Source organism: Nostoc sp. DedQUE02 (genome assembly GCF_034531035.1).
In the GTDB taxonomy this organism is placed as follows: domain Bacteria; phylum Cyanobacteriota; class Cyanobacteriia; order Cyanobacteriales; family Nostocaceae; genus Nostoc.
In genome coordinates this window covers 57,672-115,342 of the sequence record NZ_JAVRBY020000010.1, presented here as the reverse complement: position 1 = coordinate 115,342, position 57,671 = coordinate 57,672, and the positions used below count along the sequence as shown (strand labels likewise).

Sequence of the window (57,671 nt, the reverse complement as noted above, 5' to 3'; positions counted from 1 at the left end):
ATTGACCCGATAGAAGTGTAGGAACTTTACTTTTGACTCGCAGTTTATTGCATCGCTTTTTTCAAGTAAGCGATAACCTGGTGGCTATTCAAAGCCAAAATCCGTCTGCAAAAGTTTGCTAAGTCAGCCTAACCTACACCAGTTGCGACAATAAAGGGAACTTCAGCTAGCAACTGGCTCAACTTTACAAAATCTAAAATTTATATAGTACTTTTTCTGAAAAAATCTTGAAGAGCATAGAAAAATCGGACGAACTATTATCCTACTTGCTCTAAATACTGATTAATGTCTTCAATAATGCGAGTAAGTTCAGCTTCAGTAGTCAAGCGGATATTGACGTTGCGGACAGTCAGCAAAACTTTGGCTGCGAAGGGCGTTGGCCAGATATTAGGATTACAAAAAATTTCTAAAAATACTTCACCCGTATAACGATATTCCAGGGGAGGCTGGGGGGTTACTTTACCCCCGCCAGGAGTGGGTTTAGCGGCAATAGCTTTCAGGCGTTCCATCAATTGATCTGTTGCTGCTTTTAATTCTCGTGCTGCTTGGGCTGAAAAACTGAAGGAGACAGAACCTTCAATTAGGTTCAAGGTTAGAGGAATTGAAGACATATCTTTTTTATTAAAACTTCTTGATAAATACTAATATTACCGGAAGATGCGTTCTTTACAGCTTCCACATTGGCACTGTCGGCACGAAGAGCTAAGGCTTGTCCAAGCACTACCTCGTCGGCTTTTTGCAGGGAGCTAGTGTAGGTAAGAGCGACAGTTGCACCATCGTCATTTTGGAGTGGCTGGTCAGTTTTAAAAGAGAATTTACCTTGGCTTGTGGATCAAATGGCGATCGCACCAGAAGCAATACATACGATCGCTATTTCTGTTCCAGGTGTAATTAACTGTCATGCGATCGCTTCTCGCGGTGTTCTTGGTCGCCAAGTGTTCATTAAAATGCATTTAATGGATGCAGCAGATGTAGAAACTGCTCACCATATCACCGAAGAAGTAGAAAGCCGATTGGAAGAACGGTTCCGTCCAGTGAGGATTTTAATTCACGTCGAGCCACCAGCATATAAGTCTGAACAAATTAGCTTTGAAACTGGAGCAAAGTAGTTTTAGCAATTTATGTGATCACCAACTTTGTTTACCAAATCGACACCTCACTAAAAGTGATGTTGATTTAACTTTGATTTATTCGTTTAAAAAATACGATTGGGAACATGAAGATAAATGAGGTAAATAACAAAATAACAACCGACAAATTACAGCATCTTTGTGTTAACTCTTGTAAGAAGCAACCAAATTAGCAATGATTGTAACTAGTTCTCCTGGATCGACTGGTTTAGCCACATGAGTCTGAAAGCCTGCTTCCAAAGCACGAGTACGATACTCGCTATCGCCATAAGCAGTTAAGGCGATAGCGGGAAGTTTTCCATAAATATCAGGCTTGAGTGCCCGGATCTTGCGGATAAGGGTGTAGCCATCTTCACCAGGCATAGCAATATCACAAATCAAGACATCTGGTTGCAACTCAGGTAATACTTTCAATGCTACCGCAGCTGATGCAACTGCCATAACGGTGGCTCCATCAGCTTCCAACACGGTAGTAATGTAAAAGCGGCTATCTTCATCATCATCAACTACGAGGATGTTTAAGCCAGCAAGAGAGAAAGGAGGTTCCATAACATCTCCATTAACGTTGATAAAATGAAAGTTATTTCTAGTGAGCTGCTTGTTTTTTCTTTGTAACCACACCATTGGTAATTTTACTGCGATCGCGCCGATTTTCCTAGACAATGACTCAATTTGTCTAGCCACCATCTAATTGATGGTTAATTATTTGCTGGCATTTATAATTATTGACTGGATAAAATTATGTTGATGTTGAAATTCCTTTATATTTAAGAAATTAGCTTTCATTAATAGTTGGATTTGAACAATAATCTTGCTAATTACTGATTGCTTTATTACTAACAGGTTTAAATTTTGATCGAGGGTTTAAAAATTAAAAGTAGTAATCCAAATTCTCCGTAAGCTTGTACTTGATGATTACTCCTTTACCTTGCAATACTTTTCGATTAAGGGGGAAAGGTTTTAATTCACCTTTTCCCCTTACCCTTTAACCTTTGCCCAGACCAAAAGAGAGATTGTTAAGGCTTATTCGAAAAGTATTGCTTTACCTTGGCGTACTGGGCAGTTCGATTTTGTAGCATTCTTACTCTTAGTAAACCAAAACTCAAAAAAATAGACAATGTCGAGGCTTAAAATGAGCCAGTTCGGCATTGTCATTTTTAAATAGAGTAGAAGACGCTCTGCTTCTGGACAGGAATCAGGAGTCAAAAATAAACTAGGCTTTATACCTGAATATTAACTTGCAAACTACTGTATATAAATCTCAACTCCTGCAAGGAATCTAAACCATAGAAAAAGCGATCAGTTTTTAGTTAAGTTAACTCAAAACTTGATTACTCCCATTCAATGGTTCCAGGCGGCTTAGAGGTAATGTCATAAACCACCCGATTCACCCCTTTCACCTCATTTACAATTCGAGTGGAAATCACTTCTAGGACATCGTAAGGCACTCTTGCCCAATCAGCAGTCATGCCATCTTCACTAGTAACAATCCGCAAAACAATGGGGTAAGCGTAAGTACGTTGATCCCCCATAACGCCAACACTACGAATAGGCAGCAATACAGCAAATGCTTGCCAGAAATCATGATACATACCGCGCTGATTAATTTCTTGCCGCACAATCAAATCGGCGTCGCGCAAGATGTTTAACCGTTCAGATGTGACTTCCCCCAAAATGCGAATTGCTAAACCGGGCCCAGGAAAAGGCTGTCGTTGGACAATTTCTTCTGGTAAACCAATAGAACGTCCAAGTTTGCGGACTTCATCTTTAAATAGTTTCCGCAGTGGTTCGACCAATTTAAATCTTAAGTCTTTGGGCAAACCGCCAACATTGTGATGACTCTTGATTTTCACCGCTACCCGTTCACCACTTTGAGGATCAACGTTGGTATCAGCAGATTCGATGACATCTGGATAAAGAGTCCCCTGAGCTAGATAGTCAAACTGACCAAGGCGCTTGGATGTTTCCTCAAATACACTGATAAATTCGTGTCCGATGCGGCGGCGTTTTTCTTCAGGATCTGTGACGTTGGCGATCGCAGCTAAAAAGCGATCGCGGGCATTAACATATTCTACAGGAATGTGAAATTGCTCTTGAAATAACTTGACCAATCGCTCTGGCTCATATTTTCGCATAAAGCCTTGATCGATAAACACGCAAGTTAGTTGCTCACCAATCGCTTTATACAGCAAGAAGGCCAGGGTAGAAGAATCAACTCCCCCAGATAGCGCCAACAGCACTCGCTTTTCGCCAACTCTGGCGCGAATTTCCCGAATTGCCTCTTCGACAAAAGCTGCTGTTGTCCATGTGGGTTCGCAATCGCAGATGTGATAGACAAAATTGCGGATTAATGCTATCCCACCAATAGAATGCACCACCTCTGGATGGAACTGCACGCCATAAAGTTTCTTTTCGTGGTCGGCGATCGCAGCACAGGGAGTATTTTCTGTATGTGCCAGCAATTCAAACCCCGATGGCATTTGAGTCACTGAGTCTCCATGACTCATCCACATAGTAGTGCCATCTTCGACATTAGTGAGCAAATCTGTGGGATCATCAATATATAATGAGGCTTTGCCGTACTCACCTCGGTCAGCTTTTGCCACTTCCCCACCGAGTTGATTCACCATCAGCTGCATCCCATAGCAAACACCCAAAACGGGTATTCCTAAATTCCAGATTTCTGGGTCGCAATGGGGAGCATTATCACCATAAACCGAACTCGGCCCACCAGAAAGGATGATTCCCTTGGGATTGAGTTGGCGCAAATGTGCAGAAGTAGTGCGATAAGACAGAACTTCAGAGTATACTTGAGTTTCGCGGATGCGACGGGCAATCAACTCAGAATATTGAGAGCCGAAGTCCAGAATTACAATTAATTGGCGATCAAGTCTCCCAAAATTTTCCAATGTTTGGGGCGCTTGTTCTGTTGGTAGAGTCACCACTGTATTCATGACGGGAGTGTTATGTCTGTTAAGGATGGATAGATGCTTTGTGGTCTATGGTGATGCTATTATTCAGCCTGGATAGGCTGATAATGGTATAGAGAGCCTTTACAAACGCGAGTTTATGTGCGTTTGTCTATTTCCTAAGTCGGAGATGGTATTAAAACGATAAATTTACCCTAGAGTGGTTACTTAAGAGATTATTTATTTGGATTGTTTACGATTATTCATAATAAATTAACATAATTTTCCCATCAACAGACCAGCAGTTTTACTCTTCACGATAATTTTGCGATCGCGATCGAAGAGAATAGAGCCACAGATTGTTACTTTTGTGCCACTTTCGCTATGACTTTGGATGTATTCTTGGGCACGAACATCGATAGTTTCGGCGATCGCACTGTAAACTTTATTTACCCAATCACTACCAGTTGCAGCATCTATAGATTTTAAGTATGTTAGTGCTGCTTCAGCAGTAACACTATTAAATACAGCTTGGATATCAGGTGATTTTAAACCTGCGATCGCACAGTGGGCGGCTAAAATTTCCCGCCGTCCATCAGCCAAGTAGTGATGGGTATGAAAAATCCCGCCAGCCAGCTTCATCAGCTTACCGTGATAGCCAAACAATAAGATTTCTTTTACACTCAGCACATCAGCTTCTACTAACATTGGGCCCAGCCAGTTAGCAGTTTTGACCAATCGATCGGGATTAATCCCTAGTTTACGCGCCAAATCTAGGCCATTCTCCCCGATACAGAATACTAAACTCTCAAAACGACTGGCTTTATTTTGTAATTCCGTCCGAAAAACTGCAAGCTGATCTGGTGTACTTAAGGGTTGAGAAATGCCAGTTGTGCCTAAAAGCGAAAGTCCTTCAACCACACCAAAGGCAGAATTTGAAGTCCGAACAGCAAGCGATCGCCCTTCAGGTAGAATAATCGTCACCGTGATTTTTTGCCCCGGTGCTAACATTCGTTGCAAATTCTCTTGCAACAGCCTTTGAGCATAAGCATAAATAGCTGGCTTGTCATCAGCGTTTAATTGCCTACCAATCCCTTCCCCACCTTTGATAATTACTGCATCATCACCCTGTTCCCGCCATTCCACCAATGCCCAAATTGGTGTATTTTTAGTCAAATCGAGATTATCACCAGGATCGCTGCGGGTGATTGCCAAAGCCGTATTCTCAGATAATCCTGCTACCTGTTCGATCGGGATTTCTGCGACTTGAGCCGGTTCAATCAAATCTACTGATGCTATGCTTAGGGGTTGGCGATCGCGCAACCAGTGTAAAGCTGCAATAGCAGCAGCGCAGGCAAAGACGGGAAGTGTGTATCCAGAACGGGACATTTTTTAAATTTAAAAGTTACAATAGTGATTATTCAAAATTGTTCGCGCAGCGTCACTAAGTTAAGTCAGTTGAAGACGGCAATTGAGACCAAATTATAAAATTAATCATGGTTCATCCCGTATATAAGGCGAGAATTGAAGCAGACATAAAGCGCTTAATATCTACTTCAAATGAAATAGAGAATATTAAACACAAAGGCTTGCGAGGAGCTTTTCGAGAAAGTAGCCTTGATAAATCAAAACTACGCATAGCAGGCTTTGATCGAAGCCTTCTGACGGATGCACTAAACTGCCTCAATAAAGCTATAGAGTTAAACCCTTTATACGAACAAGCCCTAGTGTTAAAAGGGACAATTTATAATATGCTAAGTCAATTTGCTGAAGCTAGAGACACTTATGTTAAAGCAATGGGAATTAACTCTGCAAATGAGGAAATACTTAAAAAATTAATTATTCAAGAATATAACCTCTCTTTGCATGGAGAACAAAATACTCTTATTTCTCATGAAGAACTAAGCAATTGGATGCAGGGTAACTACGAAGACAAATAAAAACGATCACTCTTGATCGGTTGGCTCAAACCCAGTATTAACCTGCTGACTAGTGCTTCTTGATGCTTCTAGCTTTTGGCGAATCGCTGCTTGAACCTTCTCATCAAAATCGGGATCGTCAGGGCTTGCAACAATCCTACGCGGACGCTGATTAAGCCTGTCTAAGTATGCTTGAAAAGCAGCTTGATCCCCGCGATGCTTGAGAAAATACTGTTTTAATTCAACATCAGACATCGAATCGTAATTAATTCGGCTCATCAGATAACTCTCCGTTGGGTAAAATTTGGAATTCAATCTCTTCGTCATACCCAGCAAGAATGTATATATTACGAGTCCGATTATCAATGCAAATGAGGTATATGGGCTGAAGCATGATATACGTCAGTTGATAGCTAATACGATACAAACTTGCTACTTGAGCAGCAGTAGGCATTTTAGTTGATTACACCACCTTCTCCCCATTTTAACTGTTGGTGTAATCAACTTTGATATCTATGTTTAACCACTGACCCCAGAAAATTATTAGTAAAATCAAAAAATTGAGTAACTCTTTCGGCAAAATTAAGAATTACGAATTACGAATTAGTTACACTCCCATTTCTAATAATAGAGCTTCCATCGCTTCCCAAGAAATTCCTTGTTGAATATAACGGGGTGCTTCAGGATTGTAAGGACTGGCTACTCGGTCAATATTGAGGATGTTTGCCTCATCTGGTAGGACTGGTACATCTGCATCAAATGCCGTTGGACGCATCAAAGAACTGGAAAAGCCTTTGAAAATAGCAATTGTATCTTCCTCATCGGCAATTTCCACCGTTACAATTAGGACTTCTTTGGTGCGTTTAGCGGTGTATTGTTCCAGTCGCTTACCAATGGAATTCATTTTTTTAGAGTAAGGATTAGGTGGTAGAGCGAGAATTACTGCGGTGTGGCTGAACGTCCCTGCTTGCCCAGCTTAATCAGAACAAAATAGCTTAAGTAAAGCACATAAATTACTAAACTAGTTATACCAAGAAAACCTAAGAACTCAGCCTTACTGTTAGCATGAAAATATTCTTTGAATAGTAACGGAACCTCGAACCAGACGCGACAATAGGGACTCTTCAGTACACTACCAGAAAAAGCACAACCCAAAAAAGGGATAAAGGCAAGTGTGCCCAAAAAACAATAAACAGTTGTCGCCCAGCGCCAAGAGGTAAAAATCAATTTCAAAGGGCCACTGGTTTGATACTCAATTTCATCGTTGATATCCACCCAGAACCACAGCGAAATCGGGATCAAAATCCGAGCCATTAACCCAGAGATAAAGCTAACTGGATACTGGGCAATCATTAAGTAAATCGTAATTGCCACCAGGCTTGCTACTCGCCAGTATATAGTCAATAAGCGTTGTATGCCTTCTGCTTTTTGTACAAATGCCCAAATCAGAAGAATTAGCGGAATAATTACCAGAAATAATACTGCCAGTCGGTAATCAATCCAGACGAAAGGTCGAAACCAAATATCATAGTCCATATTTTTTCTCAAACAATAGATAAAAAAGAAGTCAGGAGTTCAAATAACCAATTAAGTATGATTTGATACCACTAATCGATTGTAGATTGCTAAATAAGGCAGGGATATTAAACCCTTTTATTCAGGAGTCAGTCGAACTCCCATTGATCCTGAATTCTTCTTGATAATAGTTTATTGAACCTCGTATGACTAGAAGTCACGAGTATTATAAAAGGGAAAAGGTTAAAGGGGAAAGGGATGAACAGGTCGCCCACAATTCCACTCGCTTTTTACCTTTCCCCCTTCGCCTTCTTAATAAAAAATTTATAGGGGCGTACATCTGTACACCCCTACTGCCAATTAATTGGTTGTTTAATTTATGAAAATCGCAACTTATCCCTTTGGAAGAAGCCTTTTGATTCAAATAAGAAATTTATTTTTTGTTTCCACGACTAAAATCGGTAGCTCCAAATAAAACGCTTGCGAGTGGAGGACATTGGTGAGTTTCCACGTCCTCTACCCTGGGCGTCTTTTTTAGTTAATGCTGGTTGTTTGCTAACCAAGCAACATAAAATCCAGTTACCTCAATTCCTATTCGTCGTAAACCCGGCATTCAATGGCATCTGGGTTGTCATCACAATACTGTTCTAGAGAATTTTTTGGCTTGCTTTGGCGCTTGTGGGAAGCTTCGGCTTGCAATTCTTCTACTGCATCCCAAGCAGCAGCACACTCTGGTGAGTTGCTACCGTTAATATCACAGACAGTACGCGCTTGTTCCACTTCTTCTTGGATTTTCTCTTGGATGTTGCCTTTTGCTGTTTCTTGGATGTTGGTCATTAGCTTTAGTCTCGTTGTGTGTTGTTAATACTAGTATAGAAAATGTTCAGAAATGGCAGTTTTTCGCTTGATTAATAACCATTCTAACCATTTAGCCAATCATAAGTTAGTGTTTTAGCCCATTGATTTATAACCAATACAGCAAGCTACCGCATCTATAATGCATTTACCTTTATTTTTTAAGATTTTGTGGAATTAGTAGCATAGATAAATAATCATACAATATATTTAGATGCCTATATTAGGGAATGACTTCCCCAGCTTCTTGGGATAAAGGAGACAAAGGGCTGGCATCAATTCTTGTAAGATGCAATTCTTCCCAAAATAAAAAGTCAAAATCTACTAGCCTAAAAAGAGAAAGAAGCTCAAAACTCATGGCAGACCAAATGCAGTGGGCAAATGCCCTATCAACCCGTCATTCTCTGGAAGCCGCTGTTACAGATGTGGTGGAACGAGCTGTTTCATCGTTAACAGCACCTGCGGATCTAGGACTGGTATTCATTTCGTCTGCTTTTGCGAGTGAGTATTCTCGACTGTTACCCTTGTTAACTGAGAAACTTTCTGTGCCTGTGCTAATTGGCTGTAGTGGTGGTGGTGTAATTGGGACGACAGTAAGCGGAGAAACCCAAGAATTGGAAGCCGAACCAGCTATTAGCTTGACTTTAGCACACCTGCCAGGAGTGAAGATTCAAGTTTTTCATGTTGTTGCTGAAGAATTACCTGATTTAGATAGTTCGCCAGATGCTTGGCTTGATTTGATCGGTGTGCCAGCATCACCAACACCGCAGTTTATTTTGCTGTCTAGTTCTTTCGCCTCTGGAATAAACGATTTGTTGCAGGGGCTGGATTTTGCTTATCCAGGATCGACGATCGTCGGGGGACAGGCTAGTGGTGGAGGTATGGGTGGTCGTGTTGCCCTTTTTTGTAACGATACTAACGGTGAGGAACAGCAAAACTTGTATCGTGAGGGCACTGTTGGTATAGCTTTGACTGGCAATATTGTTTTGGAAACGATTGTCGCCCAAGGATGCCGACCAATTGGCCAGCCATTGCAAGTTACAAAAGCCGATCGCAATATTATTTTAGAGTTAGATGAGCAAGTGCCTTTGGTGGTGTTGCGAGATTTGATTGCTAGTCTGAGCGAACAAGAACGCATCTTAGCACAGCATTCTCTGTTTGTTGGTGTGGCAATGGATGAATTTAAGCTGACTTTGCAGCAAGGAGACTTTTTAATACGTGGTATTCTTGGGGTCGATCCAAATGCTGGGGCGATCGCAATAGGCGATCGCGTCCGTCCTGGGCAAAGGCTGCAATTCCACCTCCGCGATGCCCAAGCCTCTGCTGAAGACCTCGAATTACTCCTGCAAAGTTATCAACACCAACGAGAATCTGAACCCTCGGCTGTAGCTGCTTTGATGTTTTCTTGTCTGGGACGAGGTGAAGGGCTGTATGGTAAACCCAACTTCGATTCTGAATTATTTCAGCGCTACCTTAACGATATTCCTGTAGGTGGCTTTTTCTGTGGCGGTGAAATCGGCCCTGTTGGTGGCAGAACCTTCTTACACGCCTACACTTCAGCATTTGGAATTTGTCGTCAAAATCAGTAATCAGTGCTGAGTAATGAGTGCTGAGTGTTGAATCATCTTCTAACTCTTATTCAGCAAGAGTGTGCTGTTATTATCAATCATTGTCAAATTTCCAGCAGTAGTGATATTTGGGTTATGCTGTGATGCACTATATGTCTGAATATAGCGCCGCACTTCTGGGGGGAAATGAGGGTAATCTAACACTGCATCCCCATCGGCAATAGTTGCCCAGAAATCGCGCAAACCAGGAGCTAATTTTTTTGCCTGTGATAACGGTAAGTTTAATGGAGAGTGAGTTAATAGTTTGATTAGGAAAGGGAAAGAGCGATCGCCCATCCACTGCCTTGATAACTGTTGCAAGTCGGGGAACTCAGGCACTGACTCTACGCGATGGGATAAAATTTGCAACGATTCTTTACCTTGGTTATCCCGATGAAACTCTAGTACTCGATAAGGGTGAGGATAGCTAACTAAAGAACCAGTGGTAATATCATATACCCCATCGGAGTAAGCAATATCCTGAACGTGCAAATGCCCGGTAAATACTAACTTGACTCCGTAGCGCCTCAGCAGCTGCAATAGTTCTGCTGAATTGGACAACATATAACGATTTGCCAGTGGATGGTTCGATTGATTGGGCAAATGCTCCACTACATTATGATGCACCATCACCAAAACTAAGTCATCAACAGATGCCGCCAGCACCTCTTCTAACCACCGTAGCTGTTTGGCATCCAAACACCCCACTTGCTCTCCCTGGTCATTAAAAGAGTTAGAATTTAGTCCAATCAGCTTAACTCCAGGCAGTAATTGACGAATGTAGTAAATCTGCTGCGGATCTTCGTAGCCAAACTTCGTGTAATAGTAGGGAAAATCTGCAAAAGCAATCGATTGCCGATCGCCCAACAGCACAGGAACGTCATGATTACCAGGAACAACATAGACGGGAAAAGGTAGCTGGGCTAAACATTGTTGTAACCAAGCATGGTTTTCTGGTTCGCCGTGCTGGGTTAAATCTCCTGGCAACAACAAGAAATCTAAATCGAGTTGTGTTAAATGTTCTAGTACACTTTTAAATGCTGAGATACTTACTTCTACCAGATGAAATCGGCTAGGATGATCCCAGATTGTGTGAGGAAGTGCCAGGTGTAAGTCGCTGACTACCGCAAAGCGAAAATTGAGGGTCATTGATTTATAAAAATGTTAAAAGCAGAGGTTAAAACAAGCCTTTTTCCAAAAGTATAACGCTTGCTTTGTTTTCCTGCGTAAGAGTGCGTATACTTAACATTTGTATACATGAAACATCGATTGTACACTATAGTGACAATTGACTTAAGGGTTAATCATAGGCATTTAATCTGCAAAAATTATCGGAAATTTGATTGCTAAAAATTATTAATTAATGCTCGAATAACTGGGCGATCGCTGCTATCTGTACCTGAATAAATAATGAATGGGTGATAATTCAATAGTGTTAGCGGCATGAAATGCGATGTCTACGACGGGCTACGCCTACGCGTATCTCATCGTAGAAATCGCTTTGTTTTCTGCTACTCTCCTTTTCGATAAAATAACTGAGCAGATTAGCAAAGAACAGGTATAGAATCATGGCTCAAGCTAGTATTGGGATTATTGGTGGTAGCGGTCTTTACAAAATGGATGCCCTCAAAGATATCGAAGAGGTGCGAGTTGAGACTCCTTTTGGTTCACCATCTGATGCTTTGATTCTGGGGACTTTGGATGGTACACGGGTAGCTTTTCTGGCGCGTCATGGTCGCAATCACACGCTTTTACCCTCTGAGTTACCGTTTCGCGCTAATATCTATGCGATGAAGCAATTGGGTGTGAAGTATTTAATTTCAGCTAGTGCTGTGGGTTCCTTGAAGGAAGAGGCAAAACCACTGGATATGGTGGTGCCAGATCAGTTTATTGACAGAACCAAAAATCGGATTTCAACGTTTTTTGGTGAGGGAATTGTGGCTCACATTGCCTTTGCCGATCCGATTTGTAAGAACTTGGCTGCTGTATTGGCAGATGCGATCGCATCTCTCAATTTACCAGAAGTGACTCTCCATCGCGGCGGTACTTATGTATGCATGGAAGGGCCAGCTTTTTCCACTAAGGCAGAATCGCATCTTTACCGCAGTTGGGATGCAACAATTATTGGGATGACGAATTTACCAGAGGCGAAGTTAGCAAGGGAAGCCGAAATTGCTTATGCAACTTTAGCGCTGGTAACAGATTATGATTGTTGGCATCCAGACCATGACAGTGTGACAGTGGAACTGGTGATTGGCAATTTGCTGCGGAATGCTGTGAATGCTCAAAAGGTGATTCAAGAAACTGTGCGGCGCTTGAGTGAAAATCCGCCAACCAGTGAGGCGCATTCGGCGTTGCAATATGCGATTTTGACTCAGTTGGATAAAGCACCAGCAGCAACAAAGGAAAAGTTAGGGTTATTGTTGCAGAAGTATTTGTAATATTGGTGATGAATCAATACAGTTCAGTTAAGCTTTTTTCTCTCCCCCTGCTCCCGAAGCCTCCCCTGCTCAAGAACAGCCTGCCTTAACAGATAAATTTGCTTAACCCAAGCGTATTGGGTGATGAATGAGCGATATTTACAACGGGCTATATCCAATACGGTTCGGATAAGAAAGATTTTTAATGTATTTCGCTACCGATGTAGAGACGCAAAATTTTGCGTCTCTACACATCCAAAATCACCGCTCATAAAACCCAATCGAATCGTATTGCCTACACCCCGCATCCCTGATATGCTCTTTAAAAATGCTGAATCAAAAGGTTTTAACTAAATCGTTAATCAGGATATTATTGCCCAGTAGTAGTTGATGGAGGAAATGGTTGAGATTCAGGCTGAAGCTGAGGTTCCGGCTGAGGATTGAGAAAATCTTGCCAAGCCTTAATTTGCTCTTGCGCTGCACTGTAAGCAGCACTACCGCGTGGAATCGACTTGGCAATGTCAATGCCTCTAGCAATATCAGATTGACCTTGAGTACGTGCAATTTCTAACAATTGCTGACTCCATTGGTCAATAGCCTGATTTGCATCCATACGCAAGATGCTATTGTTTGAAACCCGGTCTGCTAGCCGTATTGCTTCAATCAAAGCTTCTGGCGTACCAGCTGCCCCCACTTCCTGGGCTTTTTTCCAGTTTTCTCTAGTGCGGATTTGTCCTTCCCAATCATTGATTGCAGCTTGTGCTTCTTGTGAGAGTGCCCTTCCTGACGAGGCAATTTGTTGAGCTGCATTAATGGCGGCGGTGAGATTTCCACTCTGAGCCAGTTCTTGTGCTTGATCCAAGTAGGGTTGGTCTTGAATTCGCTGAATCTTTGCTACCCAAGTACGAATTTTTTTCCGTGCTTCTGGATACAATGCACGACCTCGACGAATTTCGCTGGCCTGAGCGATCGCAGCTTGCAAGGAGTTAATATCGTCGAATATTGCTATCTGTTCGGCACGGTCTAAGTAAGGCTGGTCTTCAATTGTCTCGACTTGGGCACTCCAGCGATCAATCTCTTGCCTAGCTTCTGTGCCCCTGGGATTACTAGCAGGGATAAGCTGTACTTGAGCGATCGCTGCTGTTAAATTAGGGACTGTTCCCTGACTTGCCAATGTTCTCGCTTTTTCCAGATTTGCAACATCTTCAATTTCCAACTGCCAACGAGCAATCAGTTGCTGTGCTTCGTTATACACTGGTCTAGAAGGATCAATTTGTTGTGCTTGGGCGATCGCTGCCTCTAACCCAGAAACATTACCTATCCAAGCACTCCTTTTCGCGTCGGCTATGGCGATAAAGTCATCGGTTTCGCCTTGTAGTTTCGTACTTTCTGGTATTTGCCTAGCAATATTCAGCGCTTCATCTGCATCCCGGTTGTCTAGTTTTGCCCGTGCCAATTCCAGCATTTTGCGTCCAAATGCCGGAATCGCTTCCTGAGCTTTTTGGTAAAGGTAACTTTCCTGCCCAATAGACTCGGCTATCTTGATCGCTTCTAATAAATTATCGACTACTTTGCTGTTTGCTAAACTTTCGGCTTTTCCTAACTTATCGCCATCTTCCCGTGCTGTGGCAATTAGACTATTCAATTGGTCGTATTTAGTACCTGCCCAGTATTGATTGTCTACGCGCAACATTTTTGCGGATAACATGAACGCCGATTGCCAACGCCGTTCTTTTACTTCAGCGATCGCACCGTTGTATGTGGCTTCTGCCTTTGACCAAATTGACTGCCATTTGTCAACTTGTTGATCGACTAACTTATAAGCTGCCACATCTTCGGGTATTTTACGAGCAGTAGCGATCGCTTCTTCTAAATTTCCAGTTTGGAAACTTTCATCAGCTAGCTTTAAAATATCTCGCGACCATTCTTCGATAAAACGATTAATTTCTCCATGCAACGGGTGATTTTGTGGTAGTTGCTTCACCAAAGCGATCGCTTGCAATAGATCGTTCACTGTCTGCTTAGAAGCCGCCAACTGAGCGCAGTGTAGCCGCACGGAAGCACTAGCTAACGGCCAGAAAATCGAGGGGCAATTAGGAGCAGCTGGTAACTTGAACAGCATTGCCATTGCCAAGAATCCTACACTGCCGGGAATCAACATTAGTAGTACTGGCCACCACACCCAGCTTTTCATCCAACGTGGCCATTTCCTAGTACTACTAAGTTGGGCAGTTTCTTCTGAATTACTATTTATAGGTAATCCTTTTTTATGGTTTTTTTTTCGCCGCTTCACTGACTTGGAGGTAGAACCAGTAGCTGGGACATCAAATGGCTGAGTTTCACCGAATTGTTCTATTCGGGATAATCTTTTGTTTTGATCTGGCTCTCTTCCACTGGCTGAAGACCAACTGTCTGGAATATCCCGCTCTGTCATCTCTCACACCAAAATAATTGAATAGCGCTCTGTTTTAGGTCGATAATTCCATTGTTGACATAGTAACTTTCTCATGATTAAAAAGCTACTTTTTTGATTATCTCTCTCCACAGAGTACCATTATTCATATCAAAAATCAGTGCTATTTTATACTTTATCCTGAAATAGCAGATTCAGCTTGCAAATCGGCAATTAATTGAGCTAACTGATCGCTACTTGCCTGGTAGACGTTGCCGCAAAAGTCGCAGGTTGCTTCAGCACCATCATCTTTAACAATCATATCTTGGAGTTCAGCTTCTCCCAAAATCTTCAGTGCCCCTAAAACGCGATCAAAAGAGCAACCACAGTGGAAGCGCAGCATTTGCCGTTCGGAAAAGATTTCCAACCCCATATCTCCCAACAGGTCGCCAAAGATTTCAGGTAACGTCTTCCCAGCTTGCAATAATGGCGTAAATCCTGCTAGACCAGCTACTCGTGATTCCAACGTTTCTACTAAGGCTTCGTCTCTGGCGGCTTTGGGCAATACTTGTACCAGTAGTCCTCCCGCAGCAGTTACTCCCCCTGCTCCCACAAACACACCTAAAACTAAAGCCGAAGGTGTTTGCTCGGAATTCACCAAATAATGAGCTACATCATCGCCAATTTCGCCAGAAACTAGTTCTACGGTACTAGAGTAAGGATAACCATAACCAATATCTCGTACAACGTAGAGGTAGCCGCCACCCACAGCACCACCAACATCTAACTTACCTTTGGCATTGGGAGGCAATTCTACAGATGGATTCCCAACATATCCCCGTACCGTACCATCTAAGCCTGCATCTACCAATATGCCACCCAAAGGCCCATCGCCCTTAACGCGGACATTCACCCTCGATCCAGCTCGCTTCATACTAGAAGCCATTAACAAGCCCGCCGTCATAGTCCGGCCTAGTGCTGCCGTTGCCACATAAGAAAGCTTGTGGCGCTGCCGTACTTCTTCTGTTAAACGTGTGGTGATCGCACCTACGGCACGAATTCCACCTTCGGCTGCTGTTGCACGAATTAACTGATCCGCCATGAATAACCTTACATTTCTTAACAAGTTCACTTTTTCTATTCTAAGTTCTCTGCTGCGAGAAAAGTGACGCCACAATAATCAGTGATTGTATTTGCAATATTAGAAATAGTGATGTCTCATCTTTAGGTAGTCCAAAAAAAATGCTGGGTAATTTTCAACAAAGCCAACTACGGATCGAAATCGAAGCATCAACAGATGCAATTCGTAACAGTCTGCTGCATCCGGTGCAACTAGAAAAATGGCTCTTAGGGCAACGTTTTGCGCCAGGAATGCCAGAAGAACTACTTCCCGGATTCCAGTTTACAACCTGGACAGGGCCAGTTGCGATTCATCATCAAGTAAACGTTGTCAAATCTAACTGCCTGCGTTTGGTACTCAGTGGAGGTATTGATGGCTTCCATGAATGGTACTGGGGAGAAGGTTGGGTACAGTCTCGCTTGGAAGGAGTTTCACTTTTGCCCTTGAATTTGGGCCAAACTTTGAGTTTGTTGAGCTTGCGTCAGTTTCTGGCAACTCAAGGACGTTGAATTGACTGGATGTGAAGGAATTGGGGATTAGGGCATTGGTTATTCTTTGCGTACCTAGTCCCCAGTCTTGCGAAATGCAATTGTCAAGGAGATTATGAATCAGAAATAATACCTACAATAATTTTTACCAGGGTAGATAAATCTTCTGGAACTTGATAGCGTTTCTGGTCTTGAGTCACTTGACGATTCGCACGATGGTAAACTCCAAAACGCCAGTCTTCACCAGTCGTAACTGCACCATATAGAAGTTCAGATGTAGATTTAGTCCATTGATCGAGTGCTATTAATTCAATAGCGAGTTGAGTAAATCCTCTAACTAAATCTGATTGTTTGGCTTCAATAACTAATAAATTTTGAGGTGCTGCAATATAGTAGTCGAGAGTCCCTTTCAAATAGTCGTTGACTGCAATAGAATATTCTATATTGAGTCTCTGATTAGTTAAATGGCATACTTCAAACAAAATTGGACCAATTAAAGCTTCGCGTCTAGTAGTTTCATTAACTAAATCAATATGAGAGAAATTACGCCGAAGTTGCTGCTGTAAAAATTGGATGTCTAAAATTTCTGATGATTCAGGTAATGTCAGATTTTTTCTTTCAATAGTGCAATTTAATTCGGCTAAAATATCATCAATTGTGAAAGGCAATTCAAAATATCGGCTGAAAGTATAAGATTCACCAACTTGAAGAATGCGGCGGGAACTCATAAGAAACCTAAGCCAAATTTATCCTCTTAATTTTATACAAACTAAGTCAACTAACTGCCAATTTGAACAATGATTGCCACAGTTGGATTGTCAAAGCGATCGCTAACTCTTTGACAATCCAACTTTCTGCAAAATCTCAAATCCAAAATTGTATAATTGTCAAATAAATCTCTCTCTTAGTTTAGTGTTGCAACTACATTTTTGCTCGAAAACAAACATTGAGAAATTCTCTTCGCGCGCTATGTTGTCCACTTCCTAAACTCATGAGAATTAGTTCTACATTAACCAATTCATAGCGAATATTAATGCCATCATTAGATTTCAGGTATTTCTCAAAAGTTAGCTTTGGGGTGGTTATAGTCATTGCTTCCCCTTGCAAATTTTTACTTTGGTTTTACGACTAACACTGAACAATTAGCCTCTTCTACAACTTGACTGCTAACAGAACCCTGAACAATTCGCTTCATCCCCATCAACCCGCGACTACCAATTATAATCAAGTCAGTTTTATAAATATTGGCAAGCCGAATAATTTCTTCGGCGGGATCGCCAGTTACAAGTTCTAACTCACTTGCAATTGATAATTTTTCCTGATAAGATTGCAACTGCTTTTCAACCTGAAAATAAGAAAATTTTGGTGACTCTGACTGAGGGCGATCCGCAGGTAGTTCCATCTCTGACTCTGGCGTGGGGAACACATGACAAAGAATAACCTTGGAATCTTTTGATAACGCTAAATTATCTAAAGCCTGAATTACTCGTTGTGAAATTTCTGAACCGTCCAGAGCTACCAAAACACTATTTAGCACTGCTCTCGCCTCCTAAAGAGTAGACCCCTTACATAAGTATCTAGCAAAATTTGTCGGTAGCGACATTGAACCAATTTTTTATTTGCCAATTAGCTTAAGATGTTTGAGGCTATGTTAAAAGTCAGTTTCATGCTAGTGCATTGTCGCAACTGGTCTGAAGAAGCTTTTCACGAGTTTATGAGAGAGGAAAACCCTCTCTCATAAACTACTGTCGGCAATGCCCGACTTGTGGACATTTAAAATTGAGCTGAAGATGAGGATAGCAAATGGCGTGCGTTAGCGTAGCTTAACGTAGGTATCACTATCCAAACTTTTAGTTATAAGAAAAAATTAAGCATTGCAAATCACTCTTCTTGCTGAATTCGGCGTCGTACCGAATCAGCGTGAGAAGGTAAACCTTCTGCTGTTGCTAGCACATCAATAGCACCAGCCACATTTTGCAGTGCGGTTTGGGAGTATTGAATAATACTGGAATGTTTGAGGAAAGTTTCAACCCCTAATGCCGAAGCATAGCGGGCAGCACCAGAAGTTGGCAAGGTATGGTTAGGCCCTGCCAAATAGTCTCCTACGGCTTCTGGTGTTGAGTAACCCAAAAAGATTGCCCCAGCGTGGCGAATCTGTGGTAGGAGTGCCCAAGGGTCTTTAACTTCTAATTCCAGGTGTTCAGGGGCAAATTCATTTGAGAGTTCTGCTGCTGCTTGGAGCGATTCCACAACGATAATCAAGCCGTAGTGAGCGATCGCTTTTTCGGTGTCTATTCGCCGTGGGTGATCCACTAGCTGTCTTTCCAAGGCTAATTGCACGTTTTTCGCCAAAGCAGCATCTGTCGTCAGCAAAATCGCTGCCGCCATTGGATCGTGTTCGGCTTGGGCCAGCAAGTCAGCAGCTACATGCACCGGATTTGCGGTTTCATCGGCAATCACCAGCACTTCGCTGGGGCCTGCCAAAGAATCAATACCGACGGTGCCATAGACAAGTTTTTTCGCTAGGGTGACATAAATGTTACCAGGCCCAGTAATCACATTCACTTTCGGAATCGTTTCTGTACCATAAGCTAAAGCGGCGATCGCTTGTGCGCCCCCAATGCGATAAATTTCTTGCACCCCTGCTTCTTGGGCAGCTACCAAGACTGCTGGGTTAATAGCACCCCCTGGGCCTGGTGGTGTTACCATCACCACGTGGGGTACAGCAGCAACATGAGCCGGAATTGCATTCATCAGCACTGTACTGGGATAGGCGGCACGGCCACCTGGCACATACAACCCCGCTCGGTCTACGGGGGTGTAGCGTTTGCCCAGCACTACTTCATCGTCGCCAAAGTGTACCCAGCTTTTCGGTACTCGCTGACGATGAAAAGCTTCAATTTGGCGGCAAGCTAGCCGAATTGCGCCCAAAAACTCCTTTGACACCTGTTGATAGGCTGCATCTAGTTCCGAACCTGTAACTCGAAGTTCTTCTGCTTTGAGGGAAAGTTTGTCAAATTCGGCTGTGTAATGCAATACAGCTTTGTCGCCTTGGCGCTTCACTGCTTGCAAAACTTCCCGCACCGTTGCTTCTTTGTTAAGCACTTGTTCGTCATGGGTGCGATCGCAGATCCGTTGTAGTTCTGCTCTGACGTCTGCCTGCTGAGTAATGATTCGCAGCATGGAGTAAGGACAATGCCAAAATTATAATATTGCCACCTGAGATTTAGTATTGCTCTTGACCCACTGGGGTGTGCAAGCTGACTCTAATTCTCTTCTCTAGCTTAACCTGAATTTTTTTGATACTCTCAAGGCTACCACCATATAGTTCGCTTGAGAAGGCAACTTAATTGCTCAATCCCACAAGCCTTGTTATGCTAGCGGCAGGAAGTAGGCGTGCCATTTCCCGCTACCCTTATGCCCTTCCTCTCACTCCTTGCGGGGTGCAGGTTGTGTGTTTACACACTCAATCCCCCGGATTTATCGGGGGTAGGATCTGAGTACAATTTTTACTTGTTTTTCTAACTTTCGCTACTTCTTGAATCTCTGTACAGACACGACATATCGGTTTTATACTTGTTGGAAACACCTGAAATTTAGCTCTTTACAGTTCTTGCCTCTAATAATACATCTGCTTTACGGACAAATGATATTTATTTGGCAATTACATTGCTGAATCAGATGGTGGTGAGTTAGGGTGACAGTTTTTATCTACCTTATTTTAACGCATTTCCTAAATTGACGAAATACCGAATACCGCAGTCAGGGAGACAGAACAAGAACTATTGATTATTCCTCAATACCCAATCCCAGAATTTTTTTAGGAAATTATAACATTGGCAATTTGGATGCTATATTAGTAAGTCTAGTAGTGTGTGTACATAATTAATAGTATTTTTGGAATTGACTGTGGCGAATACAAAGTCTGCTCTCAAGCGTGCCGAAATCGCAGAACGTAACCGACTGCGTAATAAAGCTTACAAATCAGCAGTCAAGACGCTGATGAAGAAATACGTTAATGCTGTAGCTGCCTATACAGCTAATCCTACCCCAGAATTAAAACAAGAAGCACAGGCTAGGTTATCTGAGGCTTACAGCAAAATCGATAAAGCGATTAAACGGGGTGTTCTTCACCCTAATAATGGAGCAAGAAAAAAGTCAAGATTGGCTAACCGACTAAAACCTGTCGCCCAAACTGCTGAGTAGTCATTTGTCCTTAGTCATTAGTTATTGGTAACAAAACCGACAAATGACGAAGGACAAACAACATAGACGCGCTAGCGGTGAAGCAGCGCGGTCTTCTCCCAAGGGGAGACGCCAAGGGCGATGGGAGTTTCCCCCATGAGCGACTGCTAAACCCGAAGGGCTTTCCACAGGGTAGGACAAAAAATGCAACTGATAGACACGCATGTACATCTCAACTTTGATAGTTTTCAGCCGGATTTAGCAACAGTGCGATCGCGGTGGCAAGAAGCAGGTGTAGTGCGTCTAGTACACTCCTGTGTTCACCCGGAGGAATTTTCCAGTATTCAATCCATAGCCCAAGAATTTCCCGAAATCAGCTTTGCTGTAGGATTACATCCTTTAGATGCTGAAAAATGGAATAGCGAGACAGGCGAGAAAATCAAAACTTTAGCGAGTTCTGACTCGAATGTGGTAGCAATTGGGGAAATGGGACTGGATTTTTACAAAGCTGATAACTACGAACAACAGTATATGGTGTTCGAGTCGCAGTTAGCGATCGCATCTGAACTCAACTTACCAGTGATTATCCACTGCCGTGATGCTGCTGTGGCAACCAGAGAAGTGTTGCAAAAATGGCGGGAACTCAAAGGAGAAAAAGTGCGGGGTGTGATGCATTGCTGGGGAGGAACCCCAGAAGAAACCCAATGGTTTCTCGATTTAGGGTTCTACATCAGCTTTAGCGGGACAGTAACTTTCAAAAACGCCAAAGCGATCCAATCCTCGGCGGCGATGGTAAGTAGCGATCGCCTACTGATTGAAACAGACTGCCCATTTCTCGCCCCAGTTCCGAAACGAGGCCAGAGGCGCAACGAGCCAGCCTACGTACAATATGTAGCCGAGCAAGTAGCTAAACTGCGTCAAGAAACGGTAGAGGCGATCGCCCATCAAACCACCCAGAATGCCTGTGAATTATTTGGTCTGTCAATATAAAGTGTGTAATAATTCTCTTGTTCGGTTGTGTTAAAAAAAAATAAAACTCTAAGGAGGGAAAATATGCTAATATTATTCCCTCAAAAACATTTTGCTTGCGCCATAATGATAAAGGAAGGAACCTAAAATTTCTGAGCCTAATTTTTCGTACCGTTATCGGCTTGGCCATCCTTCAAATCTCTACAAGCGGATGCTCTCCACACATGACTAACTGTGCCAACTCAAGTTGAGCTAGATTGCACAACATCGGCTTGGCGTGTATCGTACCTATTCAAAATCGTTAAACAAAATTGCCTTGTGAGTACAATCCAGCAAAATGAAGTGATTCTGATTCAAAGCCGACAAGGTGCGGATCATTCCCTCAGTCTTAGGATATCTAGAATATCACTGAGAGTATAAATAGCCGGGTGGATTAAGACACACCGTCTAGAGCTGCGTCAGGCAAATTAACGCGCTTTTTGGAGGGGAAATGAAGAAAGTAGATAAAACTCAGGAATATCTCAACTGTATATTCTTCTTAAATCAAGACTATAGTGGGTTTTTGGCGTCTGAATCCCCGATTTTGGGCGATTACCCCCTTGTCCAAATTGCTCATTCCAGCTTTCATCGCTGCGTTTGCCCACACCTGCTATTTACAGGTGTGTAAGAAGAAGTTCCCAAACAGTTACGGACACTGGCTTGCAGTGGGAAGCGTTAAATAGCAGTGTCTAAGTAAAAATTTAACCAGGTTGACAAAGGTAGAGGCATGACCAAAGACACATATATGGAACCCGCCTTTCTGTTGCCCGACTTGATTGAAATTCAGCGATCAAGCTTTCGCTGGTTTTTGGAAGAAGGGTTGATAGAAGAACTTAACTCCTTTAGTCCTATTACAGATTATACGGGCAAATTAGAACTGCACTTTTTGGGTCATAACTACAAACTCAAGGAGCCAAAGTACAGCGTCGAAGAAGCCAAACGGCGGGATAGTACTTATGCCGTCCAAATGTATGTTCCCACACGGTTGATTAATAAGGAAACCGGGGAAATCAAAGAGCAAGAGGTATTCATTGGTGACTTGCCTTTGATGACCGATCGCGGCACGTTTATTATTAACGGAGCCGAGCGGGTAATTGTCAACCAAATCGTGCGATCGCCAGGCGTTTATTACAAATCAGAAATCGACAAAAACGGGCGACGTACTTATTCAGCTAGCTTAATTCCTAACCGGGGAGCATGGCTGAAATTTGAAACAGACCGTAACGATTTGGTGTGGGTACGCATTGACAAAACCCGCAAACTCTCAGCGCAGGTACTTCTAAAAGCTTTAGGGCTATCAGACAACGAAATCTTTGACGCCTTACGCCACCCCGAATATTTCCAAAAAACCATCGAAAAAGAAGGGCAATTCTCTGAAGAAGAAGCCCTGATGGAGTTATATCGCAAACTCCGTCCTGGTGAACCACCTACAGTATTAGGTGGACAACAACTTTTGGATTCTCGTTTCTTTGACCCGAAACGTTATGACCTTGGTCGCGTCGGACGGTACAAACTCAACAAGAAATTGCGCCTTTCTGTCCCCGACACAATGCGTGTGTTGACTGCTGGCGATATTTTGGCAGCCGTAGATTACCTGATCAACCTAGAATATGACATCGGTAATATCGATGACATTGACCACTTAGGCAACCGTCGGGTGAGAAGCGTCGGTGAATTGCTGCAAAACCAAGTGCGGGTGGGCTTAAACCGCTTAGAGAGAATTATTCGGGAACGGATGACCGTATCTGATGCGGAAGTGCTAACTCCCGCTTCCTTGGTAAACCCCAAACCACTGGTAGCAGCAATTAAAGAATTCTTTGGTTCTAGCCAATTAAGTCAGTTCATGGATCAAACCAATCCTCTAGCAGAACTGACCCACAAACGCCGTCTAAGTGCCCTTGGCCCTGGTGGTTTAACGCGCGAACGCGCTGGTTTTGCCGTGCGAGATATTCACCCTAGTCACTATGGACGCATTTGCCCCATTGAGACACCAGAAGGCCCCAACGCCGGATTGATTGGCTCCTTGGCAACCCATGCGCGGGTTAACCTTTACGGCTTCCTCGAAACACCATTTAGACCTGTAGAAAATGGGCGAGTCAGATTTGATCTGCCTCCAGCCTACATGACAGCCGATGAAGAAGACGATCTGCGGGTTGCTCCAGGAGACATTCCTGTAGATGAGACTGGACACATTATTGGGCCACTAGTACCAGTACGTTATCGCCAAGAATTTTCCACCACAACACCAGAACAGGTGGACTACGTAGCAGTATCTCCCGTACAAATTGTATCGGTAGCAACCAGTATGATTCCCTTTTTGGAGCATGATGACGCTAACCGAGCGCTGATGGGGTCGAACATGCAACGGCAAGCAGTACCCCTGCTCAAGCCAGAACGTCCTTTGGTGGGTACTGGTTTGGAAGCCCAAGGAGCAAGAGACTCTGGGATGGTGATTGTATCGCGTACTGATGGCGATGTCACTTATGTAGATGCTACAGAAATTCGCGTCCGTCCTAAAGCTAACACCTCCGAAATTAGATACACCCTTTCCAAGTACCAACGCTCAAACCAAGACACCTGTTTAAATCAGAAACCTCTCGTCCGCATTGGAGAACGGGTTGTTGCTGGTCAGGTGCTAGCTGATGGCTCCTCCACCGAAGGCGGTGAATTGGCGCTAGGACAAAATATCGTCGTTGCCTACATGCCTTGGGAAGGCTACAACTACGAAGATGCAATTTTAATCTCTGAAAGACTGGTGCAGGATGATGTCTACACCTCAATTCACATTGAAAAATATGAAATTGAAGCTAGACAAACCAAACTGGGGCCAGAAGAAATTACCAGAGAAATTCCCAACGTCGGGGAAGATGCCTTGCGCCAGTTGGATGAACAAGGAATCATTCGGATTGGGGCATGGGTAGAAGCTGGTGATATCTTGGTTGGTAAGGTAACACCAAAAGGTGAATCTGACCAACCGCCAGAAGAAAAACTCTTGCGGGCGATTTTTGGTGAAAAAGCACGGGATGTGCGAGACAATTCCTTGCGAGTACCAAACGGTGAAAAAGGTCGCGTAGTTGATGTGCGCTTGTTTACTCGCGAACAAGGCGATGAACTGCCACCAGGAGCCAATATGGTAGTCCGGGTGTACGTTGCCCAAAAACGCAAAATCCAAGTTGGCGACAAAATGGCAGGACGACACGGTAATAAAGGAATTATTTCTCGGATATTACCGGCAGAAGATATGCCTTATTTGCCCGATGGTTCACCAGTGGACATTGTACTTAACCCCTTGGGCGTACCCAGTCGGATGAACGTCGGACAAGTATTTGAGTGCCTCTTGGGTTGGGCTGGTCAGACCTTGGGAGTACGATTTAAGATTACTCCCTTTGATGAAATGTACGGGGAAGAGTCATCTCGCCGAATCGTGCATGGCAAATTGCAAGAAGCACGAGACGAAACAGGGAAAGACTGGGTATATAACCCAGATAACCCAGGCAAAATCATGGTGTATGACGGTCGTACAGGCGAACCTTTTGACCGAGCAATTACCATCGGTGTGGCTTACATGCTGAAGCTAGTGCATTTGGTGGATGATAAGATCCACGCCCGTTCTACAGGGCCATACTCACTGGTGACTCAGCAACCCTTGGGTGGTAAAGCACAACAAGGTGGTCAGAGGTTTGGGGAAATGGAAGTGTGGGCATTGGAAGCCTTTGGTGCTGCTTACACCTTACAGGAATTGCTCACAGTTAAATCTGACGATATGCAAGGACGGAATGAAGCGTTAAATGCGATCGTTAAAGGTAAGGCAATTCCTCGACCCGGAACCCCAGAGTCTTTTAAGGTGCTAATGCGTGAGTTGCAATCATTGGGATTAGACATTGCCGTACATAAGGTAGAAACCCAAGCAGACGGCAGTTCTCTAGATGTGGAAGTCGATTTGATGGCAGACCAATCAGCCCGTCGCACCCCTCCTCGACCAACTTATGAATCTCTTTCTCGCGAATCGCTAGAAGACGACGAATAAGGAGTGCTGAGTGCTGAGTGCTGAGTGCTGAGTATTAAGAAACTCAGTAATTGGCATTTAGCACTTGGATATCTCTTAATTCAAACCTTAAAACTAAATATACTCAAAACTCATAACTCGAAACTCAGTACTTAAGTATGAGACCAGCCCAAACTAATCAGTTTGACTACGTAAAAATCGGCTTGGCTTCCCCTGAGCGCATTCGGCAGTGGGGCGAAAGAACATTGCCTAATGGTCAAGTAGTCGGTGAAGTTACCAAGCCAGAGACGATTAACTACCGAACTCTCAAGCCAGAAATGGATGGCTTGTTTTGTGAACGCATCTTTGGCCCCGCGAAAGATTGGGAATGCCATTGTGGCAAGTATAAAAGAGTTCGTCATAGAGGTATTGTCTGTGAGCGCTGTGGGGTAGAAGTCACCGAGTCACGGGTGCGTCGCCACCGTATGGGCTATATTAAACTCGCCGCACCAGTAGCTCACGTTTGGTATCTCAAAGGTATTCCTAGCTATATTTCCATCCTGTTGGATATGCCATTGCGGGATGTCGAGCAGATTGTCTATTTCAACTCTTATGTTGTCCTAAGTGCAGGTAATGCCGAAACTTTAACTTACAAACAGTTATTGAGTGAAGACCAGTGGTTGGAAATAGAAGACCAAATTTATAGCGAAGACTCTGTACTGCAAGGCGTAGAAGTAGGTATTGGGGCTGAAGCGTTGTTGCGTTTGCTTGCCGATATCAATTTGGAACAAGAAGCCGAAAGCCTACGCGAAGAAATTGGCAACGCTAAGGGACAAAAGAGAGCCAAGTTAATTAAGCGACTGCGGGTAATTGACAACTTTATCGCCACTGGTTCCAAACCAGAGTGGATGGTAATGGCAGTTATTCCCGTGATTCCCCCCGACTTGCGCCCAATGGTGCAGCTAGATGGCGGACGGTTTGCTACCAGTGATTTGAATGATTTGTATCGACGGGTAATTAACCGCAACAATCGTTTGGCACGTTTGCAAGAAATTTTGGCACCAGAGATTATTGTGCGGAACGAAAAGCGGATGCTGCAAGAAGCAGTGGATGCTTTGATTGACAATGGTCGTCGGGGACGCACTGTAGTCGGAGCAAATAACCGACCCCTGAAATCTTTGTCCGACATTATTGAGGGTAAGCAAGGACGTTTCCGACAAAACTTGTTAGGTAAACGGGTTGACTACTCTGGACGTTCTGTAATTGTGGTCGGGCCAAAGCTGAAAATTCACCAGTGCGGTTTGCCTAGAGAAATGGCAATTGAGCTATTTCAACCATTTGTGATTAACCGCCTGATTCGTAGCGGTATGGTAAATAACATCAAAGCTGCGAAAAAGCTGATATCCCGCAACGATCCCAGTGTTTGGGATGTGCTGGAAGAGGTGATTGAAGGACACCCTGTAATGCTAAACCGGGCACCAACATTGCACCGCTTGGGTATTCAGTCTTTTGAACCAATTTTAGTAGAAGGTAGAGCGATTCAACTGCATCCTCTGGTGTGTCCAGCCTTTAACGCCGACTTTGACGGCGACCAAATGGCGGTACACGTCCCTCTATCGTTAGAAAGTCAAGCTGAAGCGCGGTTGTTGATGTTGGCTTCTAACAATATTTTGTCACCAGCTACGGGTAAACCGATCATCACGCCTAGCCAAGATATGGTGTTGGGAGCCTATTATTTAACAGCAGAAAATCCTGGTGCAACAAAAGGGGCAGGAAATTACTATTCTTCGCTGGAGGACGTAATTATGGCTTTCCAGCAAGATCAAATTGACTTGCACACCTATATTTACGTAAGGTTTGACGGTGAAATAGAATCAGACCAACCGGATACAGAACCCGTGAAAGTGACGGAAAACGAGGATGGTACTCGCACATTACTCTATAAGTTCCGTCGAGTCAGACAAGACGCTAAAGGCAATGTACTTTCACAGTATATATACACAACTCCTGGCCGCGTTATTTACAACAATGCCATTCAGGAAGCACTAGCAAGTTAATTCGTAATTTTTAATTCGTAATTCGTAATTGAAGAATTAATTACGAATTACGAATTACGAACTACAAATTATTAATTATTGATGACTCAGGACTAATGATTAATGACTAACGAAAAAATGATTTTTCGCAATCGCGTAGTTAACAAAAGTCAACTGCAAAAATTAATTTCTTGGGCCTTTACGCATTATGGTACAGCGCGAACCGCAGTGATGGCGGACAAATTGAAAGATTTGGGATTTCGCTACGCTACCAAAGCAGGGGTTTCCATCAGTGTAGATGACTTGATGATACCACCAACTAAGCGATTGCTCTTAGAAGCAGCCGAAGAAGAAATTCGCGCTACTGAAACCCGTTATCAACGGGGAGAAATCACTGAAGTAGAACGCTTCCAAAAGGTAATTGATACTTGGAACGGTACCAGTGAAGCTTTGAAAGATGAAGTAGTCGTTCACTTCAAGAAGACTAATCCCTTGAACTCCGTATACATGATGGCATTCTCCGGGGCACGGGGTAATATCTCTCAAGTGCGGCAATTGGTGGGGATGCGAGGACTGATGGCAGATCCTCAAGGGGAAATTATCGATTTGCCCATTAAAACCAATTTCCGTGAAGGATTAACTGTGACGGAATATATTATTTCGTCTTACGGTGCCAGAAAAGGATTGGTGGATACTGCCTTGCGGACGGCTGACTCTGGTTATCTCACTCGTCGGTTGGTGGATGTATCCCAGGATGTAATTATTCGGGAATTTGACTGCGGCACCACTAGAGGTCTGGCAATTCAACCAATGACAGAAGGGGCCAAAACCTTGATTCCTCTGGCAACCCGCTTGATGGGGCGGGTAATTGGCGAAGATGTGGTGCATCCGGTAACAAAAGAAGTGATTGCAGCACGTAATACCCCAATTTCTGAGGATTTGGCGAAGGAAATTGAAAAATCTGGGGTGGGAGAAGTTGTGGTGCGATCGCCACTAACTTGTGAAGCCGCACGTTCCGTCTGTCAACACTGTTATGGTTGGAGTTTGGCCCACGCCAAGATGGTGGATTTGGGCGAAGCTGTGGGGATTATTGCCGCCCAAAGTATCGGCGAACCTGGTACTCAGCTAACCATGCGGACATTCCATACAGGTGGTGTGTTTACTGGGGAAGTGGCGCAACAAGTTCGTTCTAAAATTGATGGAACTGTCAAACTTCCCCGCAAACTGAAGACTAGAACATATCGTACCCGCCACGGGGAAGATGCCCTCTATGTTGAAGCTAATGGCATCATGCTTCTGGAACCAAAAAAAGAAGGTGATGTTACCCCAGAGAACCAAGAGGTTCATCTGACTCAAGGTTCAACACTATATGTATTTGACGGAAATAAGGTAAAACAAGGTCAGTTGTTAGCAGAGGTTGCCCTCGGTGGACGGACAACTCGGACTAATACAGAAAAAGCAGTTAAAGATGTCGCCTCTGACTTGGCAGGGGAAGTACAATTTGCCGAAGTAGTTCCAGAACAAAAAACCGACCGTCAAGGCAATACCACAACCACAGCCGCACGCGGTGGTTTGATTTGGATTTTGTCTGGGGAAGTTTATAACTTGCCGCCTGGTGCAGAATTGGTGGTGAAAAATGGTGATGCGATCGCTTCCAATGGAGTTTTAGCAGAAACCAAGTTAACCAGTTTGCACGGTGGTGTGGTGCGTTTACCCGAAGCTACCCCAGGTAAGAGTACCAGGGAAATTGAAATTATCACCGCTTCTGTGGTGCTAGACCAGGCAACGGTGACAGTCCAAAGTTCCCAAGGTCGCAATAATTACTTAGTTTCCACTGGCAACAACCAAGTATTTAACCTCCGAGCTACACCAGGCACAAAAGTGCAAAATGGTCAAGTAGTAGCTGAGTTAATCGATGACCGCTATCGCACAACCACTGGTGGATTCCTGAAATTCGCGGGTGTAGAAGTCCAGAAAAAAGGCAAAGCCAAGCTGGGTTATGAAGTCGTGCAGGGTGGTACACTTTTGTGGATTCCTGAAGAAAGCCACGAAGTTAACAAAGATATCTCCTTGCTGTTGGTGGAAGATGGTCAGTTTGTAGAAGCTGGCACCGAAGTTGTGAAGGATATCTTCTGCCAAAACAGTGGTGTGATCGAAGTTACCCAGAAAAACGACATCCTGCGGGAAGTGGTGGTGAAGCCAGGGGAACTGCTGATGGTGGACGATCCAGAATCAGTTATCGGGCGAGATAACACCTTTATCCAACCAGGTGAGGAATTCCAAGGCAACGTCGCCACGGAATTGCGTTATATCCAATATGTGGAGACACCAGAAGGCCCCGCTCTGTTGAGTCGTCCAGTAGTTGAGTTTGCCGTACCGGATAATCCAGATGTGCCATCAACGACATCGGTAAGTCAGCAAACTGGGCGATCGATTCAGTTACGGGCTGTGCAGAGACTACCTTACAAAGATTCAGAACGTGTCAAATCTGTTGAAGGTGTGGAACTGCTACGAACCCAGCTAGTGCTGGAAATTGAGCAAGAAGGGGAACAAGACCATAATGCTTCACCCCTGGCAGCAGATATTGAATTAGTCGAAGATACCGAAGACCCAGAAGTTCAACGTTTACAACTGGTAATTTTGGAATCCTTGGTAATTCGTCGAGACATTACCGCCGATGCCACCCAAGGTAGTACCCAAACTACACTTGAGGTACACGATGGGCTAACCATCGCCCCAGGTTCTGTAGTCGCACGTACCCAAATCTTATGTAAAGAAGGTGGGGAAGTGCGGGGTGTTCAAAAAGGAACTGAAAACGTGCGTCGCTGTCTAGTGTTGCGCGACGTTGACAGGCTCACCATTAATACTAGTACTCAACCCAAGGTGAAAGTGGGTGACTTGCTAGTAGAAGGTACAGAAGTTGCTTCTGGAGTTTTTGCCCCAGAATCAGGGCAAGTCGTGGATATTAAGAGTGCTGCTACTGCATCTGGTGGGGAATCAGCTCTGAGTAATAAAAACTTCGTTATTACTACCCGCATCGGTCGTCCTTATCGAGTCAGTCCTGGCGCTGTGTTGCAGATAGAAGATGGCGATTTGGTACAACGGGGTGATAACTTGGTGTTGCTGGTGTTTGAACGCGCCAAAACCGGAGATATCATTCAAGGTTTGCCCCGGATTGAGGAACTCCTTGAAGCTCGTAAACCGAAAGAAGCCTGCATTTTATGTCGGCGAGCGGGTGAAGTTAAGGTAGTTTATGCTGATAATGGTGATGAAGCGATCGCGATCAAGGTCGTAGAATCAAATGGCGTGGTGACAGATTATCCTCTGGGCCCTGGACAAAATTTGATTGTGCCAGATGGCTCAATGGTATTGGCAGGACAACCGTTGAGTGATGGTCCATCCAACCCCCACGAAATTTTGGAAATCTTCTTTAGCCTGGGTTCTGAAGACGGAATCTATGCTTGTGCTAGCCTTGCCTTGCAGAAGGTACAAACCTTCTTGGTGAATGAAGTGCAAATGGTGTACCAGTCTCAAGGGATTGATATTTCCGATAAGCACATTGAAGTCATTGTTCGCCAAATGACCAACAAAGTCAGAATTGATGATGGTGGTGACACCACAATGCTTCCCGGCGAATTGGTGGAACTGCGCCAAGTTGAGCAGGTAAACGAAGCTATGGCAATTACAGGCGGTGCTAGGGCACAGTATACCCCAGTATTGTTGGGTATCACCAAAGCATCGTTGAACACCGACAGCTTTATTTCCGCCGCATCCTTCCAAGAGACAACACGGGTACTTACCGAAGCAGCTATCGAAGGCAAATCTGACTGGCTGCGCGGGTTAAAGGAAAACGTGATTATCGGGCGATTGATTCCGGCTGGTACTGGCTACAATACCTATGATGAACCAGGTGCGATCGAAGATTATGCTGCTGAAATTACCAGTAGTGTCTTGGATGAAGTTGATGATCCTCTGGATATGGTCTTAGATGACCGTACAGCTCGCGCCTATAATTTAGATTCTCCTACTCTTGGGGAATCTGGCTTTGGTAGCAGGCGTGCAGAAAGGTCAGTTCTAGATGAGGAAGATGAGTTAATCGCCGATGAAGTAGCAGATGACGACGATTACGAGGAAGAAGAGGAAGACGACGATGATGATTTCGATGACGAATAGAGACTAGAAATTTCACGTCTCTATTAAAAGGTAATAACTAAAAAGGCAAAAGAAAATCTTCTTTTGCCTTTTTCTTTTGCTCTCTAATATCGTGTCCGGTTAAAGACTTCTCATTTAGACCGCAGTTCTTGCTGGGAGCAGGGGGAAAGAGGCTTTTGCGCTTTTTGCACAGATGCGGGAATTATAACTAATTAGGCGGACATGATATAAAAACATATTTTTCAATCCTCAGGGTTCTGGTTTCTGAATTTCAAGTTAGAAACCAGCCAATTACAGCGATTCAAAAGTAACATCCTCATAAAAATTTGCAACAGCACACCGAAAATCTACGCTAACCAAATGAATGATATCTTGTCCATAAGGATAAAGTACCCATTGTCTCTCTGAGTTACGGCGGAAACACTCAACATTGAATCAAGTTTGACTCACAAGTACATATTCCTGAAGTAACTCCATCTGTCGGTAGTGAGCAAATTTATCACCTTGGTCAAAGGCTTCTGTTATCGGAGATAGCACTTCTACAATTAAGCCAACTTACGATCACATCGGGGTAGTAATAGATGTTAATTAACTCAATATGTGCTTTAGTATCTGAGATATAAGCCTAACAACCACTCCCGCGTAAATGATTTCTCAGTATTGAAGCAATATTAAGAGAAATAATCACATGAGCATTAGTTGCCCCTGCCATTGCATAAACCTGTCCCTATCTATAATTCATGCTTGATAGGACTAGTCTCTTCTCCTTTAAGATAGTCTTCTGGGGAAATATAGCTAGAATTTGAAGTTGCAACCATCTGTGAATTACCTTGTGTGATGCCTTGTATCTAGTTTAAGAGAAGTTTTATGGCTAAATCCGCATAAATCTAGCTATTGCTAGATGCCGTAATTCTCTCAAAAGCTATAATCTACATCTGTTGCACCGAGAGATTAACTTGTGGATGTCATATTAGAACGATCGCACCAATTAAAACAAGCCTTGGTTGATTTTGTCCTTGATGCTGAAGGCGAGCTGGCAAAAGCATTGGAAACTTATGCAGCCGCACAGTTGCGCCGTGGAAGTGGGGATAGTACGCAGCAGGATTTAATCATCGATAGTTTTCTGACAGATGGGAAAGTCGGTGATAAGTCTCCATTAGAGTTGTTTATCGAAAACAATCCAGATTTAGAAGAGAGCGATCGCAGCCTGATCAATAGTTGGCATCATAGTTTTATTGGCTTATTTGCCATAACGAATATTCTACCTGATGGCTTTGAATTGACGAACTGGTTGACAGATAAACACTACATTGTCAAGCCAAATAATACTCAAACATTACAGGCAATATCTCGGTTGAAAGTCGGAGAAATCTTGCTAACTCGCATTTCTCCTGTCACTGATAGCTACTGGATGTTTTCTGGCCCCTACACAATAATGGGTAAATTAGGTAAACCAAAACTTGCTGTAGCAATTGGTAATTTCAAAGAAAACTATAAAAGTAATCTTTACAGCGATGCGCCAGACTTGCTAGAAGAAGCTTGGCAGTCAGTAGCACAATATCATCAGCAGTTTGTGGATTTTTTTGGCACTGATGAAATCACACTATCTGGATATCAGCTTAATAAAAAAATAGCGGAATTTCAACAAGTAATTACTGAAAAAACTTTTGCAGCCGCAGGAATTGATACTTCTAAATCTCTGGCTGAAGTGGCAGAAGCGGCTGGCATTGGAGACGATGAAATCAAAGCAGCAGCAGAAGAATTTGGTGCTGACTCAAATGCAGTCTCTCAGATGTTTAACAGCAAAAGCGGCAATAGCAAAATGGTGATGCCAAAAGTTGATTTGCCTGCTGAACTCAAGAAAGCAGAACAGGTAACGGCTCTTTCTCATCCCCGTTGGGGACAAATGTTTTTACCAACATATAGTAAGGTACAAGAAATTTTATCAGCATCGGACTGGCAAAGTGTTCAAGGGGCTGAAAAACTAGTTCGCTACTACCTTGAAGATAAAAGTATTAATGCTTTTATTTGGCATCGATTAGCGCAACAGTATCCAAGTAAATTAGAAAATGTGTTGCAAACTGTTCTGCAACGTCCAGAGTTTAGCCTTGAAAATGACTTGGATTCGCTTTTGCAAGAATTCAATAAACCTATTGAGCCAGAGTTACCAGAAATTGCTAGCGTCCCTATACATCTACACAATTTATTTCAGGAAGCTTTAGGAGAAGTTAACAAATCTAAGCCCAAGAGCAAAGGGCAAAAAAAGCCAGCAAAGGGTTTTCAATAAAGTTAACAAATATAGCAAGGGACTGGGGACTGGGGACACAACAATTGCGCGGTAGTTGAATCTCGACTTCGCTCGATTACCGCCAAGCGATGCACTGAGCGTATTCGTTGTGTCGAAACTCAGTGCAAGTCGCTCGATTACCGCGTAGTCGAAACTCAGTGCAAGTCGCTCGATTACCGCCAAGCGATGCACTGAGCGTAGTCGTTGTGTCGAAACTCAGTGCATCGCTGGGGACTGGGTGAAAAGTCTTTTTGTGTCTAAGTTTCATCAACAGATGATGTTTTAACCACCAAGGCTTATGCTGTATATCCAATATCTCATCCTGCCCACTTAGGGTTTGGTTTCCAAGGTAGAGCCATTTATTAGGAGTGTACAGCTAGCTGTACCTCCCAGCGCCATTGGAGCAAATCAGTGTCAAGAACAAGATCAAAACTGAGTATTTATATTTAAATAACGGTAGAAAGCAGCTGAACAATCTCAGCTACGATTTCCTCTGGACTTTCAAGCTTAACTAAAAATCGATTAAAGCCAGCATTCAAAGCCTTATGACTGGAAACATCACGTGTATAAGAAGTGATAGCGATCGCAGGCAACTCTCTTAGAAATGGCCGAGAATGCACTCGAATTTGCTCAATTAACCAATTTCCATCATGTTCGGGTAACTTCACATTGGACACGAGAATATCGGGATGAAGTGATTCGACTAAGGTAAGGGCTTCTTCTGCATCGGTTAAAGCTATCACCTCTGCACCGGCTGCTTCCAAAATGAAGATGAGCAAATCTGCAATATCTGGCTCATCCTCTACCAGTAAAATCAAGATTCCAACAAGCGGCTGGAGCGAATTTAATTCAGTTTCTTGATTCATTATTTGATCGGTTGCCATGCCGTCCCTTTATTACTTGCTATAGTCTGCTACTTCTATTGCAATGTATGGAGCGGAATAAATATTCATCCTAAATATAGAAACCTGGGGTGAAAAGCTGATCAATATGAAGAAGTTAATTTAAGGATCATGTTGACTGCCCTGTTAGGTAAGCGATCGCCCCGAACAAGTTATATTTGAGCAGGGTCAAGTTAGTAAACAGCAGAGCTTTGTAAATCAACTGACTAAATATTTTTGGTAATAGGTAATTGGAGACAAGCTATTACCTATTACCCAGTAATCATTATCGAGGTTCGGCTTGAGTTGAAACTGTTAGTACTTGTGGTGGTGTAGCATCCGGCGGATAGAGAAAGTCAACTTCTACTAAAGAGCGATCGCCTGCTTTCATATTTAATAAAACTAACGGTTCTCCTGGTTGACCTCTCTTTTGCACTAAATGCACAAACTGAGTTTGGGGCTGATTTTGGCTATCTTTGTAACGTACTCGCACCGTTCCCCGGAAAAATACTTGAGGGGCTGGTGTACTCAGAAAGCGTAACCCCGGTTTTCCCAACTGATCCTCCTTAAGTGGTGTTTGTATCGACACACTAACAGTTTGAGGACTTTGAGTATTGTTGTATAGCGGCAACTTCAGATTATATTGAATTCCATAGTTACCATGAGCGCGATATGCGGTGTCAGGATAACGCACCAGCATAGGCGCACTTTGAATTTGACCAGTTCCTAAGGTACCGCCATGCAGGGTACTCAGAGCGTAAGAAAACACTTGACCAGGCTGAGGAATAGTCAGATATCTGGCTTTAGGATTATCTACTAATAACGCTCTCCATCGTGAACCACCAGCTACTCCAGCTACACGCCCATAAATTCTTGGCTTATCAGTTCCCTCTAAGGGAGTTGGGGCTTTATCTCGTGGCCCAGACAAATCACCATTATCTAGTAAATTCTGCCATTCTTCTAAGGTAGGCGATCGCTCGCTGCCATCAGGATTTACCCGTGCAAACATCGCAAGGCTAGCTGCATAGACAGTGCCATCACTTTGCAGTCGGATCAATGTAGATCGACCATTCAAGGGTGGTGTCAACCCCTGTACAGGAATTGGTAAATTTAGTAACATCCGGCTTTGTTTTGCTGGAATGTCAATTTGAGCAGGGAAAATCTCTTGTCGCACTCCCCGAAGCACATCAGACATGACGCGATCGCCTGGCCCGGCAAAAACTTTACCTAAAAGATTTTGACTAAAAGATGGTAATTGAATAAATGGTGCATCCGGTTGACTCAAATAACTCGCCGCCTGCCAAATATTCACCTTCACTGATTCAGAACCAGGGTTATGTAAAATTATCCCTAAATAAAGAGAACGTAAATTCTCTGCTGGTTCAGCCCTCGCAACGTGATGGGCAAAAATATCAAATCGTCCCCGAAAGGGAAAATTTAGATGCGCTGTTGGCACTTTTTTTCCATCTGGTGGAAAGGTGGAAAGTAAAATTCCTTCTTTCAAAACTAATTCTGGACTATTGCTGTTAAAGGTTGGCACTGTATCCAATTGGCCTGGTAAAGGTCGTACTTCTTGTAGTTGCACGACTTCTTCAGGTGATGGTGCGGTAGGAGTTGATTGGGCGATGGGAAAAATTAGTAACAATGGCAACATATACTTAGATATTTCTTTCACCATACAGACATTAACAACTTGATGAAAGTGCCAGTTTGTTAATAATTAATACGAAATCGGCAAGAATCCCCATCAAATTTTCTTGATTGAGAACCGGAACGTGGACAAAAATACAACGTGCCGTGAGTTTATTTTGACTTAAGTAGTCCAACACTGAATAGTAAAGACCCTCGCAAACAAATTTCCCACAGTCGTGGCTAATCTGAATTGCTGCTGCTCCCGCCACTAATTTTTCTAAATCAACTTCTGTCTGTAAAACAATTTCTTTCCAGCTAGCAACTGCTTCCACACTTAATTGTGTACGGCTTGCAGCCATGCCACAACAGATAATGTAATCAGGTTGGATTGCATTGATTTTTTCAATTACCTGGGTACTGGCAAGTTGCACATCTACGGGTAACTGTCGTAAAAAAGTTAAGTGATGTGGGATCAGATCAAGTTTGGTAACTTCAAGTAATAAATCATCAGAAGAATTTGACTGTTGATCCTTTAGCCAAATGTCAAAAGAAGTTAATAGAATTCTTTTCTTCATAACAAATATTATTTAGAATAGAAAAACCCTCCATAATAAATTTACAAGGAGCAGGTAAATGCCAGTAATTGCGGTCGTAGACTACGAGATGGGAAATTTGCACTCAGTCTGTAAAGGCTTGGAAAAAGCTGGGGCAACTCCTAATGTTACTTTTTCTCCAAAGGAATTAGAGCAGGCAGATGCTATAGTCCTACCGGGAGTAGGAGCATTTGATCCAGCAGTGCAACACCTGCGATCGCGTGGTTTGGAACAACCGATTAAAGATGCGATCGCATCTGGTAAACCTTTTTTGGGAATTTGTTTAGGATTGCAAATTCTCTTTGAATCAAGTGCCGAAGGTACTCAACCAGGACTAGGAATTATCAAAGGAAAAGTGCGGCGGTTTCGTCCCGAAGCTGAGATCACTATTCCTCACATGGGTTGGAATCAGCTGGAAATGACTCAACCAAAAAGTCTTTTGTGGGAGCATTTACCGGCCGATCCTTGGGTGTATTTTGTCCATTCCTACTATGTTGACCCAATAGACCCGCTAATCCGCGCAGCAACTATCACTCACGGTACTCAAACCGTCACAGCTGCGATCGCTCATGAAAACCTGATGGCAGTCCAATTTCACCCCGAAAAATCCTCTAATATTGGATTGCAAATCCTGTCTAATTTCGTTGCTCAAGTACGCGAAAAAATTCCAGCCTAATATTCTTTTTGCCATCTTTGATTTGTGATTTGTCCTTTGTTAATAAATGAGAATGCCCAATGCCCAATGAGCAATGAGTCTGAGAATTTACGGAAATCGCCAGCTAAAAACTTTACCAGGAAAAGAAACTAGACCCACTAGTGCGCGGGTAAGAGAGGCAGTATTTAATATTTGGCAAGGAGAAATTGCAGGTTGTCGCTGGCTAGATTTATGCGCCGGTACTGGTTCAATGGGCGCAGAGGCTTTGTGTAGGGGAGCCAGCCTAGTAGTGGGAATAGAACAATCGAGCCGAGCCTGTGCCACCATTCAACAAAATTGGCAGCAGGTAGCTAATGCCGACCAAGAATTTCGGGTATTACGTGGAGATATTACCCAGCAGTTAAAGACTTTATCAAGCAAGCAATTCGATAGAATTTATTTTGATCCACCTTATGCCAGTGGATTGTATCAGCCAGTATTAGAAGCGATCGCTCACCATCAACTTTTAGATCATAGCGGCGAAATTGCAGTTGAACACGCCTCACAAGGTTGGACACCACCAGAGATTCCTGCTTGGGAAACTTGCCGCCAGAAAGTTTACGGCAACACATCACTCACTTTCTACAGAATTCGGAGTGAGGGATTAAGAGCAGATCAAGGAAATGAGGAACAATATAACAGACGCAATTAATAGCATCTCTACTCTTAAATCTTGTACAGACGCGATTAATCGCGTCTCTACTCCTAAGACGCGATTAATCGCGTCTCTAATTCCTTATCCTCCCAACTGATTAGGACGCTTGTATTGCTTATAGGCAGCGTAAAACAGTCCGGCGAGAGTGACGAAAACTAGACCAAGGACAATACCTGATAGCAGGGGTTCAACCACTGGAAATCTCCTGTTTGTAATGATTAAATATTCGTTGCTTGTTTTTGATTTTACCAAATTTCGTATGAATCCTGCGCCCTACAGCCTTTTTCGAGAGCGACTGCCCACAAAAAAATAGTCTTCTGTGCTTGCAGACACAATCAAGAACTTTTAAGCTATGTGTAGGAAATGAAAACTTTTCAGCACACCTAGACTTTCACCGCAAACCTTTTGGATAACCAGATTAACAAACCTGAAATTTTGATTCAGAGGATCGTTTTATTGACGCTGGCCATACTGCTAGCAGTCCCTTTGGGCTTTTTTACTGTTCAGTTAGTTCAAGCCTCCGATCCATACGTCAAGAGTGTTCTATCCTTAACAGGGAACTCAGTTCAAGGACACGCAATCTTTCAAATTAACTGTGCTGGTTGTCATGGCTTGCAAGCAGACGGGCGAGTAGGGCCTAGTTTACAAGGTGTTTCCAAGCACAAGTCTCGGTATGGACTGATTCACCAAGTGATCAGTGGCGAAACACCGCCAATGCCAAAATTCCAACCTAGTGCCCAAGAAATGGCGGATCTTTTGGACTATTTAGAGTCATTGTAGACTTGAGAATTTTTGGTTGCTGGATACATAAATCCCTCATAGAAAAGGTCGCATCGGATGTGCTGCCTTTTCATCCCTGACAACTTTTAACAGGTCTCCAGGCGCTAAATAGGATTCACACAGCCTCTTGGAAAGAAGCATTAGCGAAGTAGGATTGTCTGACTCGCTAATTTCTTGGGCGTATTTGCGTAGAATCTTTGATAAAAACTCATATAGACTGTATATTTTTAAGTATGTTACCAAGTAGCTATTTAATTATTTATTGCGAAAGTGAGGTTAGTATACCTAACTCGGTAAGATTAAGGCAAAGCTCCTAGTAAATGGGCTACGGTATAGCTTCTTTAACAGATTAGATATTCTTGAGATGCCCGAAAGCTAATGACTGAAGCCATCCAAATCGGTAATCGTACAATCACAGCTAGTGAACTGATTTCCTTACTGGCTAGTTACCAAATGCTGCCACAGTTGCGGCGGGAATTAATTATTGATGAGGCGATCGAGCAAAACTCACGCTCTGCCAAGATAGCAATAGAGTGTACACCAGAGGAAGTTGCCCAAGCTAAACAGCAGTTTTACGCTGAAAAACAGTTCAAAAATGAAGAAGACATCCAGGCTTGGATGGCACATCAAGGGGTGACTCGCGAACAATTAGAAGTTATTACCACTCGGAAGCTGAAAATTGAAAAATTCAAGCAAGCCACTTGGGGTAATAAACTAGAATCTTACTTTTTTCAGTCCAAGGCAAAACTGGACAAAGTAATTTATTCTCTACTGCGAACCCAGGATGTAGGAATTGCCCAAGAACTCTACTTTCGGATTCAAGCAAAAGAAAACTCTTTTGCTGACTTGGCGCGGGAATATTCACTTGGGCCAGAAGCCCAAACTGGCGGTTTAGTCGGCCCAATTGAACTGAATGCACTACATCCTGTAATGGTGCAAATGCTCTCTAGCAGTCAACCAGGTCAGATATTGCCCCCTACCCGCATCGCTGAATGGTTCGTGATTTTGCGGCTGGAAAAATTTATCCCAGCACAACTGGATGAATTTATGAAAGTGCGCCTGCTGAATGAACTCTTTGAAAGCTGGCTACAAGAACAGCAAAAGCAAATCATGTCTGCACCACAAAAGGAAGGAGGCATAGGAGGACAGGGAGAGGGCGATAAACCTTTAACCTAAGTATGGAAGGTGACTCCCATGCTTGACTTTAAAATTGAACAGGGGCTTAAGGGCGATGGTGTTTGATGGAGTGAGGTAATGCTCGAAGTTATATTCCAATAGACTCTTTTGCCTCTGTGTGTTCTCTGTCTGAGAAAATTTTTCGCTCAAGAATTTCTGCTTCATTTAGTAGGTACATAAGATTTATTTCCTCTTTCGTAGCGACGACGGTAGAGTAATTCTAACTGTCCTCCATATTCCTGAATCCAGGCAATCTGGCGCTGGTAGAGTCCTCGGAAGGTATTGGCAAATAAAAGCGTAAAGATTGCCACTACTAACCCTGATGCTGTGGATACTAAAGCTTCACTAATTCCAGATGTTACACCTGTTGTTTTAGTACCTCCCACATCTCCGATATTTAGAGAGGCAAAGGAGTTAATTAATCCTAAAACAGTGCCGAGAAGTCCCAACAGGGGCGCAAGACCAATAATTGTCTCAAAAATATTTTGCGATCGCTTCAGCAAGGGTATTTCGGCTTGGGCTTCACTTTCTAATGCCAAACGAAATTCCTCTGGTGTCGCCTCCTCCAATTCTAAAGCTGCTAGAAAAATTCGAGCCAGGGGTAAATCAGTATTTTTATGCAATTTATCTAAAGCACCAACTACATTATCAAGACGATAAAGCTGTAGCACCTCTCGCACCACCTTGTTTTGCCGATTATTTATCTTTACCCAAAAGATGATGCGTTCGATAATCAGCGCCACCCCTAACAAAGAGAATGCCAGCAGAGGCCACATTACGATGCCACCTGCTGTAAACAGATTACTAATTTCCATTTATTTTTTAACTCTTCAACAACGCTAGATTAGCAGATCGTTGTTTTGGCAAAGTTGATATCATTTCGCGAAAGAAATTACTCTGCAAGTTTTAAAGAAAGGACTTGTCGAATCCCGTTGGGGAGATGAAGGGCGAGAGCGAGTAGAGGAAAATGCATTATCAAGAATGGCGTAGAGTAATGTACCACAACGCCATTTCCCTTTTATGAGATATACTCTAACGGCAAATGGAGATACATAGGATGAGCAAGCCTAATTTTTATACAATGAGTCAGAAAGAGTTACATGATTACGTTCTTGCTCATCGGGAAGATCAAGAAGCCTTCTACGCTTATGTGGATAAGCTGCATCTCGAAGGTAATTGGATTGAAATGCCACCGTTACAGTCAGAACAAGATTTAGAAAATTATCCTAAGTTCATTGAGCATATTCGCAGCAGTTCTGAGCCACAAGATGGAGCAGTTTAATGCTGCATTGTAGTTACAGCAACTTTTCTGCTATCCTCAGTTTTGCCGATCGCGATCGCGGATTTTTCTCGATTTCCTCTTCTTGAGCAATAATCGGCTTTTTTGTCAATACTTTTAATAAAGGTGAATTTCTTAAACCATGCTTCACTGGGCGGTCTTCCAAACTGTGGAAACTGATAATCGCAATTCTGCCGCCAGGAACAAGGGCATTTGGAGCTTTATCCAAAAAGGTTTCTAGAGATTTTAACTCATCGTTGACGACAATTCGCAGAGCTTGAAAAACACGGGTAGCCGGGTGAATTCTGCCATAACGGTATTTTGGAGGAACAGAAGAAGCGATCGCATCAGCTAATTCTGTAGTCGTGTGTAACGGTCGTCGTTCTACAATACGATGAGCAATGCGCCGTGATAATCTTTCTTCACCGTACTTAAAGAAAATATCAGCTAATTCTGCTTCATCCCAATTATTAATCACATCAGCAGCAGTTAGCGATCGCTCTCGATCCATTCGCATATCCAAATTTGCAGCTTGACGAAAGCTGAAACCTCTTTCTGCTTGGTCTAAATGGTAAGAACTTACCCCCAAATCGGCTAAAATACCATCGAAAGTATTGGGGGGAAATTCGTAGTCAGCAAAATTGCGATGAATAAATTGTATGCGATCACTATATTCAGCTAAATTCTTCTGCGCGGCGGCTAAAGCATCTTTATCTTGGTCAACTGCTGTTACCCGCACATCCGCCGCAGCTTCTAAAATCAGGCGACTGTGACCACCACCGCCTACCGTCACATCCAAATAATGCCCCCTTGGACGCACCGCCAAACCCTCAATTACCTCCCGACCCAAAACGGAAATATGGGAAAAAGCCAGTTCTTCTAAATCTAGCGGTGTTTGTGAATCTGATTTCATCTTTGATAAATAAATTGGCTCCTGTATTCTGACCCTTCTCTACGAGACGCTCCGCGAACGGCAAGCTCAGGGCATCGCTTCTGAATTCTTCTTCAAAAATCTAAATAGCTGTTGGCTGTATACGTACCATTCGCCTTAGACACGAACTTATACAAGATTGAACAGGATTTAACAGCATCAGGATTTTAAATGCAAAAAGAGATTAGATGAAAAAAAACCTGTGCCTCAATCCCTTGCATATCAAGCTTCCCTATAATAATTGAAGAGGTGCAACGAAATGAAACAATTACAACACCTTCGCTGCTATCCTCTCTCCAACATAACCCTGTAGAGTCAAATTTATATAGATTGCCCCTACAAACCTCATTTTGGCAGACTAGATAAATCGGCTGTGGTTGGCATCTAGGCGGTTCAATTCAAAATTTTCACGAACGGAGAACACGAAATCTATGACCAGACTAGAAACCCGCACTGAACCAATGGTGCTAAACATGGGGCCACACCACCCCTCAATGCACGGGGTTCTGCGGCTAATCATGACTCTGGATGGCGAGGATGTCGTTGACTGTGAACCAGTTATCGGCTACTTGCACCGGGGAATGGAAAAAATCGCCGAGAACCGCACTAATGTAATGTACGTTCCTTACGTTAGTCGCTGGGACTACGCGGCGGGAATGTTCAACGAAGCCGTCACTGTTAACGCCCCAGAAAAGCTTGCAGGTGTTGCTGTCCCCAAACGTGCTAGCTACATCCGCGTCATCATGCTGGAGTTGAACCGCATCGCTAACCACTTGCTGTGGTTTGGCCCCTTCCTCGCTGACGTAGGCGCACAAACTCCCTTTTTCTATCAGTTCCGGGAACGGGAGATGATTTATGATTTGTGGGAAGCTGCCACAGGTTATCGAATGGTGAATAACAACTACTTCCGCGTTGGTGGAGTAGCAGCCGATTTACCTTACGGTTGGGTAGATAAGTGTCTGGAATTCTGCGAATACCTATTACCCAAAATTGATGAGTACGAACGTTTAGTAACTGATAACCCCATCTTCCGGCGACGTGTTGAGGGTCTTGGTACTATCACCCGTGAAGAAGCAATTAACTGGGGACTTTCTGGCCCCATGTTACGCGCATCTGGCGTGCAATGGGATTTGCGGAAAGTTGACCATTACGAATGCTACGACGATTTCGACTGGGATGTACAGTGGGAAACAGCCGGTGATTGCTTTGCCCGTTATGTGGTGCGGATGCGGGAAATGCGCGAATCTGTGAAGATTATTCGCCAAGCAATTAAAGGACTTCCTGGTGGCCCTTACGAAAATCTGGAAGCCAAGCGTTTAGCCGCAGGTAAAAAATCTGAGTGGGACGCATTTGATTACCAATTCATCGGCAAAAAAGTTTCTCCGACTTTCAAAATGCCCAAGGGTGAAATCTACGCTCGTGTAGAAAGTGGTAAAGGTGAATTGGGAATTTATTTGGTTGGCGATGATAACGTCTTCCCTGCACGTTGGAAGATTCGCGCAGCAGATTTCAACAACCTCCAGATTGTTCCCCATTTACTGCGCGGAGTGAAGGTTGCAGATATTGTGGTCATTCTTGGTAGTGTTGACGTAATTATGGGATCTGTCGATAGGTAGAAAATATAGCGTTTCTCTACCCTTGTCAGGTACAGCAACCCCACCCCCAATACTTGTCGGTTAAGGGGAAAAGGGGAACGGGAAAAGGGAAAGAAAAAACTTTTAACCCTTCCCCTTTAACCTTTTCCCCAAACCAAATTCTGAGTTCAAAATGCAAAACCCGAGTAGTATTGACCCCACCCCCAACCCCCTCCCCGCAAGCGATGAGGGGGCTATAATTTACCTCAGATGATTAGGAAACGCGATATCTATCCAAGTAATTTTTTAGAGCAGTTGTATTTCAGTGCAACTGCTCTGTTTTTTCTGGCATTGGCAGAATCAGAAAAAGCTGCCGCAGAGTCAGAAATGCCCAAACGGTTGAGTAGCAAATTTTGTTAACGTTCCGCTTCACCCATTGCAGACAACAGTAAACCTCTTGCAAAATATATTTTTGCACTCTTGGGGAAAAGGGTGCATGTTATAGGGAAAGGATTTTGAGTTTCTTTACCCTTTTTCCCTTCACCTTTACCCTGATTGCAGGAAGTCTAATGTATTCAGGAGTGTTGAGTAACGCGATTCTGTTTCGATAAATAAATTTAATTGTTGATAACGAATTTTTAACTGACAATTCCTAAATTGTTGTAGATTTCGATGAGATTGCCATCAGGATCGCGGAAATGAGCTGTGCGGATTCCCCAGCCTGGGCGATCTTGTGGTTGAGTCACGACGATCGCATTTTGCTCTTTTACTTGTTCATAAACCTCATCTACGTTATCCACTGCGAAAATCAAGACAATTTTATCCCGATTGACAACATACGAAGGTTGTTCGATTCTGGGGACGACTTCAGCCATTAATTCTTTTTTGAACAAACCCAGCTTGACATATCCAGTATTAAACTCAGCATATCCGCTATCTTCATCGCCCCAATCGACATCAAATTTCAGCAGATCCCGGTAGAACAGAAAAGAATCTTTGTAGTTGGAGACAAGTAGTCTCAGGTGTGTTAACTGAAGCTTCATATCTGTTACCTTAGTCTACTAACTGTGAATTCTAGGTTCTGGGTGCAAAGTCGCCAGTAACTCGCTTTCGACAATTGCCAATTCATCAAGCCGTTGCATGACTATTTCTCTGTCGAAGTAAGTAGCAGCTAAAACCCAATATATACCGTAGTGTCGCGCTTCGGATGCCATTAACCCATGATAAAATTTTGCTAACTCTGGCTCTGGACAGTGAGCAGCTAATAGTCCCAGGCGTTCATGAGAGCGAGCTTCTATTAAACCAGTGACTAGTAAGGAATCCAGAAATCGCTCAGGTTCTTTAGGGCGTACTTGAGTTTTTAAACCTGCGCCGTAGGGAGGCGGGGGTAAGGGGGCTAGGGGAATATTCCGGCGTTCTAACCATTGGTTAACTAGCTCAAAGTGTTCTAGTTCTTCGCGGGCGATCGCAGTTAATTCCCGCACCATTTTAGTATTGGAAGGGTAGCGAAACATCATATTCAAGGCCACGCCTGCTGCTTTGCGTTCACAGTGAGAGTGGTCGAGTAAAATGATATCTAAATTAGCGATCGCTTGTTCAACCCAAGCAAAGCTAGTGGGTTGTTTCAGGACGTTGATAGTTGGTAACTGAGTAAGCACATCAATCAATTTTGGATTTTGGACTTCGACTTCGCTCAGTCGAGCGATTTTGGATTTTGGATTTTTCAATAGTTTAAACTAGTAGTCCACCAAAGACACTTTGCGGGATTTATCCTCAGAAAATCAAGTTCTTTTCTCCCCCTGCCTCCCCTGCCTCACTTCGACTACGCTCAGTGACCCCCTGCCCCCCCCCCTGCCCCCGGTCACTGACCGACTTGCCTTGAGCGAAGTCGAAAGGAGCCGAAGTGCTGCCCCCTGCTTTTTTCATTCCTGCTGCCGTCGTTCCTGCATTTCTTGAGTAGAAATCATACTATTGACTCTCTCTACATCTACCATTATCAAAACTGCTCCTTGTATTTCAGTGCCAAGTAGCGGGGTGATTGCCAGATAACATTTTATTTGTCTACCCCGACGATTGGTAGCATCGAGGATCATTTCTTGAAACTGCTTTTTCCCGGATAGGGATTCGCGAATGGGCGATCGCAATTGTTCGACTGGTAGTCCAATGTCTAAGCTGAAGATAGACTTTCCGACAACTTCATCAGTTCGTAAGCCCCATAAATCTTCTACCATATAATTCCAAATAGAGATATTAAAGGTAGTATCAATTACAACTATTCCCGTTTGAAGACTTTTGAGAATAGAGACAAGAAAAACATTTGTGCGATTAAGTTCTGTGGTGCGTTCGCTCAATTCGCTATTAATTGTCTGTAATTCTTCATTAGTAGATTGGAGTTCTTCATTCATTGTCTCCAATTCTTCATTTGTAGATTGTAATTCTTCGTTGGTAGTTTCTAATTCTTCGTTGGTAGATTGGAGTTCTTCGTTGGTAGTTTCTAATTCTTCATTGGTAGATTGGAGTTCTTCGTTGGTAGTTTCTAATTCCTGTTGCGACCTTTGCAAGGCATCTTGGAGTTGAATATAACGTGTGACATTATGAAAAGAGATGCTGACTCCTAAAAAACTGCTGTCTGTTTCTTGCAAAGGCGTAATTCGCACGTCTAGATATTGGATTTCTGTATTAGACAAATAACGCTCTACATTTGTCAAGTTGACAGGGCGACGTTCAGTATAAGCCCGTTCAATTAGCGATCGCAATTCAACAGGTCGATAGGAAAGTTCTAGATCCTGGAAAGGACGAGTTAAATCTTTGGGAGAAAGGGCGAACAAAGTCCGCGCCTGCTCGTTTACCATTATCAGAGTGCCATTGATATCAATGATTATTTGGGCGATTGGTGCTGTGTCAAAACCTATATCTCGCAGCCGCAAGTGTCGCGCCAAACGGCTGCTAGATTCATCATTTACTGAATTTGCCATAACTAAAAGGCGATCGCGTAGATTCACTGTCGATACCTTAGTAAATATCCGATTTTTTAAGTCAAGTGGGGTAAACAGATTAGAATGCATCAATAGCATCTCTGCTTTTCCCAAAAACAGATAACCATGATCATTTAATGCGAAATGAAACCGCGCCAGAATTCGCCCTTGAGTCTCAGAATTAAAATACATTAATGTGTTGCGGCTGACCAGTAAATCTAAGCGCGAAATGGGCGCATCTTGAAGCAGATCGTGGCGACCAAAAATCACTGAGCGGCGCAAGTCTTGGCGAAATACATATCGCTTTCCGACTATCTCAAAGTATTTTTGCCGCAGTTGCTCTGAGACTGCTTGGACATCTTTGGCAGAATACACAGCGAGACGTGCATGGTTGAGAGCCTCTTCATCTACATCTGTGGCGTAAATTTTCACTCGTTGGCGAAATTCGTCTGCTCCCAATATTTCAGCTAGCAAAATTGCCAGAGTATAAGCTTCTTCCCCAGAAGCACAGCCAGCACTCCAGATGCGGATTTGGTCAGAAGCTTTTTTGTTTTTAATCAGATTAGGAAGTATTTGCTCTGCGATATATTCCCAACCTGATGAATCTCGAAAAAAAGCAGTGACGTTAATTAGAATAGTGTTAAAAAGATAATTGAATTCTTCGGGATAAACTTCTAGGTAGTCTTGATACTCTTCAAAACTTTCTATACTTAATGATTGCATCCGCTTGCATACCCGACGTATCAAGGTTGAGCGCTTATAGCCTGTAAAATCAAATCCCCGGCTTTGTCTGAGATAAATCAGGAGATTTTCAAATTTGGGATCTCTTTGTGCGGAAGTCATAGGGTAGAGGGAGGGGGCAGGGGAGGCAGGAAGCAGAGTTCCGAGCTACGTCCGTAAGTATTAAACTGACTTTTCACGGGATATGGAAAACCCCTCTCCCAACCTCTCCCCTAAAAGGAGAGAGGCTTTGATTTCTCCCCCTTCCCTTGTAGGGAAGGGCTGGGGGGTTAGGTTTTCCGTTGGCTTTTCCACATGACGTGAAAACTCAGAAGTATTAAAGACTTGTTGACGAGTCTTATAAGATTGATTAAAGAAGTTCTGAACCTCATTAATGAGTATCAAAGACTGATTAAAGAAGTTCTAAGCCTCATTAATGAGTATCAAAGACTGATTAAAGAAGTTCTGAACCTGATTAATGAGTATCAAAGACTGATTAAAGGAGTTCTGAACCTGATTAATGAGTATCAAAGACTCATTAAACTATGGTGACACTAAGTTGCATTCTAAAACATATCTCTCCTGCTCCCTGCCTCCTACCTTCTGCCTCCCCTACTTACTTAGATTCTCCTTTGACCAAAGCCAACAAGGTAACGGAGATTTCATCGAGGGGGAGAATAAAATCTATATTGCCAGTTTGAATTGCAGCCGAGGGCATCCCGGAAAATTCGGCGGTTTTTGCGTCTTGGACAATAGTAGTACCGCCCATTTTCTTAATCGCTTCTACTCCTATTGTGCCGTCGCTACCTGTTCCAGTTAGCACAACAGCGATCGCTCTCTCTTTATAAATGGCTGCAACCGATTCAAATAATAAATCAGCCGAAGGACGTAAAAAATGTACTAATTCCGACTGTGATAAGGAAAGAGTGCCGTCACCGTTAACCAACAGGTGACGATTAGGGGGGGCAACGTAAGCTGTTCCTGGGGTAAGACAATCTCCTTCTTGCGCCTGTTTGACGGTCATATCTGTGTGCCGACTGAGAATTTCTGCCATGAACGAGCGGTGTTGAGGGCCAAGGTGTTGCACAATGGCGATCGCGGCTGGAAATTCTGCGGGTAGAGTCGATAGCACTTTAACTAGAGCAGTTAGACCGCCTGCTGAGGCTGCGATCGCGACTATATCAAAGGCAGCATTAGTAAAGTGAGGTGGATGATTTTTGGCATTTTCTGCCATCTGAATTATGATTTTCTGTCTATAATTATCTGCGTAACTTCTTTAATTACAAGTTAGGATTAATAAAGTTAATTAAACTACAATTTTTTGTCCTTGCTAAAGTAAATTATACAGGATATCTAAACTTCTTAAGCGTTTTTTGCCTTTACCTATCACATTTATAAGTTAATCTTCCTGCTCTAGAATACGTTTCGCTGCCAAAAGTTGCTGCTTATGTTCCTCACTTACTGTTGGATATTGCAGATTTAATTCTTCTAATTTTGTGCAGATGATATTAGCAACAGTCAAGCGTGTAAACCATTTGCGATCGGCAGGAATAATATACCACGGTGCCCATTTAGTACTAGTGTTGTTAAAAACGTCTTCATAGGCATTCATATAATCATCCCAAAAAGCTCGTTCTCGGACATCATTATCAGAAAACTTCCAATTTTTCTCAGGAAGTTCAATCCGTTCTAGAAAGCGTTTCTTCTGTTCTGATTTCGAGACATTTAGAAAAAACTTCAGGATGATTACACCATTATTTACCAAATATTTTTCAAAATTATTAATTTCTTCAAAACGCTGTTTCCATATCTTTTTTCCATCAGGAAAGTAAGGAAGTTGTTGTTTTTTCAGCATTTCAGGATGCACACGAACCACTAGCACTTCTTCATAATACGAACGGTTGAATATCCCAATTCGTCCTCTTTCTGGCAAAGCTTTCATCGAGCGCCACAGATAGTCATGGTCTAATTCTTCCGCACTGGGGCCCTTAAAACTAAACACTTGAAATCCTTGTGGATTCACACCAGAGGTCACGTGTTTAATAGTGCTATCTTTACCAGCAGCATCCATTGCTTGAAAAATAATTAATAAAGCATAAGTATTTTGAGCGTAGAGAATATTTTGGTAATTAGCTAGTCGTTCAACATCTGTCTGTAATTTGATTGCAGCATCAGCTTTTTGATGAAAATCACTCTTATAAGCTGGGTCATAGTTTTTTTTCAAAGAAATCTTTGAACCTGGCGAAACAATGAAAGCATCATGATTCATGTATAAAATTTCCTTACGTCTAATTAATATACAAGCCTATTTTGAAGTATTAATTTTTGAAACTTAAAAAATTCAGTAAAACTCAAAAAAGCTTCTTGACTATTCCCTATTCCCTATTCCCTATTCCCTATTCCCTATCCCCTATCCCCTATTCCCTATTCCCTATTCCCTATTCCCTCCTACGCAAATAAGTATAGCTACGCTCCCGTGAGGGATACAGAAATCAAATCCGATTGCTATATCTCTATGACCAAACTTGATTAAAAATTACTTCCGTCGCTTTGGCATAGGACGCATTGCTTCACGACCCAAGAGAAACATTCCCGTGATGCCTAAACTGACAAACCAAACATATTGATACCAGTATTGCCGAATCTGCTCACCTGTAGTGATTTTTGGATGCAATGTGTTTAAGTATAGCAGCAGCACCAATATCATGAGCGCCCCAAAACCAACAAAGCTTAAGCCAACAAAAATTCGTGCAGAACGCAGTTCAAAATCACTAATAGTGTCTAGGTCAATTTTTGCCAGTTCCTTAAAGGAGTCATCTGCTAAAGATGAGGTTGCTTGGAATCTATCGCTCAGTTTTGGTGGCAAAATTGGTGACAGTGTTGCTACAGTTGGACGACGTAGCAAAGCTTCAGCATCTCGCAGCAATTCTAGTGGTTTACGCCTAATAGTTGATTGAGCAAACTCTATGTTATCTGTAGGAGTTGGGGCATTGGCTTGGCTTTCAAAATCCATAGCACGCTTTAGAATAACCAGGATATATTATATAGCCTAGCGAATCAAGAGACAAATACGCCAAAATAATTCGTAATTTGTAATTAATTGATTTATGGTAAACAACACATTTTTTAGCCAAAGAATGTGTTTTTATGGAAATTACAAATTACTCGTCCATCTCTTTTAATGTAGCTAAGGCTGATGGAGATAAACGACTCAGATAGCGGAATATCCAATATTTAAAAATAGTGTTTAAAATCACAGGAAATGTAGCAATAAAGAAAAAGATGACATTTCTACTGGCTGGCAGACCTAAATGTTCTGCCAATGATGCAAGAAGGACTTCCCAGCCATCTGGAGAGTGAAATCCTACAAATATATCTGTAAAGAGAATAATCAAAAAAGCCTTGGCGCTATCGCTAAGACCATAGACAATGGTATCCATAAAAGACTTGAGAATCAAAATTTCTCTTTTGCTTAGAGCGATAACTATACCAAAAGAAAATAGTGATATTAAATCAGCAAAAACATTACTAATATTACTATTACTTTTCCGACGAAATTCCTCAGAAATTTCAATTGCTTTACTTTTTATTTTTTCTTGTATTGGCTCTGAAGAAAGCTGTGGTGCTTGATTAAGCAAATATTCAAATCTCAGTTCTTCTTGATAATTATGTAATTCATGGAGAGCTTCTTTTTCCATGTCAGAATTGATAAAAATTTGAGTTGTGTTATCTCCTCTTATCCTTTCTAATATTGGAGTTACTAAAAATTGTTTAGATAAATATTGACTTAATAGCGGGACAATAATTAGAATTATCAGAAATCTCAAGGCAATTGTTGTTTTACCTTTAGAAATTCGATAATTTCTGACAAATTCTTCTTCTGTCTGCGGTAAAAGACCTAATTGAATTTTATTAATTCCCCTGCCAACAGAACTCGGAACAACTCTAGATGTTTTATTTGGAGGCTTAGATTTAATCTCATTGATATTAGATGAATTGATATTAGATAAATTTGGCTGTTTTTTTACTTCGCTCTGGTTAATTTTGAGGGGTTGATAAGTTGGCACTAATGGGCTATTGCTAATTAGTTCATCTTTGATAGCGTACTTTTCTAAAACTTCGTCAATAAACTTTAATTTTTCTAACAAAACAGAATTAGAGATATCGACAATTCCGCGACTAAGTTGAAATTCTGCAAGCCTGATTTTAATAATAGTTAAGTTCTTATTAAGATATACTTGCCAATAAGACATTACGTTTTCAGTATACTTTACTGATTGTAAAGATATTTTTTTGCCATCAAAATGTTCGTTTTCAATGTTTTGAATTCTTTGAGCTGCTTGGTAAGCTTCTAAGAGCGCCCTTTCTGGTGTATCTAACAACCAACGGTTAAGCGATCGCAAATATTTTTTCAGCTTGTGTTGCAGTGATTCTGCTTTTCTGCTAAATGAATCTTTCATTACATATATGAGTAATTATATAATGTGTATTATAGTTATATCAGCAAGAAAAATGGGTAACAAATAGTTGAAAAGTTTATTAGTTGTTTACTTTCATTAATGAGGTATGGTTTTTATCCTCTAATTCGTGCATATATTACCTGAGTATACCCCCAACTGCGATCGCTCTACTTTTATGCAGTTGACGGGTTAACTCTAGAAACCATTCTTTATCACCCATTAAATCTGACTCTTTCACCTGAGACTTGAGAATTTCTGGAATAAATAGTGACAGGTTATAGCACTCATGAACCTATTCCGCTATTTTAAAAATTCCTAGTTATCTTCGCAAAATATGCTTGAAAATCTTGATTTTTCGTTTTCATTTTTTAACAAACTTAAGTTTTGTAGCACAAAAATGATTAGTGGGATAGGTTCATATTTGATTTTTGAAAAAAATTCGTATACCTTAATCTTCTGAAATCTTCTTGCCTATTCCCTATTGCCTATTCCCTCTTGCCTATTCCCTATTCCCTATTCCCTATTCCCTATAAGTACTCATTAATTACGAATTAGTAATCTCATCGGGCACTTCAAACTTGTAACCATAGCCTCGCACAGTTTTAATAAACTCCGGCACGCTGGTATCGATTTCCATCTTCTTACGCAACTGACCAATATGCACATCAACCACCCGTCCATCTCCTATATAGTCGCAACCCCAGATTTTTTGGATTAGTTGTGGACGACTCCACGCCTGATTAGGATGACTTGCTAAAAAATGTAAGATATTAAATTCCAGCGCTGTTAAGGCAAGAGGTTTATCGTTAAGTGTTACTTCCCGACTCTCTGGATTAATTGCTAACTGCTTGAAAATGATCCGTTGTGTTGGGGAAGGGTTGATATAACGTATCCGCCTCAAAAGAGCTTCTACTCTAACTTCGACTTCTGCAAGACTAAATGGTTTAGTCATGAAGTCATCAGCACCTGCGCTTAAAATTTTAATTTTATCAGCCTCGTCAGTCCTACTAGTCAGTATCAGTACTAAAACATTAGTACGACTCTGCATTTCTTGGCAGAGGCTATAACCAGAAACATCCGGCAAATTCCAATCCAAAATTACTAAAGCTGGGTTAAATTGCTCAAATAAGGATAAGGCAGTCTTACCATCTGCTGCGGATTCTATTTGATATTTCCGACTTAAAAAACGATAGACGAGATTTCGCACCCCGAAGTCGTCATCGACAATCAGAATTTTGGGAGTAGTAGCGGGAACCATAACCATAAATGCTGCCTATTGTGGATTCTGCGATTCGCTGTTGCGTCAGTTTTGCTTTACGTGTTTCTGTTGGGGGGTATATTCACGCGCGTCTCTGCTGAGTACGATCGCTACTGTAGTACTTGTTTACAATTAATTTTCCATGAAGTTTATGAAAACTTCAGCCACTGTAATGTTGATAAAATGTATAGGTATTGTAGGATTTTCGTATAATTTTAAATTTCTATTGTATAATTTTAATTTTTCACACTTAGGGTAAGTGTAATTATAAGCCATCTCCATAACTGCAAATAGTCCAAATACACATCTAGAAGCGACTCTAATTGCTACAACTTTAAAAAAGTAATGCACTCCCTGATTCATTAGGTCTCTACAAAGGCTTACAAATTAACTTATGAGCCAATTTAGATTCTCAACTCTTACCTACTGGACTGTACTCTAGTCAATAGGTATGCTCTTCTGAAGAAGGTCTACGAAAATCTACTCTGGCGCATTGACATGTAGCTACCCTTTTAAGCATATACTATACTACAAGTTTCAGTCTGAGACTATGACAAGCCAAGGACTCAGAGCATCGCGAGGAGGAATAAGGAGCTTATAAGTAAAAAAATATACTATTTATATATTTGTACTGAGTTTTTTCAGAAATCAAATATGAGTCTTATATCGTGATTAAGTATCACAATATTGGTTACACTTGGCAGTTTAACGAACAGCAAAAAGAATTGCTTCAGCAATATATATAACGATGTCAATAAATTGTTGGTAAATCGCCTCAATAATGCTGCTTATGTAACTCCAAGAGTACGACAAGAAATTGAACAGACATTATTAGCGATCGCTGATATTAAAAAGGTACGCAATTCCTACATTAATAGCTGAATGTTTTTCATTTTAAACTAATATTTTTTAAAAAATTATAAATTTAGTAAATAAAAAAACATAAATTTAAATATTTGTAATTGTATTAGTAACAAATATCGTCTCGATATAGTCTCGATTGGCGTTATTTGCAATTGATTAATTGGTAGAGATTATTCAAATTGCTTACTCTATCTGAGGACAGATTTTGAAAATATTCATCCCAGCGAAAGAGCAATTAAATATGTTGAGTTCGCTAACTTACTATTAATATCTTCACCAAGGAGCAGTTATGACTAATAATATAGCAGGCGGCATCATTCCCCCACAGCCACCAATACAAGCACAATCTGATGCTCACAGTCTAAAGACTCGTCTAGAATGGGGCGAGCCAGCTTTTACAATATTGGATGTGCGCGATCGCTCGATCTTCAACGAAGGTCACATTATGGGAGCAATGCCAATGCCAGCAGATCAATTGGTAGAGCGCGCAGTACCTTCTTTGGATAAGAGCCGCGATATTTACGTTTACGGTGCTAACGATCAAGAAACTGCCCAAGCCGCACAACAACTACGTTCTAATGGATTTGTGCATGTCTCCGAACTCAAAGGTGGTCTTGCCGCATGGAAGGCGATCGGTGGCCCAACAGAAGGCATTGTTGAATCAAAAACTCCCCCAGGTGCAGATGAGTACAATGTTGTAGATCGGCTAAAAAGCCACCAAGAAAATCTGGAAAAGGGAGGTACTAGCCCGACAGAAGCGATTAAGCAGGGAGTCAGTAACCTCAAAGAAGGCATTCAAGAAGGAGCCAGCAACCTCAAGGAAGGTGTTCAAGAGGGAGCCAGCAACCTCAAGGAAGGTGTTAATCAATCTAAAAATCCTGGAAACACCGATGATTCCAATGTTGGATCTTAGGGAAAGAGGAAATTAGCATCAGGGTTTGTAGTAAGCACTAAAGTGCTGGGAAATAACGACTTTAGTCCTTACTACGAACTTGCTTACCTGTCAATTTAAATGAATCGATGAGCAATAAGAATTTCTTGCGCTTACTGCTTTTTAAGTAGAAGGACTAAATTAAACCTAACTCGATCTCGCCGGGTTTCGACTGCGCGGAAGTTGAATCTCGACTTCGCTCGATTACCGCCAAGCGATGCACTGAGCGTAGTCGAAGGGTCGAAACTCAACCCTCAACGAATAAGCTTACCGAGCATTGAGCGAAGTCGAAATGCGTCTTTTAAATAATTGTGTCCACCTACTTATCAATGTTCAAACAAATCTTTAAATTGCAACAAATCTAAGGAAACTATCGTTGGTAGAAACTCAAAACATTCTTGAGCAATTTGCCAACGTTCTTCTCGTTTGAGCATTTCTATTAACTTATGTTGCACATTAAGTAAGTAGCGCACGTCGTTAGCAGCATAACTTAGTTGAGCTTCAGTTAAGCTAGTAGCGTTACCCCAATCAGAACTTTGAGAACTTTTATCTAGTTCCACTTGCTCTAACTCTTGCACCACATCTTTGAGTCCGTGGCGATTTGTGTAAGTACGAGCTAATTTACTAGCAATTTTGGTGCAAAAAACAGGTTTAACCTGAATCCCCAGATTGGCTCGTAAAGTGGCCAAGTCAAATCGAGCAAAGTGAAACACTTTTACGACATTGGCTGCTTCTAAGAGTTTTTTTAAATTGGGTGCGTCAGTTTGTCCTTTGGCTATGCGGATTGCAGTCACTTTCCCTTCTGGATTGCACAGCTGGACAAGACACAAGCGATCGCGCAGGGGCAATAATCCCATCGTTTCTGTATCAACTGCGATCGCTGTCGATTCTAAATACTGGCTAAGGGCTGCGTCACTGAGATCGCGATCGCTCACCTGAAAATCTTGTAATATCATCAATCTTTCAAAAATAATAGCAGTGTCCATCGGACAAAAGTCTTGTCAGACACTACATTATTATTGTGCAAAAAAATCAGCAATTAAATCTACCTAGTACGAAAAAACATTTGTGTTAGGTAGACTTCGCCTTGTTTATTAGTAGCAACGCCAACTCCAGTCAGGTTGTAATTTCCTTTGAGATTCTTTAGATGTCCAGGACTGTTGATCCAGCCAGTAACAGCTTCCTCTACGGGGTTGCTATATCCCCGATTGAAAGCAACATTTTCCGCCGCACTGTTGTAGCGAATAGGGATAGCTTTGACTCGTCCTTCAAATCCTTGATGGCTAAATGGGGTTTTACCTTTAGCCATATTTTGACTATGAATTCTTGCCTGTCGAGTTAAATTTGCATTTAAAATCAACTTTGGTAGCCCTTTAGAAGCCCGATATCGATTAATTTGGTCAAATACTGATTTTTCTAGCTCAGTAGTTTTAAAAGTTGGAGTCGATATTGCAACCTGACTAGAAAAAAGCGACAACAGCTTATTACGGGTGGATGTATTCGTAGAGGAGTGATTTGGTATCTGAACAGTCGTTAATCCACTAGCAAGGACAAGCGCACTTAAAGCGATGCCAAAAGCAGTTTGTCGGAACATGGAGAGTTGCGTAATGTGTAGATATATAAGACTTCTACTTTACCCTATTGTTCCGAGGATATGTACCACGATACTATTAAGGATTGATGAATTTTGGCAATTTGCCTACATGTTTTACAAGGAACACAAACAATCATTTCCCATTGTCAATACTTTAATCGGTCAGCTTCATCAAAATCACGGTTAATTTGGCTGATAATTTCAGATTTTCATGAATTACTAAAAAAATAATCTAGTATTCAATAGACAAATGTCTTTGAAACTACATGAAGAGATATCTCGCAAAAGCTTTGCTAACAAAGAATTTGAGAAAAAACCTCAGTTTTGCCAAACCGATCAGCGAAGAAAAATTTGTGTAAAGTAGATTTCGCCTTTACTGTTGCTACTGACACCAATTCCTGTCTGATCGTAATTACCTTTAATATTGGCAAGATGCCCTGGACTATTAAGCCATCCTTGAACCGCTATTTTGGCAGGATCGTTATGTCCCTGGTTAAAAGCGACATTTTCACCAGCGCCTGTGTAAGAAATACCGATTGCTTTAATCCGCTCTGAAAATCCTGTGTGTCCCAAGGAAACTGTACCGTTAGCCATGTTCTGACTGTGAATTATGGCTTGATTATCGATCGCAGGATTACGAGTCAGCGCCAGTAGCCCTTGAGAAAC

54 protein-coding genes and 3 pseudogenes (1 of these 57 only partly in view) are annotated in these 57,671 nt (G+C 42.5%); 21 read left to right on the top strand and 36 right to left on the bottom strand.

Translation table 11 applies throughout. The features are described 5' to 3' along the window. Nucleotides 1–257: 257 nt before the first annotated feature. Nucleotides 258–611, bottom strand: coding sequence for a hypothetical protein (locus RMX98_RS11755; RefSeq protein ID WP_322679061.1), 354 nt, complete (start codon nt 609–611; stop codon nt 258–260). 156 nt (nt 612–767) lie between these two features. Here RMX98_RS11755 and RMX98_RS11750 point away from each other — a divergent pair. Continuing rightward, nucleotides 768–1,109: pseudogene (locus tag RMX98_RS11750) on the top strand (cation transporter dimerization domain-containing protein); the annotation flags it as partial. 165 nt (nt 1,110–1,274) lie between these two features. Here the strand turns inward: RMX98_RS11750 and RMX98_RS11745 are convergent. The 3 genes from RMX98_RS11745 to cbiD all read right to left on the bottom strand — a co-directional run bounded on the left by RMX98_RS11745 (nt 1,275) and on the right by cbiD (nt 5,428). Beyond that, a complete protein-coding gene (locus RMX98_RS11745; protein ID WP_322679099.1) occupies nt 1,275–1,679 on the bottom strand; it encodes a response regulator in 405 nt (134 codons plus the stop codon). A gap of 782 nt (nt 1,680–2,461) precedes the next feature. Beyond that, a complete protein-coding gene (guaA, locus tag RMX98_RS11740; protein ID WP_322679060.1) occupies nt 2,462–4,084 on the bottom strand; it encodes a glutamine-hydrolyzing GMP synthase in 1,623 nt (540 codons plus the stop codon). Between the two features lie 228 nt (nt 4,085–4,312). Then, nucleotides 4,313–5,428, bottom strand: a complete 1,116-nt coding sequence (cbiD, locus tag RMX98_RS11735; protein WP_322679059.1) for a cobalt-precorrin-5B (C(1))-methyltransferase CbiD — start codon at nt 5,426–5,428, stop codon at nt 4,313–4,315. 107 nt (nt 5,429–5,535) lie between these two features. Between cbiD and RMX98_RS11730 the strand changes: the two genes are divergently transcribed. Further along, entirely contained in the window at nt 5,536–5,979 is a 444-nt protein-coding gene (locus RMX98_RS11730) for a hypothetical protein (protein WP_322679058.1), read from the top strand. A gap of 6 nt (nt 5,980–5,985) precedes the next feature. Here RMX98_RS11730 and RMX98_RS11725 read toward each other — a convergent pair whose 3' ends face one another. The 5 genes from RMX98_RS11725 to RMX98_RS11705 all read right to left on the bottom strand — a co-directional run bounded on the left by RMX98_RS11725 (nt 5,986) and on the right by RMX98_RS11705 (nt 8,310). After that, a complete protein-coding gene (locus RMX98_RS11725; RefSeq protein ID WP_322679057.1) occupies nt 5,986–6,237 on the bottom strand; it encodes a DUF6887 family protein in 252 nt (83 codons plus the stop codon). After that, nucleotides 6,224–6,412 (bottom strand): DUF6888 family protein, encoded by a 189-nt coding sequence (locus RMX98_RS11720; RefSeq protein ID WP_322679056.1) that lies wholly within the window; start codon nt 6,410–6,412, stop codon nt 6,224–6,226. Before RMX98_RS11720 ends, RMX98_RS11725 begins: the two co-directional genes overlap by 14 nt. 153 nt (nt 6,413–6,565) lie before the next feature. Beyond that, complete coding sequence (locus RMX98_RS11715) at nt 6,566–6,862, bottom strand: hypothetical protein (protein ID WP_322679055.1); 297 nt, start codon at nt 6,860–6,862, stop codon at nt 6,566–6,568. A 35-nt stretch (nt 6,863–6,897) separates the two neighbouring features. Next, nucleotides 6,898–7,494, bottom strand: coding sequence for a DUF3177 family protein (locus RMX98_RS11710; RefSeq protein ID WP_322679054.1), 597 nt, complete (start codon nt 7,492–7,494; stop codon nt 6,898–6,900). Between the two features lie 570 nt (nt 7,495–8,064). Further along, on the bottom strand, nt 8,065–8,310 hold the full coding sequence (locus RMX98_RS11705) for a Calvin cycle protein CP12 (RefSeq protein WP_322679053.1): 246 nt from the start codon (nt 8,308–8,310) through the stop codon (nt 8,065–8,067). A 374-nt stretch (nt 8,311–8,684) separates the two neighbouring features. Between RMX98_RS11705 and RMX98_RS11700 the strand changes: the two genes are divergently transcribed. After that, a complete protein-coding gene (locus RMX98_RS11700) occupies nt 8,685–9,917 on the top strand; it encodes an FIST N-terminal domain-containing protein (protein WP_322679052.1) in 1,233 nt (410 codons plus the stop codon). 39 nt (nt 9,918–9,956) lie between these two features. Here the strand turns inward: RMX98_RS11700 and RMX98_RS11695 are convergent, their stop codons facing one another. Continuing rightward, entirely contained in the window at nt 9,957–11,084 is a 1,128-nt protein-coding gene (locus RMX98_RS11695) for a metallophosphoesterase family protein (protein ID WP_322679051.1), read from the bottom strand. A gap of 419 nt (nt 11,085–11,503) precedes the next feature. On the opposite strand from RMX98_RS11695, the gene RMX98_RS11690 reads away from it, so the two are divergent. After that, on the top strand, nt 11,504–12,376 hold the full coding sequence (locus RMX98_RS11690) for an S-methyl-5'-thioadenosine phosphorylase (RefSeq protein ID WP_322679050.1): 873 nt from the start codon (nt 11,504–11,506) through the stop codon (nt 12,374–12,376). Between the two features lie 349 nt (nt 12,377–12,725). Here RMX98_RS11690 and RMX98_RS11685 read toward each other — a convergent pair whose 3' ends face one another. Together RMX98_RS11685 and hslO are read right to left on the bottom strand one after the other, a co-directional pair. Then, a complete protein-coding gene (locus RMX98_RS11685; protein WP_322679049.1) occupies nt 12,726–14,789 on the bottom strand; it encodes a chromosome segregation ATPase in 2,064 nt (687 codons plus the stop codon). Nucleotides 14,790–14,943: 154 nt separating this feature from the next. Then, nucleotides 14,944–15,849 carry an Hsp33 family molecular chaperone HslO gene (gene hslO / locus RMX98_RS11680; protein WP_322679048.1) on the bottom strand — a complete coding sequence of 302 codons (906 nt, stop codon included), beginning with the start codon at nt 15,847–15,849 and terminating at the stop codon, nt 14,944–14,946. Between the two features lie 140 nt (nt 15,850–15,989). Here hslO and RMX98_RS11675 point away from each other — a divergent pair, with 140 nt between their 5' ends. Further along, nucleotides 15,990–16,376 carry a hypothetical protein gene (locus tag RMX98_RS11675; RefSeq protein WP_322679047.1) on the top strand — a complete coding sequence of 129 codons (387 nt, stop codon included), beginning with the start codon at nt 15,990–15,992 and terminating at the stop codon, nt 16,374–16,376. A 92-nt stretch (nt 16,377–16,468) separates the two neighbouring features. On the opposite strand, the gene RMX98_RS11670 is transcribed toward RMX98_RS11675, so the two are convergent. The 4 genes from RMX98_RS11670 to hisD all read right to left on the bottom strand — a co-directional run bounded on the left by RMX98_RS11670 (nt 16,469) and on the right by hisD (nt 19,538). After that, on the bottom strand, nt 16,469–17,083 hold the full coding sequence (locus RMX98_RS11670) for a hypothetical protein (RefSeq protein ID WP_322679046.1): 615 nt from the start codon (nt 17,081–17,083) through the stop codon (nt 16,469–16,471). A gap of 193 nt (nt 17,084–17,276) precedes the next feature. Further along, nucleotides 17,277–17,447, bottom strand: coding sequence for a hypothetical protein (locus RMX98_RS11665; RefSeq protein ID WP_322679045.1), 171 nt, complete (start codon nt 17,445–17,447; stop codon nt 17,277–17,279). Nucleotides 17,448–17,466: 19 nt separating this feature from the next. Beyond that, entirely contained in the window at nt 17,467–17,892 is a 426-nt protein-coding gene (locus tag RMX98_RS11660) for a universal stress protein (RefSeq protein ID WP_322679044.1), read from the bottom strand. 344 nt (nt 17,893–18,236) lie between these two features. Next, nucleotides 18,237–19,538 carry a histidinol dehydrogenase gene (gene hisD / locus RMX98_RS11655; RefSeq protein WP_322679043.1) on the bottom strand — a complete coding sequence of 434 codons (1,302 nt, stop codon included), beginning with the start codon at nt 19,536–19,538 and terminating at the stop codon, nt 18,237–18,239. A gap of 726 nt (nt 19,539–20,264) precedes the next feature. Between hisD and rpsT the strand changes: the two genes are divergently transcribed. The 5 genes from rpsT (at nt 20,265) to RMX98_RS11630 (ending at nt 31,742) form a co-directional block, all read left to right on the top strand. After that, nucleotides 20,265–20,561 (top strand): 30S ribosomal protein S20, encoded by a 297-nt coding sequence (rpsT, locus tag RMX98_RS11650; protein ID WP_322679042.1) that lies wholly within the window; start codon nt 20,265–20,267, stop codon nt 20,559–20,561. 183 nt (nt 20,562–20,744) lie between these two features. After that, entirely contained in the window at nt 20,745–21,530 is a 786-nt protein-coding gene (locus tag RMX98_RS11645) for a TatD family hydrolase (protein WP_322679041.1), read from the top strand. A gap of 745 nt (nt 21,531–22,275) precedes the next feature. Beyond that, on the top strand, nt 22,276–25,575 hold the full coding sequence (rpoB, locus tag RMX98_RS11640; protein WP_322679040.1) for a DNA-directed RNA polymerase subunit beta: 3,300 nt from the start codon (nt 22,276–22,278) through the stop codon (nt 25,573–25,575). Nucleotides 25,576–25,712: 137 nt separating this feature from the next. Beyond that, nucleotides 25,713–27,590, top strand: coding sequence for a DNA-directed RNA polymerase subunit gamma (locus RMX98_RS11635; protein WP_322679039.1), 1,878 nt, complete (start codon nt 25,713–25,715; stop codon nt 27,588–27,590). Between the two features lie 102 nt (nt 27,591–27,692). Then, complete coding sequence (locus tag RMX98_RS11630; protein ID WP_322679038.1) at nt 27,693–31,742, top strand: DNA-directed RNA polymerase subunit beta''; 4,050 nt, start codon at nt 27,693–27,695, stop codon at nt 31,740–31,742. A gap of 270 nt (nt 31,743–32,012) precedes the next feature. On the opposite strand, the pseudogene RMX98_RS11625 reads toward RMX98_RS11630, so the two are convergent. After that, nucleotides 32,013–32,539, bottom strand: a pseudogene (locus RMX98_RS11625) (Uma2 family endonuclease). Between the two features lie 140 nt (nt 32,540–32,679). Here RMX98_RS11625 and RMX98_RS11620 point away from each other — a divergent pair. Then, nucleotides 32,680–34,008 carry a hypothetical protein gene (locus RMX98_RS11620; protein ID WP_322679037.1) on the top strand — a complete coding sequence of 443 codons (1,329 nt, stop codon included), beginning with the start codon at nt 32,680–32,682 and terminating at the stop codon, nt 34,006–34,008. A gap of 76 nt (nt 34,009–34,084) precedes the next feature. Here the strand turns inward: RMX98_RS11620 and RMX98_RS11615 are convergent, their stop codons facing one another. The 4 genes from RMX98_RS11615 to RMX98_RS11600 all read right to left on the bottom strand — a co-directional run bounded on the left by RMX98_RS11615 (nt 34,085) and on the right by RMX98_RS11600 (nt 37,096). Then, a complete protein-coding gene (locus RMX98_RS11615) occupies nt 34,085–34,321 on the bottom strand; it encodes a hypothetical protein (protein ID WP_322679036.1) in 237 nt (78 codons plus the stop codon). A 133-nt stretch (nt 34,322–34,454) separates the two neighbouring features. Further along, nucleotides 34,455–34,892 carry a response regulator gene (locus RMX98_RS11610; RefSeq protein ID WP_322679035.1) on the bottom strand — a complete coding sequence of 146 codons (438 nt, stop codon included), beginning with the start codon at nt 34,890–34,892 and terminating at the stop codon, nt 34,455–34,457. 283 nt (nt 34,893–35,175) lie between these two features. Then, the gene (locus RMX98_RS11605; RefSeq protein WP_322679098.1) at nt 35,176–36,543 is read right to left on the bottom strand and encodes a DUF3370 domain-containing protein; all 1,368 of its coding nucleotides are present in this window, start codon (nt 36,541–36,543) and stop codon (nt 35,176–35,178) included. A 31-nt stretch (nt 36,544–36,574) separates the two neighbouring features. Then, nucleotides 36,575–37,096: a peptidase C15 gene (locus tag RMX98_RS11600; RefSeq protein WP_322679034.1), complete on the bottom strand. Its 522-nt coding sequence runs from the start codon at nt 37,094–37,096 to the stop codon at nt 36,575–36,577. A 58-nt stretch (nt 37,097–37,154) separates the two neighbouring features. On the opposite strand from RMX98_RS11600, the gene hisH reads away from it, so the two are divergent. Together hisH and rsmD are read left to right on the top strand one after the other, a co-directional pair. After that, the gene (hisH, locus tag RMX98_RS11595) at nt 37,155–37,790 is read left to right on the top strand and encodes an imidazole glycerol phosphate synthase subunit HisH (protein ID WP_322679033.1); all 636 of its coding nucleotides are present in this window, start codon (nt 37,155–37,157) and stop codon (nt 37,788–37,790) included. Nucleotides 37,791–37,863: 73 nt separating this feature from the next. After that, complete coding sequence (gene rsmD / locus RMX98_RS11590) at nt 37,864–38,460, top strand: 16S rRNA (guanine(966)-N(2))-methyltransferase RsmD (RefSeq protein ID WP_322679032.1); 597 nt, start codon at nt 37,864–37,866, stop codon at nt 38,458–38,460. Between the two features lie 84 nt (nt 38,461–38,544). On the opposite strand, the gene petG is transcribed toward rsmD, so the two are convergent. Then, nucleotides 38,545–38,658: a cytochrome b6-f complex subunit V gene (petG, locus tag RMX98_RS11585; protein WP_063721252.1), complete on the bottom strand. Its 114-nt coding sequence runs from the start codon at nt 38,656–38,658 to the stop codon at nt 38,545–38,547. Between the two features lie 210 nt (nt 38,659–38,868). Between petG and RMX98_RS11580 the strand changes: the two genes are divergently transcribed. Next, nucleotides 38,869–39,243, top strand: coding sequence for a cytochrome c (locus tag RMX98_RS11580; protein ID WP_322679031.1), 375 nt, complete (start codon nt 38,869–38,871; stop codon nt 39,241–39,243). Between the two features lie 378 nt (nt 39,244–39,621). Beyond that, nucleotides 39,622–40,419, top strand: coding sequence for a peptidylprolyl isomerase (locus RMX98_RS11575; RefSeq protein ID WP_322679030.1), 798 nt, complete (start codon nt 39,622–39,624; stop codon nt 40,417–40,419). A gap of 161 nt (nt 40,420–40,580) precedes the next feature. Here RMX98_RS11575 and RMX98_RS11570 read toward each other — a convergent pair whose 3' ends face one another. Continuing rightward, the gene (locus tag RMX98_RS11570) at nt 40,581–41,234 is read right to left on the bottom strand and encodes a MotA/TolQ/ExbB proton channel family protein (protein ID WP_322679029.1); all 654 of its coding nucleotides are present in this window, start codon (nt 41,232–41,234) and stop codon (nt 40,581–40,583) included. Nucleotides 41,235–41,476: 242 nt separating this feature from the next. Here RMX98_RS11570 and RMX98_RS11565 point away from each other — a divergent pair, with 242 nt between their 5' ends. After that, complete coding sequence (locus RMX98_RS11565; protein ID WP_322679028.1) at nt 41,477–41,701, top strand: DUF6887 family protein; 225 nt, start codon at nt 41,477–41,479, stop codon at nt 41,699–41,701. A gap of 13 nt (nt 41,702–41,714) precedes the next feature. Here RMX98_RS11565 and rsmH read toward each other — a convergent pair whose 3' ends face one another. Continuing rightward, nucleotides 41,715–42,611, bottom strand: coding sequence for a 16S rRNA (cytosine(1402)-N(4))-methyltransferase RsmH (gene rsmH / locus RMX98_RS11560; protein WP_322679027.1), 897 nt, complete (start codon nt 42,609–42,611; stop codon nt 41,715–41,717). Nucleotides 42,612–43,060: 449 nt separating this feature from the next. Here rsmH and RMX98_RS11555 point away from each other — a divergent pair, with 449 nt between their 5' ends. Beyond that, a complete protein-coding gene (locus RMX98_RS11555; RefSeq protein ID WP_322679026.1) occupies nt 43,061–44,245 on the top strand; it encodes an NAD(P)H-quinone oxidoreductase subunit H in 1,185 nt (394 codons plus the stop codon). A gap of 228 nt (nt 44,246–44,473) precedes the next feature. Next, complete coding sequence (locus RMX98_RS11550) at nt 44,474–44,623, top strand: hypothetical protein (RefSeq protein ID WP_322679025.1); 150 nt, start codon at nt 44,474–44,476, stop codon at nt 44,621–44,623. 218 nt (nt 44,624–44,841) lie between these two features. Here the strand turns inward: RMX98_RS11550 and RMX98_RS11545 are convergent, their stop codons facing one another. The 9 genes from RMX98_RS11545 to RMX98_RS11505 all read right to left on the bottom strand — a co-directional run bounded on the left by RMX98_RS11545 (nt 44,842) and on the right by RMX98_RS11505 (nt 53,622). Continuing rightward, a complete protein-coding gene (locus RMX98_RS11545; protein WP_322679024.1) occupies nt 44,842–45,246 on the bottom strand; it encodes a VOC family protein in 405 nt (134 codons plus the stop codon). A gap of 18 nt (nt 45,247–45,264) precedes the next feature. Next, complete coding sequence (locus tag RMX98_RS11540; RefSeq protein ID WP_322679097.1) at nt 45,265–45,861, bottom strand: tRNA-(ms[2]io[6]A)-hydroxylase; 597 nt, start codon at nt 45,859–45,861, stop codon at nt 45,265–45,267. A gap of 264 nt (nt 45,862–46,125) precedes the next feature. After that, complete coding sequence (locus RMX98_RS11535) at nt 46,126–48,021, bottom strand: CheR family methyltransferase (RefSeq protein WP_322679023.1); 1,896 nt, start codon at nt 48,019–48,021, stop codon at nt 46,126–46,128. 493 nt (nt 48,022–48,514) lie between these two features. Beyond that, complete coding sequence (locus tag RMX98_RS11530) at nt 48,515–49,141, bottom strand: chemotaxis protein CheB (protein WP_322679096.1); 627 nt, start codon at nt 49,139–49,141, stop codon at nt 48,515–48,517. 156 nt (nt 49,142–49,297) lie between these two features. Next, entirely contained in the window at nt 49,298–50,167 is an 870-nt protein-coding gene (locus tag RMX98_RS11525) for a polyphosphate kinase 2 family protein (protein ID WP_322679022.1), read from the bottom strand. Between the two features lie 267 nt (nt 50,168–50,434). Continuing rightward, nucleotides 50,435–50,911, bottom strand: a complete 477-nt coding sequence (locus RMX98_RS11520; protein ID WP_322679021.1) for a hypothetical protein — start codon at nt 50,909–50,911, stop codon at nt 50,435–50,437. A gap of 148 nt (nt 50,912–51,059) precedes the next feature. Next, a complete protein-coding gene (locus tag RMX98_RS11515; protein WP_322679020.1) occupies nt 51,060–52,358 on the bottom strand; it encodes a proton extrusion protein PcxA in 1,299 nt (432 codons plus the stop codon). 136 nt (nt 52,359–52,494) lie between these two features. Next, on the bottom strand, nt 52,495–52,611 hold the full coding sequence (locus RMX98_RS11510; RefSeq protein WP_322679095.1) for a protein rep: 117 nt from the start codon (nt 52,609–52,611) through the stop codon (nt 52,495–52,497). 291 nt (nt 52,612–52,902) lie between these two features. Next, nucleotides 52,903–53,622, bottom strand: a complete 720-nt coding sequence (locus tag RMX98_RS11505; protein ID WP_322679019.1) for a response regulator transcription factor — start codon at nt 53,620–53,622, stop codon at nt 52,903–52,905. Between the two features lie 662 nt (nt 53,623–54,284). Between RMX98_RS11505 and RMX98_RS11500 the strand changes: the two genes are divergently transcribed. The 3 genes and pseudogenes from RMX98_RS11500 to RMX98_RS11490 form a co-directional block, all read left to right on the top strand. Then, entirely contained in the window at nt 54,285–54,362 is a 78-nt protein-coding gene (locus RMX98_RS11500; RefSeq protein WP_409880734.1) for an NACHT C-terminal helical domain 2-containing protein, read from the top strand. A gap of 13 nt (nt 54,363–54,375) precedes the next feature. Further along, nucleotides 54,376–54,498 carry a hypothetical protein gene (locus RMX98_RS11495; protein ID WP_409880733.1) on the top strand — a complete coding sequence of 41 codons (123 nt, stop codon included), beginning with the start codon at nt 54,376–54,378 and terminating at the stop codon, nt 54,496–54,498. A 271-nt stretch (nt 54,499–54,769) separates the two neighbouring features. Continuing rightward, nucleotides 54,770–55,216 (top strand): annotated as a pseudogene (locus RMX98_RS11490) (rhodanese-like domain-containing protein); the annotation flags it as partial. Between the two features lie 521 nt (nt 55,217–55,737). Here the strand turns inward: RMX98_RS11490 and RMX98_RS11485 are convergent. The 3 genes from RMX98_RS11485 to RMX98_RS11475 form a co-directional block, all read right to left on the bottom strand. Further along, nucleotides 55,738–56,367, bottom strand: a complete 630-nt coding sequence (locus tag RMX98_RS11485; RefSeq protein WP_322679094.1) for a ribonuclease H-like domain-containing protein — start codon at nt 56,365–56,367, stop codon at nt 55,738–55,740. Nucleotides 56,368–56,456: 89 nt separating this feature from the next. After that, complete coding sequence (locus RMX98_RS11480; RefSeq protein ID WP_322679017.1) at nt 56,457–57,005, bottom strand: CAP domain-containing protein; 549 nt, start codon at nt 57,003–57,005, stop codon at nt 56,457–56,459. Nucleotides 57,006–57,341: 336 nt separating this feature from the next. Continuing rightward, nucleotides 57,342–57,671, bottom strand: the 3' portion of a protein-coding gene (locus tag RMX98_RS11475) for a CAP domain-containing protein (protein ID WP_322679016.1). It continues 69 nt past the right edge of the window; 330 of the gene's 399 nt are visible here — the last part of the coding sequence; the start codon falls outside the window, past its right edge; the stop codon is at nt 57,342–57,344.

Bases quoted from the DNA above. Each gene is read 5' to 3' on its own strand.
- RMX98_RS11755 (WP_322679061.1), bottom strand. From the start codon at position 611: ATGTCTTCAATTCCTCTAACCTTGAACCTAATTGAAGGTTCTGTCTCC.
- RMX98_RS11745 (WP_322679099.1), bottom strand. From the start codon at position 1,679: ATGGAACCTCCTTTCTCTCTTGCTGGCTTAAACATCCTCGTAGTTGAT.
- guaA (WP_322679060.1), bottom strand. From the start codon at position 4,084: ATGAATACAGTGGTGACTCTACCAACAGAACAAGCGCCCCAAACATTG.
- cbiD (WP_322679059.1), bottom strand. From the start codon at position 5,428: ATGTCCCGTTCTGGATACACACTTCCCGTCTTTGCCTGCGCTGCTGCT.
- RMX98_RS11730 (WP_322679058.1), top strand. From the start codon at position 5,536: ATGGTTCATCCCGTATATAAGGCGAGAATTGAAGCAGACATAAAGCGC.
- RMX98_RS11725 (WP_322679057.1), bottom strand. From the start codon at position 6,237: ATGAGCCGAATTAATTACGATTCGATGTCTGATGTTGAATTAAAACAG.
- RMX98_RS11720 (WP_322679056.1), bottom strand. From the start codon at position 6,412: ATGCCTACTGCTGCTCAAGTAGCAAGTTTGTATCGTATTAGCTATCAA.
- RMX98_RS11715 (WP_322679055.1), bottom strand. From the start codon at position 6,862: ATGAATTCCATTGGTAAGCGACTGGAACAATACACCGCTAAACGCACC.
- RMX98_RS11710 (WP_322679054.1), bottom strand. From the start codon at position 7,494: ATGGACTATGATATTTGGTTTCGACCTTTCGTCTGGATTGATTACCGA.
- RMX98_RS11705 (WP_322679053.1), bottom strand. From the start codon at position 8,310: ATGACCAACATCCAAGAAACAGCAAAAGGCAACATCCAAGAGAAAATC.
- RMX98_RS11700 (WP_322679052.1), top strand. From the start codon at position 8,685: ATGGCAGACCAAATGCAGTGGGCAAATGCCCTATCAACCCGTCATTCT.
- RMX98_RS11695 (WP_322679051.1), bottom strand. From the start codon at position 11,084: ATGACCCTCAATTTTCGCTTTGCGGTAGTCAGCGACTTACACCTGGCA.
- RMX98_RS11690 (WP_322679050.1), top strand. From the start codon at position 11,504: ATGGCTCAAGCTAGTATTGGGATTATTGGTGGTAGCGGTCTTTACAAA.
- RMX98_RS11685 (WP_322679049.1), bottom strand. From the start codon at position 14,789: ATGACAGAGCGGGATATTCCAGACAGTTGGTCTTCAGCCAGTGGAAGA.
- hslO (WP_322679048.1), bottom strand. From the start codon at position 15,849: ATGGCGGATCAGTTAATTCGTGCAACAGCAGCCGAAGGTGGAATTCGT.
- RMX98_RS11675 (WP_322679047.1), top strand. From the start codon at position 15,990: ATGCTGGGTAATTTTCAACAAAGCCAACTACGGATCGAAATCGAAGCA.
- RMX98_RS11670 (WP_322679046.1), bottom strand. From the start codon at position 17,083: ATGAGTTCCCGCCGCATTCTTCAAGTTGGTGAATCTTATACTTTCAGC.
- RMX98_RS11665 (WP_322679045.1), bottom strand. From the start codon at position 17,447: ATGACTATAACCACCCCAAAGCTAACTTTTGAGAAATACCTGAAATCT.
- hisD (WP_322679043.1), bottom strand. From the start codon at position 19,538: ATGCTGCGAATCATTACTCAGCAGGCAGACGTCAGAGCAGAACTACAA.
- RMX98_RS11645 (WP_322679041.1), top strand. From the start codon at position 20,745: ATGCAACTGATAGACACGCATGTACATCTCAACTTTGATAGTTTTCAG.
- rpoB (WP_322679040.1), top strand. From the start codon at position 22,276: ATGACCAAAGACACATATATGGAACCCGCCTTTCTGTTGCCCGACTTG.
- RMX98_RS11635 (WP_322679039.1), top strand. From the start codon at position 25,713: ATGAGACCAGCCCAAACTAATCAGTTTGACTACGTAAAAATCGGCTTG.
- RMX98_RS11630 (WP_322679038.1), top strand. From the start codon at position 27,693: ATGACTAACGAAAAAATGATTTTTCGCAATCGCGTAGTTAACAAAAGT.
- RMX98_RS11610 (WP_322679035.1), bottom strand. From the start codon at position 34,892: ATGGCAACCGATCAAATAATGAATCAAGAAACTGAATTAAATTCGCTC.
- RMX98_RS11605 (WP_322679098.1), bottom strand. From the start codon at position 36,543: ATGTTGCCATTGTTACTAATTTTTCCCATCGCCCAATCAACTCCTACC.
- RMX98_RS11600 (WP_322679034.1), bottom strand. From the start codon at position 37,096: ATGAAGAAAAGAATTCTATTAACTTCTTTTGACATTTGGCTAAAGGAT.
- hisH (WP_322679033.1), top strand. From the start codon at position 37,155: ATGCCAGTAATTGCGGTCGTAGACTACGAGATGGGAAATTTGCACTCA.
- rsmD (WP_322679032.1), top strand. From the start codon at position 37,864: ATGAGTCTGAGAATTTACGGAAATCGCCAGCTAAAAACTTTACCAGGA.
- RMX98_RS11575 (WP_322679030.1), top strand. From the start codon at position 39,622: ATGACTGAAGCCATCCAAATCGGTAATCGTACAATCACAGCTAGTGAA.
- RMX98_RS11570 (WP_322679029.1), bottom strand. From the start codon at position 41,234: ATGGAAATTAGTAATCTGTTTACAGCAGGTGGCATCGTAATGTGGCCT.
- RMX98_RS11565 (WP_322679028.1), top strand. From the start codon at position 41,477: ATGAGCAAGCCTAATTTTTATACAATGAGTCAGAAAGAGTTACATGAT.
- rsmH (WP_322679027.1), bottom strand. From the start codon at position 42,611: ATGAAATCAGATTCACAAACACCGCTAGATTTAGAAGAACTGGCTTTT.
- RMX98_RS11555 (WP_322679026.1), top strand. From the start codon at position 43,061: ATGACCAGACTAGAAACCCGCACTGAACCAATGGTGCTAAACATGGGG.
- RMX98_RS11550 (WP_322679025.1), top strand. From the start codon at position 44,474: ATGATTAGGAAACGCGATATCTATCCAAGTAATTTTTTAGAGCAGTTG.
- RMX98_RS11545 (WP_322679024.1), bottom strand. From the start codon at position 45,246: ATGAAGCTTCAGTTAACACACCTGAGACTACTTGTCTCCAACTACAAA.
- RMX98_RS11535 (WP_322679023.1), bottom strand. From the start codon at position 48,021: ATGACTTCCGCACAAAGAGATCCCAAATTTGAAAATCTCCTGATTTAT.
- RMX98_RS11525 (WP_322679022.1), bottom strand. From the start codon at position 50,167: ATGAATCATGATGCTTTCATTGTTTCGCCAGGTTCAAAGATTTCTTTG.
- RMX98_RS11520 (WP_322679021.1), bottom strand. From the start codon at position 50,911: ATGGATTTTGAAAGCCAAGCCAATGCCCCAACTCCTACAGATAACATA.
- RMX98_RS11515 (WP_322679020.1), bottom strand. From the start codon at position 52,358: ATGAAAGATTCATTTAGCAGAAAAGCAGAATCACTGCAACACAAGCTG.
- RMX98_RS11505 (WP_322679019.1), bottom strand. From the start codon at position 53,622: ATGGTTATGGTTCCCGCTACTACTCCCAAAATTCTGATTGTCGATGAC.
- RMX98_RS11485 (WP_322679094.1), bottom strand. From the start codon at position 56,367: ATGATATTACAAGATTTTCAGGTGAGCGATCGCGATCTCAGTGACGCA.
- RMX98_RS11480 (WP_322679017.1), bottom strand. From the start codon at position 57,005: ATGTTCCGACAAACTGCTTTTGGCATCGCTTTAAGTGCGCTTGTCCTT.